At 70.0% G+C, this 54,390-nt stretch carries 57 protein-coding genes and 1 pseudogene; 37 read left to right on the top strand and 21 right to left on the bottom strand.

The features are described from left to right. The first annotated feature begins 276 nt into the window (after positions 1-276). The 15 genes from AC1DTW_RS24420 to AC1DTW_RS24350 all read left to right on the top strand — a co-directional run bounded on the left by AC1DTW_RS24420 (position 277) and on the right by AC1DTW_RS24350 (position 14,559). A complete protein-coding gene (locus tag AC1DTW_RS24420; protein WP_477983999.1) occupies positions 277-930 on the top strand; it encodes a TetR family transcriptional regulator in 654 nt (217 codons plus the stop codon). 95 nt (positions 931-1,025) lie between these two features. Beyond that, positions 1,026-2,867 (top strand): allophanate hydrolase, encoded by a 1,842-nt coding sequence (atzF, locus tag AC1DTW_RS24415; protein ID WP_477983998.1) that lies wholly within the window; start codon positions 1,026-1,028, stop codon positions 2,865-2,867. Positions 2,868-2,923: 56 nt separating this feature from the next. After that, positions 2,924-3,931, top strand: coding sequence for an ABC transporter substrate-binding protein (locus AC1DTW_RS24410; RefSeq protein WP_477983997.1), 1,008 nt, complete (start codon positions 2,924-2,926; stop codon positions 3,929-3,931). A 3-nt stretch (positions 3,932-3,934) separates the two neighbouring features. Next, positions 3,935-4,765, top strand: coding sequence for an ABC transporter permease (locus tag AC1DTW_RS24405; RefSeq protein ID WP_477983996.1), 831 nt, complete (start codon positions 3,935-3,937; stop codon positions 4,763-4,765). Between the two features lie 3 nt (positions 4,766-4,768). Next, positions 4,769-5,590 carry an ABC transporter ATP-binding protein gene (locus tag AC1DTW_RS24400; protein WP_477983995.1) on the top strand — a complete coding sequence of 274 codons (822 nt, stop codon included), beginning with the start codon at positions 4,769-4,771 and terminating at the stop codon, positions 5,588-5,590. A 26-nt stretch (positions 5,591-5,616) separates the two neighbouring features. Continuing rightward, positions 5,617-5,826, top strand: a complete 210-nt coding sequence (locus tag AC1DTW_RS24395; protein ID WP_477983994.1) for a DUF4089 domain-containing protein — start codon at positions 5,617-5,619, stop codon at positions 5,824-5,826. Next, positions 5,823-7,235: an AtzE family amidohydrolase gene (locus AC1DTW_RS24390; RefSeq protein WP_477983993.1), complete on the top strand. Its 1,413-nt coding sequence runs from the start codon at positions 5,823-5,825 to the stop codon at positions 7,233-7,235. Before AC1DTW_RS24395 ends, AC1DTW_RS24390 begins: the two co-directional genes overlap by 4 nt. Positions 7,236-7,270: 35 nt before the next feature. Continuing rightward, on the top strand, positions 7,271-7,618 hold the full coding sequence (hpxZ, locus tag AC1DTW_RS24385; RefSeq protein WP_477984001.1) for an oxalurate catabolism protein HpxZ: 348 nt from the start codon (positions 7,271-7,273) through the stop codon (positions 7,616-7,618). A gap of 8 nt (positions 7,619-7,626) precedes the next feature. Next, entirely contained in the window at positions 7,627-8,340 is a 714-nt protein-coding gene (locus tag AC1DTW_RS24380) for a GntR family transcriptional regulator (RefSeq protein ID WP_477983992.1), read from the top strand. 114 nt (positions 8,341-8,454) lie between these two features. After that, a complete protein-coding gene (locus tag AC1DTW_RS24375) occupies positions 8,455-9,576 on the top strand; it encodes a BMP family ABC transporter substrate-binding protein (protein ID WP_477983991.1) in 1,122 nt (373 codons plus the stop codon). Positions 9,577-9,578: 2 nt separating this feature from the next. Next, the gene (locus AC1DTW_RS24370) at positions 9,579-10,670 is read left to right on the top strand and encodes an ABC transporter permease (protein ID WP_477983990.1); all 1,092 of its coding nucleotides are present in this window, start codon (positions 9,579-9,581) and stop codon (positions 10,668-10,670) included. A gap of 7 nt (positions 10,671-10,677) precedes the next feature. Next, the gene (locus AC1DTW_RS24365; protein WP_477983989.1) at positions 10,678-11,595 is read left to right on the top strand and encodes an ABC transporter permease; all 918 of its coding nucleotides are present in this window, start codon (positions 10,678-10,680) and stop codon (positions 11,593-11,595) included. A gap of 5 nt (positions 11,596-11,600) precedes the next feature. Continuing rightward, positions 11,601-12,296, top strand: coding sequence for a biuret amidohydrolase (biuH, locus tag AC1DTW_RS24360; protein WP_477983988.1), 696 nt, complete (start codon positions 11,601-11,603; stop codon positions 12,294-12,296). Beyond that, positions 12,293-13,888, top strand: coding sequence for an ABC transporter ATP-binding protein (locus AC1DTW_RS24355; RefSeq protein WP_477983987.1), 1,596 nt, complete (start codon positions 12,293-12,295; stop codon positions 13,886-13,888). Before biuH ends, AC1DTW_RS24355 begins: the two co-directional genes overlap by 4 nt. Further along, the gene (locus AC1DTW_RS24350; RefSeq protein WP_477983986.1) at positions 13,885-14,559 is read left to right on the top strand and encodes a cysteine hydrolase family protein; all 675 of its coding nucleotides are present in this window, start codon (positions 13,885-13,887) and stop codon (positions 14,557-14,559) included. Before AC1DTW_RS24355 ends, AC1DTW_RS24350 begins: the two co-directional genes overlap by 4 nt. Here the strand turns inward: AC1DTW_RS24350 and AC1DTW_RS24345 are convergent. Both AC1DTW_RS24345 and AC1DTW_RS24340 read right to left on the bottom strand, forming a co-directional pair. Beyond that, positions 14,551-14,964 carry a nuclear transport factor 2 family protein gene (locus AC1DTW_RS24345; RefSeq protein WP_477983985.1) on the bottom strand — a complete coding sequence of 138 codons (414 nt, stop codon included), beginning with the start codon at positions 14,962-14,964 and terminating at the stop codon, positions 14,551-14,553. The genes AC1DTW_RS24350 and AC1DTW_RS24345 overlap by 9 nt on opposite strands. 23 nt (positions 14,965-14,987) lie before the next feature. After that, a complete protein-coding gene (locus tag AC1DTW_RS24340) occupies positions 14,988-15,389 on the bottom strand; it encodes a MerR family transcriptional regulator (RefSeq protein WP_477983984.1) in 402 nt (133 codons plus the stop codon). Between the two features lie 79 nt (positions 15,390-15,468). Here AC1DTW_RS24340 and AC1DTW_RS24335 point away from each other — a divergent pair, with 79 nt between their 5' ends. The 9 genes from AC1DTW_RS24335 to AC1DTW_RS24295 all read left to right on the top strand — a co-directional run bounded on the left by AC1DTW_RS24335 (position 15,469) and on the right by AC1DTW_RS24295 (position 22,248). Continuing rightward, complete coding sequence (locus tag AC1DTW_RS24335) at positions 15,469-16,374, top strand: LysR substrate-binding domain-containing protein (protein WP_477983983.1); 906 nt, start codon at positions 15,469-15,471, stop codon at positions 16,372-16,374. A gap of 204 nt (positions 16,375-16,578) precedes the next feature. Beyond that, entirely contained in the window at positions 16,579-16,815 is a 237-nt protein-coding gene (locus AC1DTW_RS24330; protein WP_477983982.1) for a hypothetical protein, read from the top strand. Positions 16,816-16,824: 9 nt separating this feature from the next. Continuing rightward, positions 16,825-17,355 (top strand): YybH family protein, encoded by a 531-nt coding sequence (locus tag AC1DTW_RS24325; RefSeq protein ID WP_477983981.1) that lies wholly within the window; start codon positions 16,825-16,827, stop codon positions 17,353-17,355. Between the two features lie 17 nt (positions 17,356-17,372). Then, the gene (locus AC1DTW_RS24320; RefSeq protein ID WP_477983980.1) at positions 17,373-17,957 is read left to right on the top strand and encodes a GNAT family N-acetyltransferase; all 585 of its coding nucleotides are present in this window, start codon (positions 17,373-17,375) and stop codon (positions 17,955-17,957) included. Positions 17,958-18,292: 335 nt separating this feature from the next. Next, positions 18,293-20,407, top strand: a complete 2,115-nt coding sequence (locus AC1DTW_RS24315) for a peptidylprolyl isomerase (protein ID WP_477983979.1) — start codon at positions 18,293-18,295, stop codon at positions 20,405-20,407. A 111-nt stretch (positions 20,408-20,518) separates the two neighbouring features. Then, entirely contained in the window at positions 20,519-20,824 is a 306-nt protein-coding gene (locus AC1DTW_RS24310; RefSeq protein ID WP_477983978.1) for a DUF1330 domain-containing protein, read from the top strand. 73 nt (positions 20,825-20,897) lie between these two features. Further along, positions 20,898-21,248, top strand: a complete 351-nt coding sequence (locus tag AC1DTW_RS24305; protein WP_477983977.1) for a GNAT family N-acetyltransferase — start codon at positions 20,898-20,900, stop codon at positions 21,246-21,248. A gap of 65 nt (positions 21,249-21,313) precedes the next feature. Then, positions 21,314-21,721 carry a hypothetical protein gene (locus AC1DTW_RS24300; RefSeq protein ID WP_477983976.1) on the top strand — a complete coding sequence of 136 codons (408 nt, stop codon included), beginning with the start codon at positions 21,314-21,316 and terminating at the stop codon, positions 21,719-21,721. Positions 21,722-21,729: 8 nt separating this feature from the next. Then, positions 21,730-22,248, top strand: coding sequence for a hypothetical protein (locus AC1DTW_RS24295; protein ID WP_477983975.1), 519 nt, complete (start codon positions 21,730-21,732; stop codon positions 22,246-22,248). Between the two features lie 20 nt (positions 22,249-22,268). Here the strand turns inward: AC1DTW_RS24295 and AC1DTW_RS24290 are convergent, their stop codons facing one another. Beyond that, a complete protein-coding gene (locus AC1DTW_RS24290) occupies positions 22,269-23,027 on the bottom strand; it encodes an HAD family hydrolase (RefSeq protein WP_477983974.1) in 759 nt (252 codons plus the stop codon). Between the two features lie 141 nt (positions 23,028-23,168). Between AC1DTW_RS24290 and AC1DTW_RS24285 the strand changes: the two genes are divergently transcribed. Next, the gene (locus tag AC1DTW_RS24285) at positions 23,169-23,624 is read left to right on the top strand and encodes an SRPBCC family protein (protein WP_477983973.1); all 456 of its coding nucleotides are present in this window, start codon (positions 23,169-23,171) and stop codon (positions 23,622-23,624) included. A gap of 52 nt (positions 23,625-23,676) precedes the next feature. Here the strand turns inward: AC1DTW_RS24285 and AC1DTW_RS24280 are convergent, their stop codons facing one another. Together AC1DTW_RS24280 and AC1DTW_RS24275 are read right to left on the bottom strand one after the other, a co-directional pair. Beyond that, positions 23,677-23,955, bottom strand: coding sequence for a hypothetical protein (locus tag AC1DTW_RS24280; RefSeq protein ID WP_477983972.1), 279 nt, complete (start codon positions 23,953-23,955; stop codon positions 23,677-23,679). A 145-nt stretch (positions 23,956-24,100) separates the two neighbouring features. Next, on the bottom strand, positions 24,101-24,640 hold the full coding sequence (locus tag AC1DTW_RS24275) for a septal ring lytic transglycosylase RlpA family protein (RefSeq protein WP_477983971.1): 540 nt from the start codon (positions 24,638-24,640) through the stop codon (positions 24,101-24,103). A 247-nt stretch (positions 24,641-24,887) separates the two neighbouring features. On the opposite strand from AC1DTW_RS24275, the gene AC1DTW_RS24270 reads away from it, so the two are divergent. The 4 genes from AC1DTW_RS24270 (at position 24,888) to AC1DTW_RS24255 (ending at position 29,885) form a co-directional block, all read left to right on the top strand. Then, positions 24,888-26,033, top strand: a complete 1,146-nt coding sequence (locus AC1DTW_RS24270; RefSeq protein WP_477983970.1) for an efflux RND transporter periplasmic adaptor subunit — start codon at positions 24,888-24,890, stop codon at positions 26,031-26,033. Beyond that, positions 26,030-26,746, top strand: coding sequence for an ABC transporter ATP-binding protein (locus AC1DTW_RS24265; RefSeq protein WP_477983969.1), 717 nt, complete (start codon positions 26,030-26,032; stop codon positions 26,744-26,746). The genes AC1DTW_RS24270 and AC1DTW_RS24265 overlap by 4 nt, the downstream gene beginning before the upstream one ends. Before the next feature lie 28 nt (positions 26,747-26,774). Continuing rightward, on the top strand, positions 26,775-27,941 hold the full coding sequence (locus tag AC1DTW_RS24260) for an ABC transporter permease (protein WP_477983968.1): 1,167 nt from the start codon (positions 26,775-26,777) through the stop codon (positions 27,939-27,941). Between the two features lie 627 nt (positions 27,942-28,568). Then, entirely contained in the window at positions 28,569-29,885 is a 1,317-nt protein-coding gene (locus tag AC1DTW_RS24255; RefSeq protein WP_477983967.1) for an ABC transporter permease, read from the top strand. 28 nt (positions 29,886-29,913) lie between these two features. On the opposite strand, the gene AC1DTW_RS24250 is transcribed toward AC1DTW_RS24255, so the two are convergent. From AC1DTW_RS24250 to AC1DTW_RS24225, 6 genes are all read right to left on the bottom strand, one after another. Continuing rightward, a complete protein-coding gene (locus AC1DTW_RS24250) occupies positions 29,914-30,183 on the bottom strand; it encodes a hypothetical protein (protein ID WP_477983966.1) in 270 nt (89 codons plus the stop codon). Positions 30,184-30,305: 122 nt separating this feature from the next. Then, entirely contained in the window at positions 30,306-31,112 is an 807-nt protein-coding gene (locus AC1DTW_RS24245; protein WP_477983965.1) for an HpcH/HpaI aldolase/citrate lyase family protein, read from the bottom strand. 7 nt (positions 31,113-31,119) lie between these two features. Beyond that, positions 31,120-32,499 (bottom strand): MmgE/PrpD family protein, encoded by a 1,380-nt coding sequence (locus AC1DTW_RS24240; protein WP_477983964.1) that lies wholly within the window; start codon positions 32,497-32,499, stop codon positions 31,120-31,122. Positions 32,500-32,512: 13 nt separating this feature from the next. Further along, positions 32,513-33,703, bottom strand: coding sequence for a CaiB/BaiF CoA transferase family protein (locus AC1DTW_RS24235; protein ID WP_477983963.1), 1,191 nt, complete (start codon positions 33,701-33,703; stop codon positions 32,513-32,515). Beyond that, positions 33,703-34,872, bottom strand: a complete 1,170-nt coding sequence (locus AC1DTW_RS24230; protein WP_477983962.1) for an acyl-CoA dehydrogenase family protein — start codon at positions 34,870-34,872, stop codon at positions 33,703-33,705. The genes AC1DTW_RS24235 and AC1DTW_RS24230 overlap by 1 nt, the downstream gene beginning before the upstream one ends. Positions 34,873-34,898: 26 nt before the next feature. Then, on the bottom strand, positions 34,899-35,768 hold the full coding sequence (locus AC1DTW_RS24225; RefSeq protein ID WP_477983961.1) for an HTD2 family dehydratase: 870 nt from the start codon (positions 35,766-35,768) through the stop codon (positions 34,899-34,901). 215 nt (positions 35,769-35,983) lie between these two features. Here AC1DTW_RS24225 and AC1DTW_RS24220 point away from each other — a divergent pair, with 215 nt between their 5' ends. Then, positions 35,984-36,997 carry a TRAP transporter substrate-binding protein gene (locus AC1DTW_RS24220; protein WP_477983960.1) on the top strand — a complete coding sequence of 338 codons (1,014 nt, stop codon included), beginning with the start codon at positions 35,984-35,986 and terminating at the stop codon, positions 36,995-36,997. Between the two features lie 18 nt (positions 36,998-37,015). Here AC1DTW_RS24220 and AC1DTW_RS24215 read toward each other — a convergent pair whose 3' ends face one another. From AC1DTW_RS24215 to AC1DTW_RS24205, 3 genes are read right to left on the bottom strand one after another with little or no spacing between them, the layout of a single operon-like run. Beyond that, positions 37,016-37,729, bottom strand: a complete 714-nt coding sequence (locus AC1DTW_RS24215) for a hypothetical protein (protein ID WP_477983959.1) — start codon at positions 37,727-37,729, stop codon at positions 37,016-37,018. Continuing rightward, complete coding sequence (locus AC1DTW_RS24210) at positions 37,726-38,691, bottom strand: MlaD family protein (RefSeq protein WP_477983958.1); 966 nt, start codon at positions 38,689-38,691, stop codon at positions 37,726-37,728. The genes AC1DTW_RS24215 and AC1DTW_RS24210 overlap by 4 nt, the downstream gene beginning before the upstream one ends. A gap of 8 nt (positions 38,692-38,699) precedes the next feature. Continuing rightward, entirely contained in the window at positions 38,700-39,536 is an 837-nt protein-coding gene (locus AC1DTW_RS24205; RefSeq protein WP_477983957.1) for an MlaE family ABC transporter permease, read from the bottom strand. Between the two features lie 83 nt (positions 39,537-39,619). On the opposite strand from AC1DTW_RS24205, the gene AC1DTW_RS24200 reads away from it, so the two are divergent. After that, positions 39,620-40,816: an amidohydrolase family protein gene (locus AC1DTW_RS24200; protein WP_477983956.1), complete on the top strand. Its 1,197-nt coding sequence runs from the start codon at positions 39,620-39,622 to the stop codon at positions 40,814-40,816. A 15-nt stretch (positions 40,817-40,831) separates the two neighbouring features. Here AC1DTW_RS24200 and AC1DTW_RS24195 read toward each other — a convergent pair whose 3' ends face one another. Continuing rightward, entirely contained in the window at positions 40,832-41,086 is a 255-nt protein-coding gene (locus AC1DTW_RS24195) for a hypothetical protein (RefSeq protein ID WP_477983955.1), read from the bottom strand. A 175-nt stretch (positions 41,087-41,261) separates the two neighbouring features. On the opposite strand from AC1DTW_RS24195, the gene AC1DTW_RS24190 reads away from it, so the two are divergent. Beyond that, positions 41,262-42,110 carry a PA4780 family RIO1-like protein kinase gene (locus AC1DTW_RS24190; protein ID WP_477983954.1) on the top strand — a complete coding sequence of 283 codons (849 nt, stop codon included), beginning with the start codon at positions 41,262-41,264 and terminating at the stop codon, positions 42,108-42,110. Positions 42,111-42,121: 11 nt separating this feature from the next. On the opposite strand, the gene AC1DTW_RS24185 is transcribed toward AC1DTW_RS24190, so the two are convergent. Continuing rightward, a complete protein-coding gene (locus tag AC1DTW_RS24185) occupies positions 42,122-42,607 on the bottom strand; it encodes a hypothetical protein (protein ID WP_477983953.1) in 486 nt (161 codons plus the stop codon). Positions 42,608-42,713: 106 nt separating this feature from the next. Here AC1DTW_RS24185 and AC1DTW_RS24180 point away from each other — a divergent pair, with 106 nt between their 5' ends. Beyond that, on the top strand, positions 42,714-45,716 hold the full coding sequence (locus AC1DTW_RS24180) for a response regulator (protein WP_477983952.1): 3,003 nt from the start codon (positions 42,714-42,716) through the stop codon (positions 45,714-45,716). 7 nt (positions 45,717-45,723) lie between these two features. Here AC1DTW_RS24180 and pncB read toward each other — a convergent pair whose 3' ends face one another. Next, positions 45,724-46,911 (bottom strand): nicotinate phosphoribosyltransferase, encoded by a 1,188-nt coding sequence (gene pncB / locus AC1DTW_RS24175; RefSeq protein ID WP_477983951.1) that lies wholly within the window; start codon positions 46,909-46,911, stop codon positions 45,724-45,726. 100 nt (positions 46,912-47,011) lie between these two features. Further along, entirely contained in the window at positions 47,012-48,256 is a 1,245-nt protein-coding gene (locus AC1DTW_RS24170; protein WP_477983950.1) for a cytochrome-c peroxidase, read from the bottom strand. 66 nt (positions 48,257-48,322) lie between these two features. On the opposite strand from AC1DTW_RS24170, the gene acpA reads away from it, so the two are divergent. Then, positions 48,323-50,365 carry an acid phosphatase gene (acpA, locus tag AC1DTW_RS24165; RefSeq protein WP_477983949.1) on the top strand — a complete coding sequence of 681 codons (2,043 nt, stop codon included), beginning with the start codon at positions 48,323-48,325 and terminating at the stop codon, positions 50,363-50,365. 14 nt (positions 50,366-50,379) lie between these two features. After that, positions 50,380-50,817 carry a LapA family protein gene (locus tag AC1DTW_RS24160; protein ID WP_477983948.1) on the top strand — a complete coding sequence of 146 codons (438 nt, stop codon included), beginning with the start codon at positions 50,380-50,382 and terminating at the stop codon, positions 50,815-50,817. A gap of 26 nt (positions 50,818-50,843) precedes the next feature. On the opposite strand, the gene pcaG is transcribed toward AC1DTW_RS24160, so the two are convergent. Genes pcaG through pcaQ form a run of 3 tightly spaced genes read right to left on the bottom strand, consistent with a single transcriptional unit; the run spans position 50,844 to position 53,329 of the window. After that, entirely contained in the window at positions 50,844-51,479 is a 636-nt protein-coding gene (gene pcaG, locus AC1DTW_RS24155) for a protocatechuate 3,4-dioxygenase subunit alpha (protein WP_477983947.1), read from the bottom strand. After that, positions 51,476-52,219 carry a protocatechuate 3,4-dioxygenase subunit beta gene (gene pcaH, locus AC1DTW_RS24150; protein WP_477984000.1) on the bottom strand — a complete coding sequence of 248 codons (744 nt, stop codon included), beginning with the start codon at positions 52,217-52,219 and terminating at the stop codon, positions 51,476-51,478. The genes pcaG and pcaH overlap by 4 nt, the downstream gene beginning before the upstream one ends. A gap of 42 nt (positions 52,220-52,261) precedes the next feature. Beyond that, positions 52,262-53,329, bottom strand: a complete 1,068-nt coding sequence (pcaQ, locus tag AC1DTW_RS24145) for a pca operon transcription factor PcaQ (RefSeq protein WP_477983946.1) — start codon at positions 53,327-53,329, stop codon at positions 52,262-52,264. A 133-nt stretch (positions 53,330-53,462) separates the two neighbouring features. Here pcaQ and AC1DTW_RS24140 point away from each other — a divergent pair, with 133 nt between their 5' ends. Continuing rightward, positions 53,463-53,936 carry an RcnB family protein gene (locus AC1DTW_RS24140; protein WP_477983945.1) on the top strand — a complete coding sequence of 158 codons (474 nt, stop codon included), beginning with the start codon at positions 53,463-53,465 and terminating at the stop codon, positions 53,934-53,936. Positions 53,937-54,036: 100 nt separating this feature from the next. After that, a pseudogene (locus AC1DTW_RS24135) lies at positions 54,037-54,390 on the top strand (septum site-determining protein MinC); the annotation flags it as partial.

Genomic DNA, 54,390 nt, shown 5'->3' with positions numbered 1-54,390 from the left:
GGTGCGGGGTGGCCGGCCGGTGGGCTGTGTGCGACGCCGAGAAGCGCAGGGCTCCTGGCCGCGCGCGCAGCGCGCTTCGTCAACTGACTCGTCGCGGCTGTCTGAGTGCAGTGAGCGCAGCGAACGGAGCGAGTTCGGCGACGGGCCAGGAGACCGAGCATCGCAGGGTACCCCTCGCGCAGCGAGGGGCGAGCAGTCTGCCCACCGGGCGGCCAGCCTGTGCCGGCGATCGCGCCGACTCTGGCAAGCGGAACAAGCATGCATGGAGCACCCAAGATGAGCGCCGTGCCCGCGGCGCGCAAGCCCGGCGTGCGGGCGCTGGCGGCGCAGGCGACGCGCGAGAGCATCCTGCGCGCGGCGACGAAGGTGTTCGCGAAGCACGGTTTCGCGGGCGGGCGCGTCGAGCAGATCTCGAAGGCCGCGAAGTCGTACGACCGGATGATCTACTACTACTTCGGCAGCAAGGAAGGCCTGTACATCGCGGTGCTCGAGGAGATGTACCGCCGCTTCAACGAGGCCGAGTCGAAGCTCGCGCTGGTCGGCGTGCCGCCGGTCGATGCGCTGAAGGCGGTGATCCGCTTCATGTGGCTGCACTACCAGAAGCACCCGGAGTTCATCACGCTGCTGAACACCGAGAACCTGCATCGCGGCCGCCACATCTCGAAGTCGCTGCGGGCGCGCGAGTATTCGTCGCCGGCGGTCAGCGTGCTCGGCGAAGTGCTGGCGCGCGGCGTGCAGCAGAAGCTGTTCCGCGCCGACGTGGCCGCGCGCGATGTCTACCTGATGATCGCGTCGATGGGCTACTTCTACCTGTCGAACCGCTTCACGCTGTCGGCCTTTCTCGGCGAGCAGCTCGAGACCGCCGACGCGCTGGCGCACTGGGAAACCTTCGTGATCGACGCCGTGCTGCGCACGGTGCAGCCCGCGTAGCCGTCGGCGCGAACCGGGCGGCGCACCGCGCTCGGCGCGGGCATGCTTCCTGCTGTGCACTTTTTGGTATACCGATGAGTGCACCATAACGTCGCATGGACCCGCTCCCGCTTCTCACCTTGTCCGACTGGCGCCGCGCTTATCGCGACGGCGCTTCGCCGCGGCACCTGCTCGAGGCGCTGCGCCGCCGGCTGCAGCGCGAAAGCCCGGCCGAGGCCTGGATCACGCAGGCGGGCGCGGCCGAGCTCGAGGCGAGCGTCGCGGCACTCGAGTTCCGCGCCGCGCGCCAGCCCGATCGTGCGACCGCGCTACGCGCGATGCCGCTCTTCGGCGTGCCGTTCGCGGTCAAGGACAACATCGACGTCGCCGGGCTGCCGACGACCGCCGCGTGCCCGGCCTACCTGCGCACCCCGCTTGCCCATGCGCATGCGGTCGGCAAGCTGATCGCCGCCGGCGCCGTCTGCATCGGCAAGACCAACCTCGACCAGTTCGCGACCGGCCTGGTCGGCGCGCGCTCGCCGTACGGGCGGCCGAGCAGCACCTTCGCGGCCGAGCGCATCAGCGGCGGCTCCAGCTCGGGCTCGGCGGTCGTCGTGTCGCGCGGCGACGTGCCGTTCGCGCTCGGCACCGACACGGCCGGTTCGGGCCGCGTGCCGGCCGGTTTCAACAACCTCGTCGGGCTCAAACCCACGCCCGGGCGCGTCAGCAGCAGCGGCGTCGTGCCGGCCTGCCGCAGCCTCGACTGCATCTCGGTCCTGGCGCTGACGGTGGCCGACGCCGCCGAGGTGCTCGCGCTGATCGAAGGGCCGGACCCGGCCGACGCCTACAGCGCGTTCCGCGTCGGCGCCGCGCTGCCGCCGGCGGCGCTGCGCATCGGTGTGCCGGCCGCACCGGTGTTCGGTGGCGACGCCGGCTACGCGCCCTGCTTCGAGCGCGCCGTCGCGCAGGCGCGCGCGCTCGGCCACACGGTGCTGCCGCTCGATTTCGCGCCGCTGCTCGCGGTCGCGAAGCTGCTCTACGGCGGCCCGTGGGTGGCCGAGCGGCACGCGGTCGTGCAGGCCCTGATGCAGCGCGATCCGGCCGCGATCGACGCGACGGTGCGCCGCGTCATCGAGGTCGCGAACCAGTTCAGCGCGACCGATGCGTTCCGCGCGCAGTACGCGTTGCGCGACGCGCTGCGCGACACCGCCCCGCTGTGGCAGCAGGTCGACCTGCTGATGGTGCCGACCGCGCCGGCGCACCCCAAGCACACCGACATCGACGCCGACCCGCTGGGCGCGAACGCGCTGCTCGGCACGTACACGAACTTCGTCAACCTGCTCGGCTGGTGCGCGCTCGCGCTGCCGGCCGGCTTCACCGAGATCGGCCTGCCATTCGGCGTGACCTTCATCGCCCCCGGCGCCGCCGATGCGGCGCTGGCGCGCTTCGGCCAGGGCTGGGAGGCGAGCGTGAAGCTGCCGCTCGGCGCGACCGCGCGGCCCTTCGAGGCCGCCTCGGCGCCCGACCCGCTCGCGGCCTGGCCGGCGAGCCGGCCGACGCTGCCGATCGCGGTCGTCGGCGCGCACCTGAGCGGCCTGCCGCTGAACGCGCAGCTGACCGAACGCGGCGCGACCCTGCGCGAGGCCACGCTGACCGCGCCGCAATACCGCCTGTTCGCGTTGCCGGGCACCGTGCCGCCGAAGCCCGGCTTGCAGCGCGTGGCCGCCGGCGGCGCGTCGATCGCGGTCGAGGTCTGGGACATGCCGCTCGACGCGGTCGGCTCGTTCCTCGCGCTGATCCCGGCGCCGCTCGGGCTGGGCAGCCTGGCGCTGGCCGATGGCCGCTCGGTGCACGGCTTCGTTTGCGAGGCGTCTGCGCTCGCCGGCGCGCGCGACATCACCGCGTTCGGCGGCTGGCGCGCGTTCCTGCAGGCCTCTCAGCCCGTCACGCCGGCCTGAGGGGCCGAGCCGGGTCGCCTTCCCTTTCCGTTCCCTCACCTTTTCGGGAGATTCGCATGAGCCGACCGCTGTTCGACCCCTCGGCGACACGCCGCCGCCTGCTGGGCGCCGCCGCGTCCGGCGTCGCGCTCGCGAGCCTGGGCGCGCCCGGTTTCGTGCGCGCCCAGGCGGCCCCGAAAATCCGCGTCGGCTACTGGCCGGTCGCGGCCGGGCTGCCGTTCTTCGCGGCGATCGAGAAGGGCTACTTCAAGGAGGCCGGGCTCGATGTCGAGCCGCTGAAGTTCGCCGGCGCGCAGCAGGTGATGGAGGCAATGCTGTCGGGCCGCTCCGACGGCAGCGCGAACGGCACCGGCTCGGCGAACCTCGCGATCGGCGAGATCGCGCAGCCGGGCCTGTTCAAGATCTTCGCGACGAACCCGAGCAACGCGAAGTACGTGCTCGAGGAGTTCCTCGTGCCGAAGGACAGCGCGATCAAGACGATGGCCGAACTGAAGGGCAAGCGCGTCGCGTCCGGCCCCGGCATCCAGAACGTCACGCTGGCGAAGACGATGCTCGAGAAGGCCGGCGCCGGCGCGATGAGCGTCACCGAGCTGCCGATCGGGCAGCACGTCGCGGCGCTCGCGGCCGGCCAGATCGACGCGGCCTACACGCTCGAGCCGACCGGCACGATCGGCCGCATGAACGGCACGACGCGCGTGCTCGAGGCCGGCGTCGTCGCGCACTACATCCTCGGCGACCCGATGGCGCCGTGGCACGGCGGTTCGGCGAGCCTGACGAGCGAGTTCATCAAGAAGAACCCGGCCGAGGCGAAAAAGTTCATCGCGGCCTATGCGCGCGGCATCGAGCTGGTGCGCAGCCATCCGGACGAAGCGCGCCAGTTCATGAAGGGCTACACCGCGATCGAAGGCGCGCTGACGAAGGAAGTGCCGCTCGCGTCGTACATGCTCTACAGCGAGTTCAAGACCAGCGACGTCGCGTACTTCCAGAAGTTCTACGACCTGTTCTCGGACAAGGGCATCTTCGAGAAGAAGGTCGTGGTCGAGCCGCTGCTCTACCGGGCCTGAGCGATGAGCGAAACCTCCACCGCCGTCGCCGCCCCAAAGCCCTGGAGCGGCTCAACCGACGCCGCGGCCGCGCCGGCGAAGTTCAGCTGGGGCAAGCTGCTGCCCTTCGTCGGCCCGGTCGCGCTCTTCATCGTCTGGGACCTGGTCGTGCGCGCCGGGCTGATCAAGGCGATCCTGCTGCCCACGCCGTGGGACACGCTGCAGGCGCTCGTCACCGGCCTGGCCGGCGGGCCGCTGCTGACCGACTTCGGCGTCACGGTGCTGCGCACGCTCGAGGCGTTCGTGATCGCCGCGCTGGTCGGCGTGCCGCTGGGCGTGCTGCTCGGCAGCAACGAGCGCGCGTACCGCAGCGTCGAGTTCCTGATCGACTTCTTCCGCTCGACGCCGAGTTCGGCGCTGATCCCGCTGTTCCTGCTTATCTTCGGCGTCTCGGACGTCAACAAGGTCGCGATCGCCGCATTCGGCGCGCTGCTGATCGTGCTGTTCAACAGCGCGTACGGCGTCATCAACGCGCGCAAGCAGCGCGTGATGGCGGCCAAGGTGATGGGCGCGACGCGCTGGCAGATCTTCAAGGACGTGCTGATCTGGGAGAGCCTGCAGCCGACTTTCGTCGGCCTGCGCTCGGCGGTCTCGATGGCGCTGGTGATCGTGATCGTCGCCGAGATGTTCATCGGCTCCGACACCGGCCTGGGGCACCGCATCATCGACGCGCAACAGGTGCTGAACGTGAAGAGCATGTACGCGGCGATCCTCGCGGCCGGCGCGCTCGGCTACGCGCTGAACGTGCTGTTCCTGGTGCTGGAACGCAAGATCGTCCACTGGAGCGGGAGGTAGCGCATGACCGAAGTACTGAACGCGGCGGTGATCGCCGATGTCCCCGAGCGCCCGTTCGCGCCCGGGCCGGCCGGCACGCACATCACGATCCGCGGGCTGACGAAGTATTTCGCCGGCTGGCCGCTGTACGAAAACTTCGACCTCGACATCCCGAAGCACAAGATCGTCTCGGTGTTCGGCCCGAACGGCTGCGGCAAGTCGACGCTGATCAACATGATCGCCGGGCTGATCCCGATCGACTCCGGGCAGATCCTGTTCGACGGCAAGACCCTGCGCGACACGAAGATCGGCTACGTGTTCCAGAACTACCGCGAGGCGATGTTCCCGTGGATGCGCACGATCGACAACATCGCCTACCCGCTGGTGCTCGAGGGGCGCTCGAAGGCCGAGGTCGACCGGCGCATGGCCGAACTGGTCGCGAGTTTCGATGTCAAGTTCGACCTGAAGCGCTACCCGTACGAGCTCTCGGGCGGCCAGCAGCAGACCGCGTCGATCATGCGCGCGCTGGCGCCGGGCCCGGAGGTGCTGTTCCTCGACGAGCCGTTTTCGGCGCTCGATTTCGAGATGACGCTGTTCATCCGCGAGAAGCTGCAGGAGGTGTTCATGCAGACTGGCACCACAATGCTGCTCGTCTCGCACGACCTCGAAGAAGCGGTCTACCTGGCCGACCAGGTGCTGCTGCTGACGAAGCGCCCGACCAGGGTGGCCGAAATCTTGCAGTACGGCGATGCGCGACCGCGCACCGTTGCGACCTTGTCCGAGCCCGGCTTCATCGCGGCGAAGAAGCTCAGCCTGGAGATTTTCCAACGCGAGGTGCGGCGCTGACGACGAAATGAAAGGCGCCTCTCTCGATGACCCCTGCGCAGATCGAAGCCTATGTAGACGCAGCCGCCGCCGCATTGCAGCTGCCCCTGAGTCCCGACCACCGCCCGGGCGTGCTGGGCTACTTCGCGCTGGCGGCCGGCATGGCCGAGCTCGTCGGCGCGCACCCGCTCGCGATCACCGACGATGCGGCCGAGGCCTTCGTGCCGATCGCGCCGGCTTCGGGCACGCGCGGATGAACGTCGACGAGCTGCTGAAGGGCGGCGCGGCCGAGATGGCCGCCGCGGTGCGCGGCGGCGCGGTCAGCGCGACCGCGCTGGTGCAGGCGAGCCTGCTGCGCATCGCCGAGACCGAGCCGCGCATCAACGCGTTCACCGACGTCACCGCGCAGCGCGCGCTGCAGGCCGCGGCCGCCCTCGATGCGCGCCTGGCGGTCGGCGACACGACCGCGCACGCGCTGCCGCTGCCCGGCGTGCCGTTCGCGGTGAAGAACCTGTTCGATGTCGCCGGCCTGACGACGCTGGCCGGCTCGAAGATCGAACGCGGCCGGCCCGCGGCCACGCACGACGGCCCGCTGGTCGCGCGGCTGCAGGCGGCCGGCGCGATCCTCGTCGGCGCGCTGAACATGGACGAGTACGCCTACGGCTTCACGACCGAGAACAGCCACGAAGGGCCGACCCGCAACCCGCACGACCCGACGCGCATCGCCGGCGGTTCGTCGGGCGGCTCCGCCGCGGCGGTCGCGGCCGGGCAGGTGCCGATCACGCTCGGCTCCGACACCAATGGCTCGATCCGCGTGCCGTCGTCGCTGTGCGGCACCTTCGGGCTGAAGCCGACCTTCGGCCGGCTGCCGCGCACCGGCAGCTACCCGTTCGTCGCGAGCCTCGACCACCTCGGCGCGTTCGCGCGCAGCGCACGCGACCTGGCGCTGAGCTACGACGCGATGCAGGGCTTCGACGCGCGCGACCCGGGCTGCGTCGCGCGCCCGATCGAGACGACCGCCGACACGCTCGGCCTCGGCGTCCGCGGCCTGCGCATCGCGACGCTCGGCGGCTACTTCCACGCCAACGCCAACGCAGAAGCGCGCGCGGCCGTCGCCCGCGTCGCGCAGGCGCTCGATGCGGCGCGCACGGTCGAGCTGCCCGAGGTCGCGCGGGCGCGCGCCGCGGCCTTCATCATCAGCAACGCCGAGGGCGCGGCGCTGCACCTGCCCGACCTGCGCACGCGCGCGGCCGATTTCGAGCCGCTGTCGCGCGACCGCTTCCTCGCCGGCGCGCTGCTGCCGGCCGCCTGGGTGCAGCAGGCGCAGCGCGTGCGGCGCTGGTTCGCACTGCGCGCGGCCGAGCTGTTCGAGGAGGTCGACATCCTGCTCGCGCCGGCCACCCCCTGCGCCGCAATGCCGATCGGCACCGAGTGGATCGAGGTCGGCGGCCGGCGCGTGCCGGCACGGCCGAGCCTGGGCCTGCTGACGCAGCCGATCTCGTGCATCGGGCTGCCGGTCGTCGCGGTGCCGGTCTGGGGCGCGCATGCATCGCTGCCGATCGGCGTGCAGGTCATCGCGGCGCCGTGGCGCGAAGACCTGGCGCTGCGCGTCGCGCACCAGCTGCAGACGCTGGGCGTCGCCAGTTCGCCGGTCGCCGCGCCGTGATCGCCGAGATCAACCTGCCCGAGGTGCTGGTCGAGATGACGGCGGTGTTCGCGCGCTATGAAGACGCGCTCGTCAACAACCGGATCGACGTGCTCGACGCGCTGTTCTGGGATTCGCCGCAGACCGTGCGCTATGGCGCCGGCGAGAACCTGGTCGGCATCGAGGCGATCCGCGCGTTCCGCGCCGCGCGGCCGGCTGTCGGGCTCGCGCGGCGCCTGTCGAACACCGTGATCACGACCTACGGCCGCGACGCCGCGACGACGATGACCGAGTTCCATCGCGACGCCAGCACGCTCATTGGGCGCCAGAGCCAGACCTGGATTCGCACCACTGGGGGGTGGCGCGTGGTCGCCGCGCATGTCAGCCTGATCCAGCCTCGTTAAGATCGGGCATGAGCGCCGCACTTCCCGCCTCGGTGACACCGCATCCCGCCGCACGCACCAACCTGGCCGAACAGGTCTACGCGACGCTGAAGTCGGAGATCAACGACTTCCAGCTCGTCGCCGGCGACCGCTTCTCGGAGGCCGAGCTCGGCAGCCGCCTCGGCGTCAGCCGCACGCCGGTGCGCGAGGCGCTGTTCCGGCTGCGCAACGAGGGCTTTCTCGATGTCGAGCCGAAGCTCGGCTGGTTCGTCAAGCCGATCGACTTCGAGAAGCTCGAGCAGCTCTACGACCTGCGCATCGTGCTCGAAATGGCGAGCGTGCAACGGCTTTGCAGCCGCAGCGCCGAGCCGCCGGAGCTCGAGGCGCTGAAGGACATCTGGCTCGTGCCGATCGCCGAGCGCCTGACCGACGCGCGACAGGTCGGTGCGAACGACGAGCAGTTCCACGCCACACTGGTGCGCGCCGCCGGCAACGCCGAGATGGCGCGCGTGCACTGGGACGTGACCGAGCGCATCCGCATCATCCGGCACCTCGATTTCACGCGGCTCGACCGCATCGAGGCGACCTACGCCGAGCACGCGAAGATCCTGCGTGCGGTGATCCAGCGCAAGGCCGATCAGGCGCAGCTGCTGCTGAAGGCGCACATCGACCAGAGCAAGGCCGAGGTGCGCAAGATCACGCTGCACACGCTGCATGAGGCGCGCACGCGCTTGGCGCGTTGACGTGACGCGCCGACCCGGCCGCACCCATCGGGCACGGGTTTTGCTGAATCCCGCTTGGTATACCAGCGCGTGCACCAAAGTGCGACGCGGCCTCATCCAAACGCGGAGAACCTCATGACGAACCCGATCGATGCCTCACGCCGCCGCACCCTGGCGCAGCTTTCCGCCGTCTCGCTCGCGACCTTGTCGCCGTTCGCGTTGCGCAACGCGCTTGCCCAGAAGCCGCTGACGGTCGGCGTGATCTATGTCGGCCCGCGCGACGACTTCGGCTACAACCAGTCGCAGGCCGCGGCCGCCGCCGAGATGAAGAAGCTGCCGGGCGTCAAGGTCGTCGAGGAAGAGAACGTGCCCGAGACCGCGTCCGTCACGAAGACGATGACCGGCATGATCAAGCAGGACGGCGCCGCGCTGCTGTTCCCGACCTCGTTCGGCTACTTCGACCCCTACCTGCTCGCGCTCGCCGCGAAGGAGCCCGACGTGCGCTTCTCGCACTGCGGCGGCATGTGGACCGAAGGCAAGCACCCGAAGACGACCGGCAGCTACTTCGGCTACATCGACGAGTGCCAGTACCTGAACGGCGTGATCGCCGGCCACATGACGAAGAGCAAGAAGCTCGGCTTCGTCGCGGCCAAGCCGATCCCGCAGGTGCTGCGCAACATCAACGCGTTCACGATGGGCGCGCGCTCGGTCAACCCGGCGATCACGACGACGGTGATCTTCACCGGCGAATGGTCGATGCCGGTGAAGGAAGCCGAGGCGACGAACAGCCTCGCCGACCAGGGCGTCGACGTGTTCACGATGCACGTCGACAGCCCGAAGGTGATCGTCGAGACCGCCGCGAAGCGCGGCAAGATGGTCTGCGGCTACCACGTCAGCCAGGCCAAGCTCGCGCCGGCCGCCTACCTGACCGGCGCCGAATGGAACTGGACCACCGCGTACAAGACCGTGGTCGATGCGGCGCAGGCCGGCAAGCCGCACCCGAACTTCCTGCGCGGCGGGCTGAAAGAGGGCTACGTGAAGATGTCGCCGTACGGCACGATGGTGCCGGAGCCGGCGAAGAAGATGGCCGACGACATCAAGGCGAAGATGATCGCGGGCAACTTCGACATCTTCGCCGGCGGGCTGAAGAGCAACAAGGGCGCGGTCGTGATCCCCGGCGCGAAGGCGCTGAAGCAGACCGACCCCGAGCTCGAGAAGATGAACTACCTCGTCGAAGGCGTGATCGGCTCCGTCTGACCATGCGCAGCAACGCCGTCGATGCGCTGCTGCCGATCGGCGCGCTGATCGGCGCGTTGCTGCTGTTCGGCCTGTTCGTCTGGCTCGGCGGCGTGAGCCCGGTCGAGACCTGGGTGCTGCTGTTCAAGGGCGCGTTCGGCGACTGGTTCTCGTGGCAGAACACGCTGACGCGCGCCGCGCCGCTGATGCTGACCGCGCTGTGCGTCGCGCTGCCGGCGCGCGCCGGGCTGATCATCATCGGCGGCGAAGGCGCGCTGGTGCTCGGCGGCCTGGCCGCCGCCGCGGTGCCGTACCTGATGCCGCTGCCCGCGAACGCGATCGGCAGCGTCATCGTCTGCGCCGCCGGCTTCGCGCTCGGCGCCGCATGGATCGCGCTGGCCGGCGCGCTGCGCCAGTACCGCGGCGTCAACGAGACGATCTCGAGCCTGCTGCTCGCGTACACCGCGATCGCGATCTTCAAGCAGCTGGTCGAAGGGCCGATGCGCGACCCCGCGACGCTGAACAAGCCGTCGACGCGCACGCTCGATGAGGCCATCCGCATCGGCGGCATCTTCGGCTCCGAGGTGCACTGGGGCTTCGTGCTCGGCGTGATCGCCTGCGTCGCGCTCGGCCTGTGGCTCGCGTTCACCGCGCGCGGCTTCTCGGTCCGCGTGGTCGGCGGCAACCCGCGCACCGCGCAGCTCGTCGGGCTGCCGGCGAGCGCGCTGATCCTGCTTGCGTGCGCACTCGGCGGCGGCTGCGCGGGCCTGGCGGGTGCGATCGAGGTCGCGGCCGTGCACACGAACGCGAACGCGTCGCTGATCGCCGGCTACGGCTACGCCGGGATCCTGGTGTCGTTCATCGCGCGCCACAACCCGCTCGCGGTGATCCCGGTCGCGATCCTGTTCGGCGGCTTCGGCGCCGCGGGCAGCCTGCTGCAGCGCCGGTTGGGATTGCCCGACGCTTCGGTCCAGGTGCTGCAAGGCATCGCGTTCGTGCTGATCCTCGGCTGCGAGGCGCTGCGCGGCGTCGACTGGCAGGCTGCGGGCGAACGCTTCCGGCGCTCGGCGCTGCCGCGCGAGGTGCCGCTGAGCAGCACCGTGAAGCCCACCTGAGCGCGACATGAACGACGTCCTGCTGCCTTTCCTCGCCGCGATCCTCGGCGGTGCGTTGCGCGTCGGCGTGCCGTTCCTGTTCGTCAGCCTCGGCGAATGCCTGACCGAGAAGTCGGGCCGCATCAACCTCGGTCTCGAAGGCGTGCTGGTGCTGTCGGCGATGGCCGCGTTCGGCGGCGCCTACCTGAGCGGCTCGGCGTGGATCGGCGTGCTCGTCGCCGCGGTGACCGGCGCGCTGCTGGCGCTGCTGCATGGCCTGCTGTGCTCGCTGCCGCGCGTCAACGATGTCGCGACCGGCATCGCGCTGATGCTGCTCGGCACCGGGCTGGCGTTCTACCTCGGCAAGCCGCTGATCCAGCCGCAGGCCGCGCAGCTGCCGCCGCTCGCGCTCGGCGCGTGGAGCGATTCGCCGCTGGTCCAGTCGGCCCTGCAGGTCAACCCGCTGCTGCCGCTGGGCGGGCTGCTCGCGCTCGCGATGTACTGGGCCTTCGCGCGCACGCGCTGGGGCCTGCTGGTGCGGCTCGCCGGCGACTCGGCGAGCGCGACGAAGGCGCTCGGCTACTCGGTCAACGGCATCCGCGTCGCTGCGACCACCGCCGGCGGCGCGATCGCCGGGCTCGGCGGCGCGTCGCTGACCTTGTTCTACCCGGGCAGCTGGAACGAGGGCATCTCCAGCGGCCAGGGCCTGATCGCCGTCGCGCTGGTGATCTTCGCGCGCTGGAGCCCGCTGCGCTGCGTCGGCGCCGCGGCGCTGTTCGGCGGCGCCGGGGCGATCGGCCCGGCGCTGCAATCGATCGGCATCAGCGCCGGCTACAACCTGTTCAGCGCGGTGCCCTACGTGCTGACGCTCGTGATCCTGGTGATCAGCTGCCGGCCCGGTAAGGTCGCGCAGGGCAGCCCGGGCGAACTGTCTTCGGCCAGGTGATCGCGATGCCAACCTTCATCGACGCCAATCCCTATCCGTGGCCGTACGACGGCGATCTGCGCCCCACGAACACGGCACTGATCGTGATCGACATGCAGATCGACTTCTGCGGTGTCGGCGGCTACGTCGACAAGATGGGCTACGACCTCGCGCTGACGCGCGCGCCGATCGCGCCGATCAAGACATTGATGGCGCGGATGCGCGCGCTCGGCTGTCACGTGATCCACACCCGCGAGGGCCATCGGCCCGATCTGTCCGACCTGCCGGCCAACAAGCGCTGGCGCTCGCGCCGCATCGGCACCGCGGGCCGCGGCATCGGCGACGAAGGCCCGTGCGGGCGCATCCTGGTGCGCGGCGAGCCCGGCTGGAACATCATCGACGAGCTCGCGCCGGAGCCGGGCGAGGTCGTCATCGACAAGCCCGGCAAAGGCTCGTTCTGCGCCACCGACCTCGAGCTGATCCTGCACACGCGCGGCATCACGAACCTGCTGCTCGCCGGCATCACGACCGACGTGTGCGTGCACACGACGATGCGCGAAGCGAACGACCGCGGCTTCGAGTGCCTGCTGCTCTCGGACTGCACCGCCGCGACCGACCCCGGCAACCACCTCGCGGCGCTGAAGATGGTGACGATGCAGGGCGGCGTGTTCGGCGCGGTCGCATCGTCGGCGGCGGTCCTCGAAGGATTGAGCAACCCATGACCGCGCCACTCGACCCGAAGCCGCACGCCACCGGTGCGCTGACCCTCGAAACGCTCGAGCTGACGAAGCGCTTCGGCAGCTTCACCGCGATGGACGCGGTCAGCATGACGGTGGCCGCCGGCTCGGTGCACGCGCTGCTCGGCGAGAACGGCGCCGGCAAGAGCACGCTGGTGAAGTGCGTCGCCGGCTCGCAGCGGCCGGAGGGCGGATCGATCCTGATCGACGGCCGCGAGCACGACATCGCGACGCCGGTCGTCGCGCGCGCGCTCGGCATCGGCATGGTCTACCAGCACTTCACGCTCGCGCCCGGCATGAACGTGGCCGAGAACCTGCTGCTCGCCGGCGGCCGCACGCCGGCGCTGATCGACTGGAAGAAGGAGCGCGCCGCGCTGCAGGCCTTTCTCGAGACCACGCCGTTCAAGCTCGACCTCGACGCGACACCCGCCGGCCTTGCCGCCGGCGAGAAGCAGAAGCTCGAACTGCTGAAGCAGCTCTACCTGAAGCCGCGCCTGCTGATCCTCGACGAGCCGACCTCGGTGCTGACGCCGCAGGAGGCCGACGAGGTGCTCGCCTACGTGCGCGCGGTCGCGAAGCGCGGCGAGTGCACGGTGCTGATGATCACGCACAAGTTCCGCGAGGTGATGGCCTACGCCGACGAGGTCACCGTGCTGCGCCGCGGCCGGCGCGTGCACGGCGCGCCGGTCGCCGGCACGACGCCCGAGCAACTCGCGCAGGCGATGATCGGCGACTCGGCCGCGAGCGCGTCGGCGATCGTCGCCGAAGGCAGCGCGGCACCGCGCGCCGCGACGCCGCCCGATGCGGCGATGGCGCTGCAGGTCGACGGCCTCTCGGCGATGGGCGACCGCGGCACGCTGGCGGTGCAGGGCTTGAGCCTGCAGGTCAGGCGCGGCGAGATCCTCGGCATCGCCGGCGTCTCGGGCAACGGGCAGCGCGAGCTGGTCGAATCGCTGGTCGGGCAGCGGCCGCGCACCGCCGGCAGCGTGCAGGTCGTCGGTGAGCCGTACCTCGCGCGGCGCGCCGAGAACCGCGTGCTGCAGCTGCGCGCGCTGCCCGAGGAGCCGCTGCGCAACGCCTGCGTCGGCGAGCTCAGCGTCGCGCAGAACATGGCGCTGCGCGACTTCGACGAAGCGCCGCTGCAGCGCGGCGGCTGGCTGCGCTTCGATGCGTGGCGCGAGCGCGCGCGTGCCTGGATCGCCGAGTACGGCGTCAAGACGCGCGGCGAGAACGCGCCGATCGCGAGCCTCTCCGGCGGCAACGTGCAGCGCGCGGTGCTGGCGCGCGAGCTCGCCGGCAAGATCAACGTGCTGATCGCCGCCAACCCGGTGTTCGGCCTCGATTTCGCGGCCGTCGCCGAGATCCACGCGCGCATCCTGCAGGTGCGCGCGAACGGCGGCGCGGTACTGCTGATCAGCGAAGACCTCGACGAGCTGCTCGAGCTCAGCGACCGCATCGCGGTGATGAGCGAAGGCCGCATCGTGTTCGAGACGCCCGCCGCCGGCGCCGACCGGCGCGTGATCGGCGCGCACATGGGCGGCGGCGATCACGGGCACGCGTTGCCGGAGGCTGCATGAGCATGATCGAGATTGGCGCCACGCCGTTCGCGTACCCGTTCGCGCCCGGCCACGCCGCGCTCGTCGTGATCGACATGCAGCGCGACTTCGTCGAGCCCGGCGGCTTCGGCGCCTCGCTCGGCAACGACGTGAGCCTGCTGCACACCGCGATCGCGCCGATCGCCAGCCTGCTCGCCGCATGGCGCGCGCGCAACTGGACCATCGTGCACACGCGCGAATCGCACCAGCCCGACCTGTCGGACTGCCCGCCCGCGAAACGGCTGCGCGGTTCGCCCAGCCTGCGCATCGGCGAACCCGGCCCGATGGGCCGCCTGTTGATCCGCGGCGAGCCCGGCACCTCGATCATCCCGGCGCTCGCGCCACAACCCGGCGAACTCGTGATCGACAAGCCCGGCAAGGGCATGTTCTGGTCCACCGGCCTGCACGAGACGCTGCAGGCCCTCGGCGTGACGCACCTCGTGTTCACCGGCGTCACGACCGAGGTCTGCGTGCAGACCTCGATGCGCGAGGCGAACGACCGCGGCTACGACTGCCTGCTCGTCGAGGACGCGACCGAGAGCTACTTTCCCGCGTTCAAGGCCGCCGCGCTCGCGATGATCGCGGCGCAGGGCGCGATCGTCGGCTGGCACACGCCGAGCGCGACCTTGCTCGAGGCGATCCACTCAATCTGAGGTCGGCGGCGGCGCCAGCACCGCCTCGGCGAGCGCCGTGTCCATGTACTCGGTGAGTTCGCGCAGGCGCCCGTTCTCGAAGCGGCAGACATAGCAGTAGGTGTTGTCGTAGGCCTCGCCGCGCACGGTCTGCACCTGGCCGCGGCACTCGACGACGACGATGTCGTCTTCCGCGATGAAGCGCAGCGCGCGGTTCGTGTACGTGGTGGCGAACTGCGCGAACAGCGGCTTGAACAGCTCGTCGCGCACCGTCTGCTTGCCCTCGAAGCGCCGCGACCACGCGCCGCGGCCGGGGATCTCCCAGCAGAAATCGTCGGCCATCGCGGCGACGAAGGGCTTGCCGTTGCCGTGCGCGAGCTCGGCGAAGATGGCCTGCATCGTTCGCTTGTTCTGTGCTGGGTTCATCGTGTGCTGCCTCCGCTTCGGGTTCAAAGGGTTGGATCGTTCTTCGGCCGATGGCCGCTCGCGATCCACGCGTCGTAGAAGCCGACCTTGCCGTCGATCAGCTTGAGCGCGGCGCGGTGTTCGGCGATCGCCTGCACGACGCGCGCGCGGTGCGCGGCGAGCATCTCGCGCCGCTGCGCGAGCGTCGACCGGCCCTGCTTGACGAGCGCGGTGTAGCGGCGCATCTCGGCGATCGACATGCCGCTGCGCCGCAGCCGCTCCATCAGTTCGAGCCAGCCGACATGCTGCTCGCTGTAGGTGCGCCGCCCGCCGGCGTCGCGCGCGACGCCCGGGATCAGCCCCTGCGCCTCGTACCAGCGGATCGTGTGGACGCTGCGCCCGGTGCGCGCCGAGAGCGCGCCGATGAGCAAGGTTTCGGTCGTCATGGCGCCATTGGACAAGCTAGAGTGCACTCGATGTCAAGCCCCCCGTCTGGTCGTCTCGGGCGCGTGCTACAAACCGCGCATGGCGAGCCTGCACTTCGATCTGACCGACCTGCGGCTGCTCGTCAAGGTGGCCGAGGCGAACAGCGTCACCGGCGGCGCCGACGCGATGCACCTGTCGGTGCCGGCGGCGAGCACGCGCATCAAGAACCTCGAAGAGAACATCGGCGCGAAGCTGCTGTTCCGCACGCCGCAGGGCGTGACGCTGACGCCGCCGGGCCAGACCTTCGTGCAGCATGCGCGGCTCGTGCTCGGCCAGCTCGAACGGCTGCGCGGCGACCTGCAGGAGTACGCGAAGGGCATCAAGGGCCACCTGCGCGTGTGGGCCAGCGCGACCGCGATGGGCGAGTTCCTGCCGCCGGTGCTGCAGACCTATCTGCGCCGGCACCCCGATGTCAACATCGACCTGCGCGAGCGCCTGAGCCACGACATCGTGCGCTCGGTCGGCGAGGGCAAGATCGATGTCGGCATCGTCAGCGGCTACGAGCGCACCGAGGCGTTGCAGGTGATCCCGTACCGGCGCGACCGGCTCGTGCTCGTGGTGCCGCGCGGCCATGCGCTCGCGGGCGCCGCGTCGATCGCATTCGCCGACACGCTCGCGCTCGACCAGATCGGCCTGCACGAAGGCAGCGCGCTGCGCGCGTTCCTGCAGCGCATCTGCGACGACCTGCACGGCAGCCTGAAGCTGCGCATCGAAGTCAGCAATTTCGAAGCCGCCTGCCGCATGGTCGAAGCCGCGGTCGGCGTCGGCGTGATGCCCGAGTCCGCCGCGCGACGGCACGCGCAGGCGATGCAGATCGAGATCGTGCCGCTGGCGGATGCGTGGGCGCTGCGGCAGATGCATGTCTGCGTGCGCAGCCTGGAGACGCTGCCGGGGTTCGCGAGGGATCTGGTGGAGTTGTTGGTGGAGGATGCGAAGGGTGGGTAGGGCGACGGAGTTCGTCTCTGTGGCAACAAGGAACCCGCTGAACTCGCCACCTCGTGGCAATGGGGTCGCGGCTGATGGCAAGGTGGCATCATGTCCAAATCACGTCACAAGCACGATCCTCAGCCCGCGCTCCTCTGCGAAGTCCAGTGTCGCTCCCAGTCATGTTCGAACCGAAACTCGCTGTTCACTCTGAAAGGAAGAACGATGATCTCTGGCCGCTCGTTCGCCGGCGCGGTTGCGTTCGCCGCCGCGATTTCAAGTCTTCCTGCTCAGGCCACTGAGCAGGTGATCGTCCTCGTGAAGGTCTTTTCGAGCGCAGGCCGAGAGGATGAGCTACAGGCGCGGTACTTGAAGCAAGTTGAGTACCTTCGCAAGGGTCTGAGGATCCCGCGAAGCAATCGCGCCGACCCCAGGCTTTTTGTGCATCCTCGTCAGGGCTAAAGATTTGCAATGCAGCGCCGTCGCCATCGCGACGTACGCTACCTTTTGCTGCAGACTGTCTACCACTTGGGGAGCATCCAAATGCTTGGCCGCACCGCTTTGACGTTGAGCTCTCTCCTGATTTGCGCTCCTGTCGTCGCCGAGCCGAAAGAAGACGCCCTCGCGGCCTATCAGAAGTTCTTTGAAGCATTTACCACAGACAACCACGAGCAAATGGTTCGCTTGTTCGCACCGGACGCCTTGTTCTACGGAACCCGCTCCACCGAACTGGTAACGACGCCGGAAGGGATACGCCAATACTTCGTAGCAGCCCTGACCGGAACGAGGGGTTCGGTCAAGGCAACCCCGTTTGAGCAAACAGCGCTAGTTCTGTCTGATAGCGTCGTTGCGATATCCGGCAAGTGGCAATCGGAACGAACATCTGATGGGAAGATGGTTACGGCTGGCCCGTCGCGGAACACTGTCGTCATGCAGAGGCGCGGTGACCGTTGGTTGATCGTGCAGTTCCACAACTCGCCGACCCCGAAGCCGGCGCCATAGACCGTGAGCCCCAAGAGATGACGGACCCCCTTCTTCTCGACCTCGCGACTTCGATTGAAACCAAGCGGCTTCTCGTTCGAGTCCCGCAAGCCGGCGATGGACTGGCGCTGCACGCCGCGGTCGTCGAGTCTCTCCCCGAGTTGCGGCAGTTCTTGGGTTTCTTGCCGTGGGTCGCAAGCGAGCCGAATCCGGAATCCTCTGAAGCTCGCTGTCGCAAGGGTGCGGCGAACTTCCTTTCGCGCACCGATCTGCCGTTTCTTGCGTTTGAGAAGTCATCGGGCCAACTGTTGGGCGGCGTGGGACTCCATCGAACGGTGTGGTCGACGCCAAAGACCGAAGTCGGCTACTGGGTCCGAACATCTCGCGCAGGAAGTGGGTACGTCACAGAAGCCGTCTCGGCTCTGGTCGAGTACGCCTTCGATCAGATGCGCGCAGCCAGGGTGGAACTCATCACCGATGAAGCCAACACGCCGTCGCGCCAGGTCGCCGAGCGTTGTCGGTTCGGCCTCGAAGGAGTTCTTCGCAACGAACGTCGGGCGCCCGACGGCTCGTTGCGCAACACATGCGTCTATGCAATCGTGCAACGAGCGCCCAACGCCTGAGAGGGGCTGCTCAAGTAGTCGACCCGTTTGCGATGCCGGATTGCAGTCGGCTGTGAAGCGCGACGTTGAGTTCGGATAGAGGCGGGCCATGATGTCAGCGCCGCAAGCCCGAGCGCCACACGCTTGCTCCACAGCAGCGGAGCGGCGCCCTGCACCGTGTGCGCAGCACACCTTCTCCCTGAACTCGTGAAGGGCCTCACACCCGCGAGGACGGGGCGGTTGCTAACCTCCACGACCCAGCGACGGCCGCGAGAGGGCCCGGCCGCCCGCCAGCCTTGAGAACGATCTCCCAAGGCACTTCGCCTCCCCAAAAACCAACAGAACACAAAAACACAATGAAGCAGAAGGTCCTATCGCGCGTGCTCGCGCTCCTCTTGGCCACGGTGGGGCCTTGTCTCTCCGGCGCATCGATGGCTGCCGAGCCGACGGAAAGCCAGCTCCGCGCCGATTACGACCGTTGGGCCGTCAACCAGGGCAGCCAGGAGTACCGGACCCGCCACATCCTCGTGCGCACGAGCGAGGAAGCATCCGCGGCATTGGAGGAGATCAAGAACGGTGCTCCGTTCGCCGACGTGGCGTCGCGCATCTCCGGCGACCCGGGCTCCAAGGCCAAGGGAGGTGACCTCGGCTGGCTTCGCCCGGCAGACACGGTCCCCGAATTCGCCACGGCCATGCGCAACGCGGGGATCGGGCTGAATCCCGTTCCCGTGCGCACGGCCTTCGGCTGGCATCTGATCCGGGTCGATGAAATGCGGCCACTGCGTGTTCTTCCATTCGAAGAGTGGCGTGCCCGCACCGCGGCGAACAGCGCGGCGGTCGCCGCCCAGACTGCCGCCGCGACTGCGGCGGCGGCCTGGTCCCAAGCGCAATGGGAAGCGCTCTTCGCGACGGCTGAGCACACGGCTGGCGGTTCCAGCTACGTCTATCGCGAGGCGACGACCGCCGACCCCGAGATGGCCCAGCGCTGGAGCAGGTTCGGCATGATCACCGTGCGCGGCCTGCGGGACATCCGGGCCCGCCATCTCATCGACGTGCCGCCGGCGTTGCGCTTTGCGCTGCTGCGCCTGTACCAGCCCGACGACGTCAGCCCGCCGGTGCTGCGAACCCTGGCCGATGGACGCAAGGAATGGTCGGTGCTGAAGCTCGTGCGCCGCGGCGAGGCGAGCAGGCTGAAGTTCGATCCGCAGTTTCGTGCCGATGCCGCCACCTGGGTGGCGAGCGGAAAGCTTCCGACGCCTGAGCAACTGAACGACCCCGTGGCACAGGCGCGCCTTGCCTATTGGCGCGCATTCAATGCAGAGCAGATCGCTCGCGTCCCGGCCCCGTTGTCTCCAGACCTCGAGTACGGCGACCACGGCACGCCGCTGTTGACCGCCCTGCTTCGCAAGAACCTGGAGGCCGCCGAGGCGCTGGTGCGACGCGGGGCAGATCTGAATCGCTGTGGCGCCTGGGGCTGCCCGATCGCGTTCGCGGCACGCATGCCCGATGCCGCGGAGAGCCTCACCTGGGTCAGCTGGATGCTGAAGAACGGTGCCAAGCCGGACGCCACCGATCCGCGTGGCCCGGAGCTTCTTTCCACCGCGCTGACGACCGCCGTGTGGCATGACCATCGGGAGGTGGCGCTGCGCCTGCTGGACGCTGGCGCTTCGGCCGACGGCGTACGAGATGCCATCACCACGCCGATCGAGGCGGCCGCGATGAAGGGCAACCAGCCGATGGCGGAATGGCTCCTCTCCCGCGGCGCCTCCGTGATGCCCCGCCCGGCGGTGACGGGCTTCGGCGTCAGCAGCATCTACACGGCAGCACAGGGCGCCAACAACGCCGCGCTTTCCGCCTGGGCTGAGAAGACGATGCTGCAGGCGGCGATGGCCCGGCCCGAGTTCCGGTTCGAGATGTACTTCGAGCAAACCGGCCGGCGCATCGACCCGGACCGCGATGGCCGGGTGCAACTCAAGGCAGCACCCTTCAAGATGGTGTTTCGCTTGCCGGATGGCACCGATGAGGTTCAGATCGGCAGTTCCCTGCACGCTTCCTGGCTCGACGAGATCCGGGCCAGCGACCTTCGCAATGCCATGTACCGCCCCTTGGCCAGTGTCGCTTTGAGCGATGCAACCAAGCCCGGATCGGACTACCTGGTGCTGTCGCCCCCTTGCCCGAGCGCAGCGCCGGCCGATCCTGGTTGTGACGGCGCACCGATGTTTCTTTCCGTCGATCCCGGCGCGCGCGATGACTTTCACGAGCGCCGCACGAAGGGCGGCAAGGCCTATGTGCGAGCGGTCTCTCATGTCGTCGACACCGCGGCAGGGGACGGCCCTGCCACCGAGATCCCGCTGGGTCGCCTCGACGGGAAGACCCTCTACATCGCCACGGCAGTCCCGCTGTCAATCGGTGGGGCGACGGGCATTCGCTTGATCCGACCGCAGTTGCTGTCGGTGAAGTTCGCCCGCTGATCGTCGGTACGCCTTGGAGATCCGCCGCGATCTCCAAGGCATCGGGGTCGACCCGACAAGACGCGTTGAGGGTATCTTTCCGTTCCTGTGTTCCATCCACCGGAGAGTTCAATGACCAAGGGCTACTGGATCGCGCGGGTCGATGTCGCCGACGCGGAGAAGTACAAGGCCTACATCGCCGCCAACGCGGAACCGTTCCGCAATTTCGGGGCGCGTTTTCTGGTGCGCGGCGGGCGGTTCGAGAATCCGGAAGGAGCGAGCCGCACTCGCAACATCGTGATCGAGTTTCCTTCCTACCAGGCCGCGCTCGACTGCTGGAAGTCTCCGGAGTACCAGGACGCGATCAAGCTTCGGGTGCCGGTGTCGACCATCGACCTCGTCATCATCGAAGGCTACGACGGCGCGCAGCCGTCCTGAGCCGTCGCCTGTTCTCGGGCACGACAAGATGCAAGTCCGCGCCATCCGCCCCGCCGAAGTCGAAGCGGCCCGCTTGCTGCTGCAGGCGAGCAACTGGGGCAAGCGCGTCGCCGATCCGCAGACCTTCGCGGAGCTGGTCAGCCGATCGCAGATGGCCTTGGTCGCCGTCGAAGGGCAGGAGGTCGTCGGCTTCCTGCGGGCGCTGACGGATGGCATCTTCAACGGCTACATCTCCATGGTCGTGGTCGACGAAAGGCACCGAGGCCAAGGCATCGGGACCGCGCTGGTCAAGGCCGCGATGGGTCAGAACGCAGAGATGACCTGGGTGCTTCGGGCCGGACGCGAAGGTGTCTCGGCCTTCTACGAGAAGCTGGGTTTCAGCGCATCCGAAGTCGCGATGGAACGGCCGGGGCAGCGCGAATGACACCCGGCGCCAACCCTTCGGAGTTTGCCCCTTGTGCAGGCGACGGGTAGAGGAGAAGCAGCGAGATGTTCGCGATCAAGGCCGAGGTCGGCGACCCGAACGCGCGTGCGTTCGCATTCAGCGAGCAGAAGACGATGTACGGCGGCAAGCGCATCGCCGAGGGCGACACGATCTTCGTCTTCGCGAGCGAGAACGAGGGGGGTGCAGGTCTCGTCGCCGCCGGCATCGTCACCTCGGCCGAAGCGACGCCGAAGAAGCCCGGGCTCGCCCGGCAGACGCCGCGCGTCAGCATCGCCATCCGGCGCACCGCGCTCGCAAGGCGCCGCCTGGGTCGAAGCGAGCTGAAGCTTTTCTCCGACTGGAATGACGGCCGCCCCGAGACCGAGCTCAACTTCAAGTTCTACCGCCAGGCAACGAACAAGATCGTGGGGATCTCGGCTGAAGCGGCCGCGCTCCTCCGCGGGTTCTTCTAGGGCCGCCGATGCGTCCGCTCTTCTCTCTGCTTGCGCTGACCTCGATGCTCGCCGCGTGCGGTGGTGCCAACGCGTTCGAGCTGAAGGCGACGAGCCCTGAATTCACCGTCACCGTCCCTCGGCTGCCGTCGATGCGCCTCGATGCGCAGAAGACCTCGGATCCCCAGATTGCGAGCTCGATGGCGGGAGGCGACGAAACCTACAAGGTCACGCTGCTCGTCACGAAGGCCGAGGCGCAGACCAGCACCCGCGCATGCGCCGGCGCGTTCCTGCGGGCGCTGGTCGCGAGGCCGGGCATGCCGGACCGGGACAACATCTACCGGACCGCGCTGGACGAGAACACGTTCCTGGTGCTGTACCTCCTGGGCGGGCCGGGCAGTCAGCAGCTGCATGCCCACCTGCTGTCTTCGGCGAACGCGACGCATTGCATCGAGGCGCACTTCTCCAGAGCGCGCCGCGACGGCGAGGACGAAGACGATTGGCGCGGGAGTTTCGGCGGGGCGCACGTTCAAGACCTGCACCGTTGACACCCCGCGCGTCCGACCGATCAGCGCTCGCGCGCGCGCCGGTCCCGCGGCCGGGGCAGTTCGGGCAGCACCGTCTGCGGCACTACCCGCGGCGCGACCGGCGGCGGCGCGCTCGGCGGCCGGTTCAGCCGCAGTACCGTCCAGCCCTTGCGCAGTGCGGTCGATTCGAGGCGCGGGTCGGGGTCGACGACGATCGGGCGCTTCACCGCGCTGAGCAGCGCGAGGTCGTTGATCGAGTCGGTGTAGAAGCTCGCCTCCTGGACGAGGTGGTCGGGGTGGCCGGCGTCGCGCAACCAGCAGCGCAGCCGGTCGATCTTGCCGGAGCGCATGTTCAGCGCGCCCGCGGTGCGCCCGGTGTAGTGGCCGTCGGCGAGTTCGAGTTCGGTGCAGAGGTAGTGATCGACGGCCAGGTCGGCGGCCGTCAGTTCGCTGACGACGCGGTTCGTCGCGGTGGTCAGCACGATCGTCTCGCCGAGCTCACGGCGGCGCTGCAGCAGCTCGCGGGAATCGTCGGGAATGCGCGGGCGAATCCACTCGCGAAAGAAGCGCTCGCGCAGCGGCAGCAGCTCGGCCGGCGTGCGGTCGGTCAGCGTGCGCGCGTGGAAATCGCAGTAGTCGACCGGCGTCACGGTGCCGGCGTCGTAGCGCTGCGCCATGTCGAGATAGTGCTCGGCGAACAGCGCGTCGAGGCACCCTTCGCCGATCAGGAACTCGCACCACAGCACGTCGCTGTCGGCGCTGAGCAGCGTGTGGTCGAGGTCGAACAGGGCAAGCCGCATCGTCACGGCCGGAGTATCCGACCAATCGCACCGACGCGGCAGACGCACGTGCTGCAGAAAGCATGCGCGCGTGTCGATCGCGAGCCTCGTCTATCGTCGTGTGTTCAGAGGGCCGTCCTCTGCTTCCGGGATCGAACCGACATGACCACCCCCGCCACCTCCACCGTCCGGCTTCACCGCGTGTTCGTTGCCCCGCCGGAGCGCATCTACCGCGCCTTTCTCGATGCCGACGCGATGGCCAAGTGGCTGCCGCCGCACGGCTTCACCGGCAAGGTCCATCAGATGGACGCCGAGGTCGGCGGCGCCTACAGGATGTCGTTCACGAACTTCAGCAGCGGCCACAGCCACGCGTTCGGCGGCAAGTACCTCGAACTCGTGCCGCACGAACGCATCCGCTACACGGCCGTCTTCGACGACCCGAATCTGCCGGGCGAGATGCAGACGACGGTCACGCTGACGAAGGTGTCCGTCGGGACCGAACTGAACGTCGTGCAGGAAGGCATCCCTGCGATGATCCCGGCCGAGGCCTGCTACCTGGGCTGGCAGGAGTCGCTGACGCTGCTGAAGCAACTCGTCGAAGCCGAGATTCCGGGGTGATGCCGGAGGGGCGGAGCGCGCCGGGCGCGCTCCGCACGAACGAGGCGGGCGCTCAGCGCTCGTCTTCGTCCTCATCCTCGTCGAGGCGCTCGCGGTCGCTCTGCGAGCCGCTCTTGTGCGCGTCGTCGCGCGGCTGGTGCCCGCTTTGCTGGCCCGGCCCGGACGAAGCGCTGCCGCCCTGCTGCGACGACGGCTGCGCCGCACTGCCGCTCTGGCGCTGCATGTCGTCCTGCTGCCCCTGCTGCTGCGGGCTGCGCTTGCGGTCCTTCTGGCCCTGCGGGTTGCTGCTGCGCGACCCCGGGTTCTGCTCGCTTGGCTTCTGGTCTGCCACGTTGCTTCTCCTGCTGATGCACCGGCAACGGCGCCGGCATCCGAGCCGGCAATCGCCATACCCGTCGGCGCGGCGCACGCCGCCGCGCTCGGCGCCGGCACAGGCTGCCGGCGCCGGAAGAAACTTCTGGCAGGAAGTGCCGGTTCTAGCCGCGGTCGCCGCGCCTGCCTGTCTTCGCGTCGGGTGTCGCGGCGCCGAGCCGCAGGCGGCCCTCGGCCAGCGGCAGCGCGATCGGATCGACCTCGACCTCGGCGACGCCGATCGTGCGCGTGATGCCGATCTTCTGCGCGGTCGACGGCGAGAGGTCGACGATGCGGCCCTTCACGTACGGGCCGCGATCCTGGATCGTCACGAACGCGCTCTGGCCGGTCTTCAGGTTCGTCACCTTCGCGATCGTGCCAAGCGGCAGGGTGCGGCTCGCGGCGTTGTCGTCGTGCGGGTTCATCGGGTTGCCGTCGGCCATCTTGCGGCCGGCGAAGCGCTGCGCATAGAACGACGCCTTGCCGACGCGCTTGCGGCCCGACAGATCGAGCTTCGGCGGCACCGGGGCTGCGGCGCTCGGCGCCGGCGCTGCATCCTGCGCCGTCGCGAGCTCGGCGTGCGCTGGTGGCACGAACCCGGCGAACCCGACGACCGACGCCGCCAGAACGGCGCAGAGGCCATGAATTGAAAATGTGTCACGCATGTCCGATCAGTTTGCCGGCCCGCGAGCGGCGCCCTCGGTCGGCCGGGTTCGCGCCGGCGTGTAGGACAACGGTCCGACCGTCGCGGCCTCGGTGGTGCGCTAGCATGCGACCCGGCGCGCCGCGGGCCGCGAGAAGGAAAGCGAAATCGACGCGAACCTGCTGAACCAACTGCGCATCGACGGCCAGCACCGTGACCCCGAGGGCGGCGGGCCGCCGCGCTGGGTGTGGCCGGCGTTGGGCGTCATCGTGGTCCTGCTGCTCGCCGCAGGCGCCGCGTGGTGGTTCTTCTTCGCCGCGCGCCCGATCGCGGTGCGCACCGCGACGGTCGTCGCCTCTGGCCCCGGCGGCGCGAGCGCCGGCGCGGTGCTGCAGGCCACCGGCTACGTCACCGCGCGCCGGCAGGCCACCGTCTCGACGCAGATCACCGGCACGCTGACGCAGGTGCTGATCGAAGAGGGCGACCGGGTTCAGAAGGGCCAGGTCATCGCGCGCCTCGAAGACAGTTCGCTGCGTGCGAGTCTGAACGTCGCGCAGGCCAACATCTCGTCGGCGCAGGCCCAGGTCGCGCAGGCCCAGGCGCAGCTCGCACAGGCCACGGCCGATTCGCGCCGGCAGGACGAGCTCGCCGCGAGCGGCATGCTGTCGAAGCAGGCCGCGGAGCAGGCGCGCACCGCGGTCGCGACGGTGACCGCGCAGCTCGAGGCGCGGCGCCGCGAGGTCGATGCGGCGCGCGCGCAGCTCGCGCAGGCGCAGGTGAACTTCGACTACACGATCGTGCGTGCGCCGTTCGCCGGTGTCGTCACCGTGAAGGCGGCGCAGGTCGGCGAGATCGTCTCGCCGCTGTCGGCCGGCGGTGGCTTCACGCGCACCGGCGTCGGCACGATCGTCGACATGGATTCGCTCGAGGTCGATGTCGACGTGAGCGAGGCCTACATCGGCCAGGTCAAGCCCGGGATGCCCTGCGAAGCGGTGCTCGACGCCTATCCCGACTGGAAGGCGCCCGCGCACGTGATCGCGATCGTGCCGTCCGCCGACCGCGGCAAGGCGACCGTGAAGGTGCGTGTCGCGTTCGAGCAGAAGGATGCGCGGCTCGTGCCCGACATGGGCGTGCGCGTCTCGTTCTTCGGCACGCGGCCCGCGGCCGCGCCGGCCCAGGCGCCGAAGGGCCTGCTCGTGCCGGCACCGGCCGTGGTCCAGCGCGACGGCGCCAGCGTTGTCTTCGTGGTGGCCGACGGCAAGGTCCAGCAGCGCGCGGTGAAGCCGGCGCCGCAGGACGTCGGCGCGATGAAGCTGCTGCCGAACGATGCGGGCGGCGTGAAGCTCGGCGAACGCGTCGTGCTGGCGCCACCGGCCTCGCTGCAGGACGGCGCCGCGGTGCGCATCGAAGAATGACCCAACGGACGAAGGAACAAGGCATGGGCAAGCTGATCGAGATCCGCGACCTCGCGAAGGTCTACGCGCGCGGCAAGCAGAAGGTCGAGGTGCTGCACCACATCGACCTCGATGTCGACGAAGGCGATTTCATCGCGCTGATGGGTCCGTCGGGCTCCGGCAAGACGACGCTGCTGAACCTGATCGGCGGGCTCGACCTGCCGTCCGGCGGCAGCATCAGCGTCGGCGGCCAGCGCATCGACCAGCTCGGTGCGGGCGCGCTCGCGAAGTGGCGCGCCGCGAAGGTCGGCTTCGTGTTCCAGTTCTACAACCTGATGCCGATGCTCTCGGCGCAGCGCAACGTCGAGCTGCCGCTGCTGCTGACCAAGCTCTCGGCCGGCGAGCGCAAGAAGCGCGCGACGATCGCGCTGCAGCTCGTCGGGCTGGGCGACCGCGCGGCGCACAAGCCGGGCGAGCTCTCCGGCGGCCAGCAGCAGCGCGTGTCGATCGCGCGCGCGATCGTCTCCGACCCGGCGCTGCTGGTCTGCGACGAACCCACCGGCGACCTGGATCGCCAGTCGGCCGAAGACGTGCTGGGCCTGCTGCGCGCGCTGAACCGCGATCACGGCAAGACGATCGTGATGGTCACGCACGACCCGAAGGCGGCCGAGTACGCGAACCACACGCTGCACCTCGACAAGGGCAGCCTGGTCGAACAGGCGATGACGGCCTGACGCTCGATTCGGATTCAAGGAGGCGGCGATGAAATACCTGCACCTGGTCTGGGCCTCGCTGTTCAGGCGCAAGACGCGCACCGTGCTGACGCTGGTCTCGATCATCGCGGCCTTCCTACTGTTCGGCCTGCTGGACGCGGTGCGCACCTCGTTCGCCCAGGCCGGGCAGAGCGCGAACGGCGCGGCGCGGCTGCAGACCGGCTCGAAACTGTCGTTCATCCAGCTGCTGCCGCAGTCGCTGCAGGCGCAGATCGGGCGCGTCGACGGCGTCAAGAGCGTGACCTACGCGAACTGGTTCGGCGGCGCCTACCAGGACCCGCACAACCAGGTGTTCAGCTTCGCGGTGCCGCCGAACTACCTCGACCTGTACCCCGAGGTCGCGGTGACCGAGGCCGAGCGCAAGGCCTTCAACGAGACCCGCACCGGTGCGCTGGTCGGCGAGCGGCTGGCGCAGCGCTTCCACTGGAAGGTCGGCGATCGTGTGCCGCTGCAGTCGACGATCTTCCCGGACCGCCAGGGCAGCAAGAACTGGCAGTTCGACATCGTCGGCATCCTGCACGCGACCGACAAGAAGTCCGGCGGTTTCTTCGACCAGATGTTCCTGCTGAACTGGAAGTATTTCGACGACACCACGCCGTACAACCAGGGCCAGGTCGGCTGGTACGTCACGCGCGTGGCCGACGTGAACCAGGCCGATCGCATCGCGAAGGGCATCGACGCCTTGTCCGCGAACTCCGACCACGAGACGCGCACGCAGACCGAGCAGGCCGCGACCGCCTCGTGGATGAAGCAGCTGGCCGACATCGGCCTGATCGTCAGCTCGATCATGGGCGCCGTGTTCTTCACGCTGCTGCTGCTCTCGGGCAACACGATGATGCAGGCCGTGCGCGAACGCACCAGCGAGATCGCGGTGCTGAAGACGATCGGCTTCTCGAGCCGCAGCGTGCTGGCGATGGTGCTGGCCGAATCGGTGCTGCTGCTGGTGCTCGGCGGCATCGTCGGGCTGGCGCTCGCGACCGTCGTCATTCCTGCCGTCAGCGCCGGCAGCGGCGGCATGCTGAACCTGCCGTCGGTCGGCGCGAGCAGCTGGGTGCTGGGCCTCGCGCTGATGGCGCTGATCGGCGTGCTCGTCGGCGCGCTGCCGGCGTGGAACGCGATGCGGCTGAACATCGTCGATGCGTTGGCGCGGCGTTGAGATGAGCCTTTCGCGCGTCGGAGCGGCAAAGGCGAGAGCGGCCAGGCCGTCGAGGGCTGAAGCCGCGCCCCCGACTGCGTCGGGGGTACCCTGCGCTGCTCGCTACGCAGGGCAAGTCCGCAAACTCGGCCCTGAGTACAGGACCTCAAACACGCGGACTTGGGCCGCAAGCGGCCCGACCCTGCTGCGCTGCGCTGCTCGGCGCTGGCTTCTTGATGCCCTCGCCGGCCTGCCCGCTCTCGCCTTTGCACCACCGTTGAGGACTGCGGCGCCGAAGCGCTCGACGGTGCCCGAGCCGGTGCGGGGTGGCCGGCCGGTGGGCTGTGTGCGACGCCGAGAAGCGCAGGGCTCCTGGCCGCGCGCGCAGCGCGCTTCGTCAACTGACTCGTCGCGGCTGTCTGAGTGCAGTGAGCGCAGCGAACGGAGCGAGTTCGGCGACGGGCCAGGAGACCGAGCATCGCAGGGTACCCCTCGCGCAGCGAGGGGCGAGCAGTCTGCCCACCGGGCGGCCATCCCGTGCCGGCGATCGCGGCGACGGCCGCAAGCAGACCTCCAGCGCGCACAGCGAAGTGCTCAGGAGGCGTTGTCGACAAACAGCCCGGGCCCCGATGCTCGAAGGAGAACCGAATGGCCTGGTTGAGGAATGTGCTGCTGTTCGTGTTTCTGCTCGTCGTGATAGCGGCGTGGGTCGTGCTGCCGTGGCCGGGGGCCGTCGCGCTGGCGGTGCTGCTCGCCGCGTGGCTGCTGTTCACGCGGCGCGGGCGCCAGGCGCTGTCGGTCGCGAACGTCGGCATCAGCACGCTGGGGCAGCGGCTCGGGTCGACGGCGGTCATCGTGGTCGGCATCGCCGGGGTCGTCGGCGTGCTCGTCGCGCTGCTGTCGATGGCCGAGGGCTACAGCGAGACGCTGCGCAAGACCGGCAGCGCCGACACCGCGGTCGTGATGCGCGGCGCGTCGGCGTCGGAGGTGACCTCGGTGCTCGCGCGTGACAGCGTCGTGCTGATCGCGCAGGCGCCCGGCATCGCGCGCAACGCGAAGGGCGAACCGATCGCGACGGACGAACTGGTCGTGGCCGCGAACCTGCCGGTGCGGGGCGGCGGGCCCAACGAAGAAGGCAGCGTGCAGCTGCGCGGCGTCGGCGAGCAGGCCTGGGGCGTGCGACCGCAGGTCAAGATCACCGCCGGCAAGCGCTTCACGCCGGGCCTGCGCGAGCTGATCGTCGGCCGCGGTGCGGCGCGGCAGTTCGTCGGGCTGGAGCCGGGCAACGCGGTTCGGCTGGGCACGCAGCAATGGACCGTGGCCGGCGTGTTCGCCTCGGGCGATGCGATGGAATCCGAGATCTGGGCCGACGCGAGCGTGGTCGCCGACACCTACCGCCGCGGCAGCAGCCGCGCCTCGGTGACGGTGCGCCTGACCGACGCGCAGGCCTTCGATGCCTTCAAGACCGCGCTCGAATCGAACCCGCAACTCAAGGTCGACGCAAGCACCACGCTGGCCTACTTCAGCAAGCAGTCCGAGAAGGTGACGCAGGTGCTGCGCGTCATCGGCATCACGGTCGGCGCGATCATGGCGGTCGGCGCGATGTTCGGCGCGCTGAACACGATGTTCGCCGCGGTCGCGGCGCGCGCGAGAGAGATCGCGACACTGCGCGCGATCGGCTTCCCGGGCCTGCCGGTGGTGGTCGCGGTGATGCTCGAGACGATGCTGCTGGCGCTGATCGGCGGCGTCATCGGCGGGCTGCTGGCCTACCTCATCTTCAACGGCTACGGCGCCTCGACGATGGCCGCCGGCTCGGTGGGCAAGCTCAGTTTCGAGCTGAGCGTGTCGCCCGAGCTGCTCTGGACGGGCCTGAAGTGGGCCCTGGCGATCGGCTTCATCGGCGGCCTGTTTCCGGCCGTGCGCGCCGCGCGGCTGCCGGTGAGCACGGCGCTGCGCGAGCTTTGAGAACGGCGGCGGGTTGCGCCGCCTGCCTTCAGGCGTGGCCGGCGCTGGCCCGGTTCGACGTGCCGAGCAACAGTTCCTGAATCCACAGCGACGAGCTGCCGGTCGGCCCGAAGCTGTGCTCCGGCTGGTGCAGCAGGCCAATCGCGACACGCCCGGTCCACCAGACGCGGCGGCCGGTGCCGGGGATCACGAATTCGCCGACGTGGCCGACGGGGATCGTGACCGGGGGTGCCGACGAACTGTGATCGATGCCGTGGGGGTGGCTGGTGGGCGTGGCTTGATGCTGTGCGCTGGACATGCTCGACTCCTTGAAGTTGAAGTGGCATCTCGATGATTGGCGCGCCGGCGCGTTCTGGCACCCACCTTGGTGAGGGGGCGAGCAACACTCGGCATCCCCTCATCCGAGGGGTTCGGTGAGGTTCAGCGCACTTCTCGCAGGATCGCCTGTGCGCGCAGGATCACCGGCTTGTCGATCATCTTGCCGTCGAGCGCCGCCGCGGCGCCGCCGCTCGCTTCGGCCACCTCGAGCACGCGCTTCGCCCAGGCCACATCGGCCTCGCTCGGGCCGAAGCTGCGGTTCACGACCTCGAGCTGCGTCGGGTGGATGCACAGCTTCGCGCCGAAACCTAGGCGCCGCGCGCGCTGCGCCTCCGACTCGACCTCTTGGGACACGTCGATCGCGGTGCTCGGGCTGTCGATCGGCGCGGCCAGGTTCGCCAGACGCGAGACGAGCACGAGCCGCGAGCGGAAGCACAGCAGCTCGTCGAAGCTCGCGCGCATGTCCAGGTCGAGCTGGAAATCGATCGCGCCGAACGCGAGGCGCTGCAGGTTCGGCGCCGCGGCGATCTCGCGCAGATTCTCGAAGCCAGCGGCCGATTCGATCAGCGCGATGACCGGCGTCGCGGCGCCAACCCTGGCGAGGTCTTCGGCGCGCTCGGCCTTCGCGAGCATCACCGCGGCCACGCCGGGCCGGCCGCACAGCGCCAGGTCGTCGCGGAACCACGGCGTCCCGGCGGCGTTGACGCGCAGCACGACCGGCCGGTCGGCCGACAGCCAGCCCGCGACGGTCGCCCGCGCCGCATCCTTCTGCGCCGGTGGCACAGCATCTTCGAGGTCGACGATCACGCGGTCGGCAGCGCTCGCGAGCGCCTTCTCGAAGCGCTCGGGCCGGTTGCCGGGGACGAACAGGTAGGAACGAGGCGGCGCGCGCTCGACGGTGCGGCTCATCGCGTCGTCAGCCGAGGAAGTTCGTGACGACGGCCGCGTCGGCGAGCGACCAGACGCGCTCGATCACGCGCCGCATCTCGTCGCGCGTCGCGCCATCGCGGTAGGCCGCGAGCTGCAGCGCCTTGGCCTCGATCTCGGCGCGGCTCAGCGTGTTGCCGGGGTCGCCCTTCGGCTCGAGCACCCGGCCCTCGAAGCGCCGGCCATCGCGTGTCTCGACGACGACCTTGCCGATCCAGCGCGCCGGGTATGCGGCGTCGACCTCGGCATCGAGACACATCGTGACCTTGTCGTGGACCGCGCGCACCGCGGCGTCGCGGTAGCTGGCGTCGAACTCGTTCAGCCCGGCGCGGCCGAAGACCGCGATCAGGCCGAGCACCGTGCCCATCGAGAACTTCGCCTGGTGCACGGTCTGCGGGTCGGTGACCGGGCCGAGCACATCGATCGCGGCCTGGTGCACGCGCGCGGTGATCGCACGGATCTCGTCGGCTTCGACACGCTCGTTCGCCAGCACCTGCAGCAGCGCATCGGCGGCCGGGTGCGTGTGGCGGCAGGCGGCGTGGAACTTGAACGAGGTCTCGACGACGGTCCAGCGCGTGCCGAGCCCGTCGGCGAGGCGGCGTGCGTCGGCGTCGTCACCGGCCAGGCCGGCCGCGAGACCCTGCGGCCCATCGAAGATGCGCCGGGCGCCGGTGAAGTCGTCCCGCGCGAGGTACGCCGCGGTCAACCCGGCGCCGACCGCATGCGCGGTGTGCAGCGGCTTCGAATCGGCGGCGTCGCGCAGGAACTCCCAGAGCCCGGCCGATTGCGTGCCGGCCGAGCCGAACGCGTGGCGCATCTGCGTGACGTCGAGCCCGAGCAATCGGCCGACCGCCGCGGCCGCCGCGAACGTGCCGGCGGTGCCGGTCGTGTGGAAGATCCGGTAGTGCGAGCGGCCGAGGAACTCGCCGACGCGGATGCCGACCTCGTAGCCGGCGACGCACGCGGTCAGCAGCTCGCGGCCCGAGCTGCCGAGCGCCTGCGCGACCGCGAGCGCGGCCGGGAACACGATCGTGCCGGGGTGGAACACCGAGCCGTTGTGCACGTCGTCCTGCTCGGCGAAGTGCGAGGCCGCGGCGTTCGCGACCGCGGCGACCAGCGGGCTGCTGCCGCGCCGATGGATCAGGATCTCGCTCGGGCGGCGCTCCGATTCGCCCGGGCCCATCGCCTCGATGAAGCGCGCGATCGATTCGACCGGGCGCGCTCCCTTGCCGGCGAGCGCCGAGGCGAACCAATCGAGGAACAGGTCTTCGGCGCGGCGGATCACGCTGCGCGGGATCGCGTCGAAGCGCAGGCCGGCGGTGAACTCGGCGAGCGCCTGGGTCGGGTCGGCGTGGTGTCGGTCGTCCATCGAAGTCTCCGGTTCAGATGGCCGCCTCGGCGCGCAGGCGCGCGATCGCGTCGTCCGCATAGCCGAGCTCGGCGAGGATGGATTCGGCGTGCTCGCCGAGCGCCGGCACCGCGTCCATGCGCGGCTCGAAGCTCGCCGGCATGCCAGGCGGCAACGTCGCGGGGATCGCGCCGGACGGCGTATCGACCTCGACCCAACGCCCGCGCGCCCGCAGCTGCGGGTGGGCCCAGACGTCGGCCATCGTGCTCAGGTTCGCGTTCGCGATCTGCGCGTCTTCGAGGCGCGCGACGACCTGCTCGGCGCTCAGGCCGGCGAACACCGCGCCGACGATCGCATGCAGTGCCGGCTGGTTCGCGACGCGCTTGGCGTTCGCGTTGAAGCGCTCGTCGGCCGCGAGCTCGGGGCGGCGGATCACCTTGGCGCAGAAGACCTGCCATTCGCGCTCGTTCTGCAGCCCGAGCATCACGGTGCGGCCGTCGCCGGCGCTGAACGGGCCGTACGGGCAGATTGTCGCGTGCGAGGCGCCGGCGCGCGGCGGCGGCGCGGCCCCATCGAACGCGTAGTACAGCGGGTAGCTCATCCACTCGACCATGCTCTCGAGCATCGAGACATCGATGCGACAGCCTCGACCCGTCTTGCCGCGCTGGATCAGCGCCGCGAGGATGTTCGAGTACGCGTACATGCCGGCCGCGATGTCGGCGATCGAGCAGCCGGCCTTCGCCGGCGCATCGGCCGAACCGGTAATCGACAGGAAGCCGGCCTCGCTCTGGATCAGCAGGTCGTAGGCCTTCTTGTCGCGATACGGGCCGGGGTTCGCGGGGTCGTCGCCGTAGCCGGAGATGTCGCAGACGATCAGCGCCGGGTGCCGCTCGTGCAGCGCCTCGAACGACAGGCCGAGCCGCGCCGCCGCACCCGGCGCGAGGTTCTGCACCAGCACGTCGGCGCGCTGCAGCAGCCCGCCGAGCACCTCGGGCGCCGCGGCATGTTTCAGGTCGAGTGTCAGGCTCTCCTTCGAGCGATTCGTCCAGACGAAGTGCGAGGACTGGCCATGCACGCGCGTGTCGTAGGCGCGCGCGAAATCGCCGACGCCGGGGCGCTCGATCTTGATGACGCGCGCGCCGAGGTCGGCAAGCTGACGCGTGCAGAACGGCGCAGCGATCGCATGCTCGAGCGTGACGACGGTGATGCCTTCGAGGGGCCTCATCAGAAGCTCCTCGGCAACCCGAGTACATGCTCCGCCACATACGACAGGATCAGGTTCGTCGAGATCGGCGCGACCTGGTACAGCCGGGTCTCGCGGAACTTGCGCTCGACGTCGTATTCATGCGCGAAGCCGAAGCCGCCGTGGAACTGGATGCAGGCGTTCGCGGCCTCCCAGCTCGCCTTCGCCGCGAGGTACTTCGCCATGTTGGCCTGCGCGCCGCAGGGCTGATTCGCGTCGAACAGATCGCAGGCCTGCCAGCGCATCAGGTTCGCCGCCTCGACCTCGATGTGGCTCTCGGCGATCGGGAACTGCACGCCCTGGTTCTGGCCGATCGGCCGGCCGAACACGACGCGTTCGCTGGCGTACTTCGTCACCCGGTCGATGAACCAGCGGCCGTCGCCGATGCACTCGGCCGCGATCAGCGTGCGCTCGGCGTTCAGGCCGTCGAGGATGTACCTGAAGCCCTGGCCCTCCACGCCGATCAGGTTCTCGGCCGGGATCTCGAGGTTCTCGAAGAACAGCTCGTTGGTCTCGTGGTTGACCATGTTCGCGATCGGCCGCACCGTCATGCCGCGCTTCGCGGCCTCGCGCAGGTCGACCATGAAGATCGACATGCCCTCGGACTTCTTCTTCACGTCCGCGAGCGGCGTCGTGCGCGCGAGCAGGATCATCCAGTCGGAGTGCTGCACGCGCGAGATCCAGACCTTCTGGCCGTTGACCACGTAGCGGTCGCCGCTCCGGCTCTTCACCGCGGTCGTCCTGATCTTCGTCGTGTCGGTGCCGGTGCTGGGCTCGGTGACGCCCATCGATTGCAGCCGCCATTCGCCGCTCGCGATCTTCGGCAGGTAATGCTGCTTCTGCGTCTGGCTGCCGTGGCGCAGCAGCGTGCCCATGTTGTACATCTGGCCGTGGCAGGCGCCGGAGTTGCCGCCCGAGCGGTTGATCTCCTCCATCACGACGCTCGCCTCGGCGAGGCCCAGGCCCGAGCCGCCGTACTCGGTCGGGATCATCGCGGCGAGCCAGCCGGCCCGGGTCAGCGCCTCGACGAAGGCCTCGGGGTAGCCGCGTTGCGCGTCGATCTCGCGGTGGTAGGCGTCGGGAAACGCGGCGCAGAGCTGGCGCATCGCGTCGCGGATGTCCTGGTATCGCTCGGAGGTGGTCGCGGGCATGTTCGTCGTCTCTCGGTGGGGCGGGGTCAGGCCAGTTCGGCGCGCGCCTGCATCGCGAGCTGGCCGGCCGGGTTGCGTGCCCACAGGTCGACTTCGCGCTCGCCCGCGCGCTTGCCGCAGACGCTGAACGGGTGGATGTCGAACAGCGGGCTCGCGGCCTTGAACGCGAAGCTGCGGAGCTGCGTGCCGGGCAGCTCGCGCCGCACCAGGTCGACGAGCAGCGTCGCGATCAGCGGGCCGTGCACGATCAGGCCCGGATAGTGTTCGACCTCGGTCGCGTAGCTTCGGTCGTAGTGGATGCGGTGACCGTTGAAGGTCAGCGCCGAGTAGCGGAACAGCAGCACCGGATCGGGCACGATGGTTCGGCCGAAGTCTTCGTCGCGGCGGGCCTGAGCCGGTGGCGGCGCGCTCGCGGCCCGGGCCGGATCGGGCAGGTCGCGGTAGACGATGTCGTGCTCCTCGCTGAGCGCGAGTCCACGCGCATCGCTGATCTCGTGGCGCACCGTGACGAACACCAGCGCGCCGCTGCGGCCGCTCTTCGCGTCGACCTTCGTGATCGTCGAGCGACGCTCGACCTCGTCGCCGACGCGCAGCGCGCGCTCGAACTGCAGCCGCCCGCCCGCCCACATGCGGCGCGGCAGCGGCACCGGCGGCAAGAAGCCGCCGCGCTTCGGGTGGCCGTCGGCGTCGAGCTCGCGTTGCGGTGCCTGCGGCAGGAAGTAGAGCCAGTGCGCCAGCGGCGGCAGCGCCGAGCCGGCCAGCGGCTCGGGGTCGTCGACGCGGTCGAGCGTGGCCGCGAGGCCGGCGAGCGGCGCGGCGGTGATCGTGTCGCCGCGGCGCTCGCTGCGGCCGATCCAGTCGCCGAGGCGATCCAGAGCGGGTGCGGTGCTGTTCATGGTGTCGGGCTCGCGCGAAGCTGAGGAAGGCAGGCCGTGAGCTTGCGCCGCCGCCGCGAATGCCGCAATTCGCGATTCGCAAACCCGCCCTTCGATGCGCGTTAACCCCGGTCGCGGGTGCGCTTGAACGAGGTACCGGAAAGGCCCGATTGTCGAAGCGCGCTCGGGCGTGCACAGTCGCGCTCGCCCGAGCATTCAAATCCGGAGACTCGACGATGCCCCGCCCCACCCCTCGTCGCGCGCTGATCGCCGCGGCCACGCTGCTCGCCGTGGCGCCGTGCGCGAACGCCCAGTCGACCATCGTCATCAAGTTCAGCCACGTCGTCTCGCCCGACACGCCGAAGGGCAAGGGCGCCGAGCGCTTCAAGCAGCTCGCCGAGGAGCGCACCCGGGGCCGCGTGAAGGTCGAGATCTACCCGAACAGCCAGCTCTACAAGGACAAGGAAGAGCTCGAGGCGCTGCAGCTCGGCTCGGTGCAGATGCTCGCGCCCTCGCTCGCGAAGTTCGGCCCGATGGGCGTGAAGGAATTCGAGGTCTTCGACCTGCCGTTCATCTTCAAGGACACGCCGTCGTTCCGCGCGGTCGCCGAAGGCCCGGTCGGCAAGACGCTGTTCGGCAAGCTCGAGCCCAAGGGCATCCTCGGCCTGGCCTACTGGGACAACGGCTTCGACATCATGACGGCCAACAAGCCGCTGCACAGCGTGGCCGATTTCAAGGGCCTGAAGATGCGCATCCAGAGCTCGAAGGTGCTCGAGGCCAACATGCGCTCGCTCGGCGCGATCCCGCAGGTGATGGCGTTCAGCGAGCTGTACCAGGGTCTGCAGTCGGGTGTCGTCGACGGCACCGAGAACACGCCGTCGAACATCTACACGCAGAAGGTCCACGAGGTGCAGAAGGACGCGACGATCTCGAACCACGGCCACATCGCGTATGCGGTGATCGTCAACAAGAAGTTCTGGGGCGGCCTGCCCGCCGACATCCGCCCGATCCTCGACGCTGCGATGAAGGACGCGACGACCTACGCGAACGCGATCGCCGAGACCGACAACGCGCAGGCGCTCGAGAAGATCAAGGCCAGCGGCAGGACCCGGGTCTACACGCTGACGCCGGCCGAAACGAACGAATGGAAGAAGGCGATGTACAAGGTCCACCAGCAGATGGAAGGCCGCGTCGGCAAGGAGACGATCCAGGCGGTCTACAAGGCCGCGGGCTACGTGGTGCCGAAGTAGGCACCTTCCTGCGGGCGCTCAGGGACTCGGCCCCTGCACCAGCGCGATGCGGCGGCGCAGCCGCTGCGCCTCGTCGGCCACGCCGGCCTGCTCGGCGAGCTTGAGCTGCACGCCGAGCCACGCCAGCAGCGGGCGGCGCCAGCCTTGTTCCGATGCGGTCTCGACCGCGAGCGCGATCAGCGGCGGATCGGCGCGCCCGGCTTCGAACTGCACGCCGGCGGCGATCAGGCGCGCGAGCGGGTCGGCGATCGCGCCCGGCACCGCGCCGCGATGCGCCTCGGGCAGCAGTGCGGCGTCGGCCGGCGTCGCCTGCGCGAGCAGGTACCCGGCGTACGCGCGCTCGGGCGCGGCGGCATCGGCACGCAAGGCCTCGAACCCGGCGCAGGGCCCGAACACGAGGCTCGCGACCTGCGCCGCGCATTGCGCCAGCTCGACGCGCGCGAGCAGGTCGGCGCGGCCGGTGCGACCGACCTCGGCGCGTGCGCGTGCGAGCTCGACCGCCTCGACACGCGCATTGCCGACGAGGTGGGCGGCGACCGCGCGTTCGCTCGCCGCCTTCGCATTGCCTTGCCAGTCGGGCGCGGGCGGGTGGCTGGTGCACCCGGCCAACAGTGCGACGGCCAGCGCGCCGGCCTGGCGGCGCAGCGCAGGCCAGCGCCGGGCCGCTCCCAAGCGGCCTGCGCACCCCCCCGGGGGGTGACTGCGGTACGCCGCGGTCGGGGGCGCCATCATGGCAATTTCAGCTCGGTGTCGCGTGCGAACGGCCATTTGCGATTCACCTCGCCGATCAGCTGGTCGATGTTGCGCAGGCTGGTCTCGACCTCGGCCCGCAGCACGCCGAGGTCGGTCGTCGCGACGCGCGCGTTCGCGCCGACCGCCTTCGCCTCCTCGAGCACCGCGTCGACCTTGCCCAGGCTCGTCCGTGCCTCGCCGAGCACGCCGTTCAGCTGCTGGACCGTCGCGCGGGCGTCGCGCATCACGCCGTCGCTGCCGAACACCTGGGTGTCGGCCTTCGCGGCGAGGCCATCGAGCCGCGCCAGCAGCGTGTTCGTGCGGTCCAGCGTGGCGAGCACCTTCGCGGCCTGCGCATCGCCGCCGAGCAACGCGCCCATCGCGCCGCCGGGCGCGTTGAGCTTGCCCGAGAAGGTGTTCAGGTTCGCCAGGCTCTGGTTGATCGCCGAGCCCTCGGCGCTGATCGCGTTCAGGTTCGACAGCAGCTGGCGCGCCTCGGCCATCAGGCGCGGGATCTCGGCCGCGGCATCGCCGCGCAGCACGGTTCGCACCGCGCCGTCGGGCAGCAGCGGGTCGGTCAGCACGCCGCTGTAGGCGCGGATGTTGGTGGTGCCGACGACGCCGCGCTGGATCGCGAACACGCTCGATTCGCGCAGCCAGTGCGCGTCCTTGACCGGCACGTCGACGAGGATGCGCGCGTTGCCGTCGGGCGCGAGCTCGATGCGGCGCACGCGGCCGATCGCGAAACCGGCGAAGGTCATGTCCATGCCGACGCCGACGCCTTCGGAATCCTCGGCGATCAGCACCAGGCGCTGCGTGGCCTCGAACGCGCCGCGCGCGTAGCTCAGGTACAGCCCCGCGCCGGCCACCAGCAGCAGCAGCACGAGCAGCAGCAGCGAGGCCTTGGTCTCGAGGTGGGCCGGCGTCGGCAGGGCGGGCGGGGGTGCTTCGTCAGGGTCCATCGTCGGGGTCAATAGTAGTTGCCCACCAGCGAGACGACCTCGATCACCAGGATCGCCGCGAACAGCCGCACCAGGCTGTCGAGCTCGGGGTTCTGGCCGATCTCGCGGACCCCGCGAAGGAACGCGGCGACCGGGATCAGCGCGACCGCGAGGCTGAAGAACAAGGTCTTCAGCGCGAGGATCATCGTGACGCCGGGGTCGAAGATCTGCCCCATCGAGCGCGTGAAACCCTCGAAGCCACCGAACGTGAAACCGTAGACCGCCGCGTAGGTCAGCAGCGTCGCGATCAGGCAGCTGACGGCCGCGAGCATCAGCACCGCGAACATCCCGGCGACGACACGCGGCATCAGCTCGTGGCGCAGCGGGTCGCCGCCGGCGCGCGCCGACGCGGCCAGCGCGCCGCTCAGGTGCAGGCGCACCAGCTCCGCGCCGCTCGGCAACGTGACCCGCACCGCGACGAACAGCGCCGCGGTCAGCGGGATCAGTTCGAGCACGAGCACGCGGATCACCATCTCGAGCGCGTACTGCGACAGGCCGTAGCTGACCGCGGTGACGACGACGATGCGGATCAGCACGACGCTGACGAGCGCCGCGAGCAGCGCGAACCACGGCAGGATCGGCGCGGTGCCGAGGTAGAGCTGGCGCGCCAGCGCGGCACGGTTGCTGCGCTCGTAGCTCGACGGCGACAGCGCCAGCACGAAGATCAACGCGCCGACCTTCACGACATGCCACCAGCTCACCGACCAGCCCAGCGACGCGTCGAGCAACGAGCGCGCGGCGCCGCTGCGGCCGAACGCGCCGAGGCTCTCTTGCAGCGAGCGCAGCGTGGAACTCTGCTTTGGCATGCGCGGATGATAGGCGCGGCAGGCCGCGCTCCGGCCGCGCGGCGAGCGGCGTTAGGATTCGCGCAACCCTTCACGGAGCGCCCATGGCAGACCCCACAACGAACGGCAAATCAGGCAAGGTCGTGATCCGCAACATCGGGCTGCTGTTGTCGGGCGACCTCGACAAGCCGATCCTCGAGGCCGACACGATCGTCGTGCGCGACGGCATCATCGTCGCGGTCGGCAAGGAGGCGGACGTCGACACCGACGAGGCCGATCTGGTCGTCGACGCGCGCCGGACCTGTGTCGCGCCCGGCCTGATCGACAGCCATGTGCACCCGGTGTTCGGCGACTGGACGCCGCGCCAGGGCCAGCTCGGCTGGATCGACTCGACGATGCACGGCGGCGTCACGACGATGGTCTCGGCCGGCGAGGTGCATCTGCCCGGCCGCCCGAAGGACATCGTCGGGCTGAAGGCACTGGCGATCACCGCGCAGCGCGCGTTCGACAACTTCCGCCCCGGCGGCGTGAAGGTGCTGGCCGGCGCGCCGGTGATCGAGAAGGGCATGGTCGAGAGCGACTTCAAGGAGCTCGCCGAGGCCGGCGTCGGGCTGCTCGGCGAGATCGGGCTCGGTTCGGTGAAGGGCGGCACCGAGGCGGCGACGATGGTCAAGTGGGCCCGCGCCCACGGCATCCAGAGCACGATCCACACCGGCGGGCCGTCGATCCCGGGCTCGGGCCTGATCGACAAGGATGTCGTGCTCGAAGCCGACGCCGACATCATCGGCCACATCAACGGCGGCCACACCGCGCTGCCCGAGGCGCACGTGTGCGAGCTGTGCGAGAAGAGCAGCCGCGCGATCGAGATCGTGCACAACGGCAACGAGCGCGTCGCGATCGCCGCGGCAAAGATGGCGCTGCAGCTGAAGTGCCCGCATCGCGTGATCCTCGGCACCGACGGCCCGGCCGGCTCGGGCGTGCAGCCGCTGGGCATCCTGCGCATGGTCGCGATGCTGTCGAGCCTGGCGAACATCCCGGCCGAGCTGGTGTTCTGTTTCGCGACCGGCAACACCGCGCGCCTGCGCAACCTGAACTGCGGGCTGATCGAAGCCGGCCGCGCCGCCGACTTCGTCTTCATGGACCGTGCCCAGCACAGCGCCGGCCGCACGCTGCTCGAGAGCGTTCAGCTCGGCGACCTTCCCGGTGTCGGCATGGTGATGATCGACGGCATCGTGCGCTGCGGGCGCAGCCGCAACACGCCGCCGGCGACCGAGATTCCGGTCGCCATCGGCGCGCGCTGAACGCCCGCTACGAGCTCACTGTTTGGGCGGTTCCGACGCCGCCGGCGCGGGGGCCGGCACGACCAGCACGCCCGTCTTGCCGGGTTCGCCCTGCGTGCCCTGTGCCCCCTGCGAGCCCGTCGCGCCCGTCGGGCCGGGCGGGCCGGGAACCGGTGTGGGCACGGCCACCGCCGGGCCCGGTGGCGGGTTGTTGACGACCGCCGGGCGGTCGCAGGCCGCGAGGCCCACCGTGGCCATCAAGGCAGCGAGAAGCTTCGGGGTTGAGTTCATTTCGGCGCTCCTTGTTCATCGGAGCTTGCAGCGTAGGCGGGAACGACGCGGGCCTCGGGTCGGCCGCTGACCTGCCGCGCTGTCGGCGATCGGCGCGTGGTGTCGTGGTTGTCGTCCGACAGGCCGCCGCGGCGCCGCGCGGCGCTCCCCGGCCGCGACGGCGGAGAATGCGCCGATGAAAGCACCCACAAGACTCCAGTCGCTGATCGCCGAAGGCCTGATCGACGCGGTCGTGCGCCAGCTGATGAGCGGCAAGGAGGCGATGGTCTTCGTCGTGCGTTGCGGCGACGAGACGCGCTGCGCGAAGGTCTACAAGGAGGCGACGCAGCGCAGCTTTCGGCAGGCGGTCGACTACACCGAGAACCGCAAGGTCAAGAACACGCGCCAGGCGCGCGCGATGGCCAAGGGCACGCGCTTCGGCCGGCAGGCGCAGGAGACGGCCTGGCAGAGCGCCGAGGTCGACGCGCTGTACCGCCTCGCGGCGGCCGGCGTGCGCGTGCCGCGGCCGCTGAACTTTCACGACGGCGTGCTGCTGATGGAGCTCGTGACCGATGCCGACGGCGCCGCAGCGCCGCGCCTCAACGACGTGGCGTTCACGCCCGGCGAGGCGCGCACGCACCACGCGACGCTGCTGCGCGAGGTCGTGCGCATGCTGTGCGCCGGCGTCGTGCACGGCGACCTGTCGGAGTTCAACATCCTGCTCGCGGCCGATGGCCCGGTCATCATCGACCTGCCGCAGGCGATCGATGCGGCCGGCAACAACCACGCGCAGCGCATGCTGCTGCGCGATGTCGAGAACCTGCGCGACTTCTTCGGCCGCGCTGCGCCCGAGCTGCTCGCGAGCGACTACGGCGCCGAGATCTGGGCGCTGTACGAGCGCGGCGTGCTGCAGCCGGATTCGCCGTTGACCGGCCACCACGCGCGCCCGACCGGCACGATCGACCTCGGCGGCGTGCTGCGCGAGATCGACGATGCGCGCGCCGAGGAGGCCGCGCGCCGGCTGCGGATGCTCGCGGCCGGCTGAGGGGATCGGGATCAGGCGGGTTTGCCGAACCCGCCTTCGATCCACGCGGTCGCGCTGGCGCTGGTCAGCCGGAAATTCGGCGCGACGCGCAGCCTCGCGAGCGACTCGCCGAACGCATCCTGCGCGGCGAGCAGCGCATGCGGGTCATCCTCGTCGGGCACGATGTCGAGCGTGACGAGGATGCGTTGCCCGCCGACCGTGACACTGACATTGCGATGATGCTGCGCATGCAGCTGCTGCTCGTGCCGGCGCAGCACCTCGGCGGCGGTCTTGACCAGCGTGTTGAAGGCGGCGGTGTCGAGCGGCTTCGGGTTCTTCTTGTCGCGGCCCATCGTCCACGGGCCGACGAGGGCCGGCTCGGGCTCGCCGTCCTTGATCATCGCGACGGCCCAGCCTTCGTCGTCCTCGTTCTTGATCACGCGGGCGGTCCAGCCGTTGTCGCGCCACAAGCCGGGTTCGTGGATCGGGTCGGGGGTGTCGGTGTCGTTCGGGGCCATAGCCTGCCGATTCTGCCCCGGGGACCGCCGCGCATCGCGCTGAACGCGTGCCAGTGGGTTTTCCACATGTCCCGATCTCGACGACAGGCATCCAATCGACAAAACAATGACATCCGCTTCGGAGCTCCTGCAGCGTGCGCTGGAACAGCCCTGGTTCTGGGCCGCCTCGGGCGTCAGCGCTGCGCTGTTCGTCGGCGGCGCCTGGTTGCTGCTGCGCTTGCGCCGCTCGAACCGCATGCGCGCGACCGTCATCCGCGAATTGCGGCAATCCCAGAACGAGCTGCAAAACCAGACCCGCATCCTGCAGTCGATCCTGGACAGCATGGGCGACGGCGTCACGGTCGCCGACGAACAGGGCCGCGTGCTGCTCGTCAATCCCGCCGCCGAACGCCTCGTCGGCTGCAGCGTCATCGACGGCGACTACCGCGCATGGGCGCGGCAATACCGCCTGTACCTGCCGGACCGGGTCACGCCTTGCCCGGGGCCGGAGCTGCCGCTGGCTCGGGCGATCCGCGGCGAGTCCTGCGACGATGTCGAGCTGTACCTCGCCGGACCGAAGGTGCCCGAGGGCCGCTGGATGCGCGTCACGGCACGCCCGTTGACCGACCGGGCCGGCGTGTCGCGCGGCGGCGTCGCGGTGTTCTCGGACGTCACCGCCCGCCACCGCGCCGATGAAGAGATCCGCACGCTCAACGTCAGCCTCGAACAGCGCGTGCAGACCCGCACGGCCGAAGTCGAGCGCAGCCGCAATGCCTTGCAGGCGATCATCGAGAACGTGCCCGCCGCGGTGTTCGTGAAAGACCTCGAGGGCGTCTACCTGCGCCACAACGCCCGGCTCGCCGAGGTCTTCGGGCGGGCCGGGGAGTCGGTCGTCGGACTGCGCGACGACGCATTGATCGACCCCGTCAACGCCGCCCGCGTGACCCTGCAGGACCGCCAGGTCGCCGTCGAGGGCAAGGTCGTGCGCTCGGAGCACGACATGCGCGGGCCGGATGGCGACAAGCGCACCTTCCAGACCCATGTGTTCCCGCTGCTGGACGCGCACGCCAAGGCCTATGCGGTTGGCGGCATCTCGCTCGACATCACCGACCTGAAGCGCGCCCAGCACGCCGCCGAGGCCGCCACCCGTGCGAAGAGCGAGTTCCTGGCCAACATGAGCCACGAGATCCGCACGCCGATGAACGCCATTCTCGGCATGTCCCACCTGGCCCTGCAAAGCCGCCTCAACCCACAGCAGCGCAACTACATCCAGAAGGTTCACGCCTCGGCCGAATCGCTGCTGGGCGTCATCAACGACATCCTCGACTTCTCGAAGATCGAAGCCGGCAGGCTGGACATCGAGACCATCCCGTTCAGCCTCACCGACGTGATGGACAACCTGGGCAGCCTGGTCGGCATGCAGGCCGAGGAGAAGGGGCTCGAGCTGCTGTTCGTCGAACCGCCGGAGTTGCCCACGGCGTTGCTCGGCGATCCGTCCCGCCTGGGCCAGGTGTTGATCAATCTCGGCAACAACGCGGTCAAGTTCACCGACGCCGGTGAAGTGATCGTGACGGTCGAGGTGGTCGAGCGCGACGCCGAGTCGGTCCGGCTGCGCTTCGAGGTGCGCGACACCGGCGTCGGCATGGACCGCGCGCAGCAACAGCGACTGTTCCTGCCCTTCTCGCAGGCGGACGCGTCGACGAGCCGGCGCTACGGCGGCACCGGCCTGGGCCTGGCGATCAGCCGGCAACTGGTGCGGCTGATGGGCGGTGAACTCGAGGTCGACAGCGCACCGGAGCAGGGCAGCCGCTTCCGCTTCAGCGTGCGCTTCGGCCTGCAGCCCGCCGGTAGCGCGCAGCCTGCGCCATTGCCGCGCGACGGCTTGCGTGGCTCGCGGGCGCTGATCGTCGACGACAACGCCTGTGCCCGCGACGTGCTCGCCGCGATGACCAGCGCCCTCGGGCTGAGCGCGGATACCGCCGTCGACGGCCCGGACGCGCTGCGCCGGGTGGCCCTCGCCGACGCCCGCGACGAACCCTACGACCTGATATTGCTCGACTGGAAGATGCCCGGCATGGACGGCATCGAGTGCGCGCAGGCGCTGTCGCAGCAGCAACCTCGGCGCCACCCGGTGCCGCCGGTGCTGATGGTGACCTCCCTCAGCCGCGGCGAGCTGTTGCAGCGCCTCGCCGGCCAACGCGTGAGCGTCGGCGCGCTGCTCGCGAAGCCGGTCACGCCCTCGGCGCTGTTCGATGCGTGTGCCGAGGCGCTCGGCCTGGCGCGGCCCCACGCCACCCGAACCGCGCGGCGCGAAGAGGCTTCCCTCGGCCATCGGGCCAGCCTCGCCGGGGCGCGCGTGCTGCTGGTCGAAGACAACGCGATCAACCGCGAACTCGCGCTGGACGTGCTGAGCCGCGCGGGCATCGTCGTCAGCGTCGCCGGCAACGGCCAGGAAGCACTGGACCTGCTGGCCCGCCAGCCGTTCGACGGCGTGCTGATGGACTGCCAGATGCCGGTCATGGACGGCTACGCCGCGACGCGGGCGTTGCGCCTTCAACCGCAGTTCAAGGACCTGCCGATCATCGCGATGACGGCCAACGCGATGGTCGGAGACCGCGACAAGGTGCTCGCCGTGGGCATGAACGACCACATCGCCAAGCCCATCCGCTTCAACGAGCTCTTCGCCACGCTGGCGCGCTGGATCCGGCCCACCGGCGCGGCCACGCCGCCCGAGTCGCCCGACGCCGCGAAAGGCCCGGCACGCACCGATCCGCTGGCCGACCTGCCTGGTGTGGACACGCGCGCCGGGCTCGGCAACGTCGCCGGCGACGCGACGCTGTACCGCAAGCTGCTGTGCATGTTCCGCGACCGCGAAACCGATTTCATCGCCCGCTTCGCCGCGGCGCGAACGGCCGGCGATGCCAAGGCAGCCGCGCGCACCGTGCACGACCTCAAGAGCGCGGCCGCGGTGGTCGGCGCGCGCGGCGTGCGCCAGGCGACCCTCGCGCTCGAGCAGGCGTGCCGCCAGGGCGCCGCAGACGACGCCATCGACGCGCTGGCCGACGCGGTGACGCAGCGACTCGATCCCGTCATCGCCGGCCTGCAGGCGCTGGACGCCGCGCCGACCTGACGCCGCTTCAGCTGTCGACCTTGAACACCTGGCGCAGGTAGGCGAGAAAGGTCTCGTCGTCGCACAGCAGCTTGCCCGGCGAATCCGACAGCTTCGCGACCGGCTGGCGGTTCGCGTGGGTCAGCTTCATCACGATGTGCAGGGTCTTCAGCCCCATGTCGTTGGTCAGGTTCGTGCCGATGCCGAAGCCGCACTGCGTGCGATCCGAGAAGTGGTTGTGCAGCGCGATTGCGCGGTCGAAGTCGAGCCCGTCGGAGAACACGAGCCGCTTGGTGTGCGGGTCGATGCGCAGCTTCTCGTAGTGCGCGAGCGCCTTCTCGCCCCAGACGACCGGGTCGCCCGAGTCGTGGCGCAGGCCGTCGAAGAGCTTCGCGAAGTACAGGTCGAAGTCGCCGAGGAAGGCGTCCATGCCGACGACGTCGGTCAGCGCGACGCCGAGGTCGCCGCGGTACTCCTGCACCCAGTCCTCGAGCGCGGCGCGCTGGAAGTCACGCAGCCGCACGCCGAGCGTCTGGTAGGTCTGCAGGTACTCGTGCGCCATCGTGCCGATCGGCACCAGGCCGAGGTCGCGCGCGTACAGCACGTTCGAGCAGCCCTTGAAGTATTGCGGCACCTCGCGCTTGAAGGTCGCGACGACCTCGCGCTGCCAGTCGGCCGAGAAGCGCCGGCGCACGCCGAAATCGAAGAACTCGAACGGGTGGCGGCGCTTCGGCTCGTCGTCGAACGCGCGCAGCCGATCGATCTTCGCGCGCAGCCGCTTGCGCCCTTCGGCGAACGCCGGCGTCTGGTCGAAGCGGCGGAAGTACAGCTCGTTGACGATCGCGAGCACATAGATCTCGAACGCCATCACGTGCACCTGCGGGCCGTTCGCGACGATCTCGAGCTTGCCGTCGATCACCGACGCGCTGATGAACTCGCGCTGGAAATGGAAGATGCGCAGGAAGTCGACGAAGTCCGAGCGCATGAAGCGCAGCGAGCCGAGGTAGGCGAGGTCGTCGACGCTGAATTTCAGGCGGCACAGGTGGTCGAGCTGCGCGTTGACGTCGTCGAGCAGCTCGGCGAGCGCAAACGCCGGCTCGTTGCGGCACACGAAGGTGTACTCGGCCTGCGTCGCAGGGTGGCGATGCAGCATCGTCTGCCACATCGTGAACTTGTAGAGGTCGGTGTCGAGCAGGCTGGTGATGACGGGTTGCATCGCTCAAGGGGTCTCGGTTGGGTCGGATGCGCGCATCGTCGTCGCCGCACGCGTGCCCGCATTCTCGCGCGGGCGGCGCCGGCCGGGGTTCGGCGCGGTTTCAGGGCGCGGGGCCGGCGCGCGGGTCGGCGCGTTGATCGGCATCCGTCAGCGTCTTCAGGAACGCGACGATGTCGGCGATCTCGGCCCCGCTGAGCGCCGGCACGCCGCCCGGCGCCGCGCCGAACGGCGGGTCGGTGTTGACGTTCGCGTGGTAGCGCGCCGGCAGGTCGTCGAAACGCCGCGGCCGGCCCCGTGCGTCGCGGCCGTACCAGCGCGCCGGGTCGGTGTCGCGCTGCGCGTAGAAGCGCACTGCATCCTCGAGCGAGCCGATCGCGCCGTTGTGGAAGAAGCGGCGTTTGACCGCGACGTTGCGCAGGCTCGGGGTCCGGAATCGGCCGCAATAGTCGGCGCGGTCCGCCAGATCGCTGCGCAGCGGCCCGCACAGGCCGAGGTCGAAGAAGCGCGGGTCGGCGTTCGCCGGCAGCGTGCGGTTGCGCGGCACGCCGATCGCGATGTGGCCGAAGTCGGTGAACAGCGGGAACGCGCCATCGGACGTCGGCTCGCTGGTGTGGCACGACGCGCAGTTGCCCTTCGCGGCATCGTTGAACAGCGCCAGGCCGCGCGCCTGTTGCGCGTCCAGCGTCGCCTGCCCGCGCAGCACGGCATCAAAGCGGCTGCTGTACGGATAGAACTCGCGCGGCGACTGCTGGAAGACCTCGAGCACCATCAGCGCGGCGTCGAAGGCCGCGTCGCCGCGTTCGAACAGATCGGCGCCGAAGGCCGCGCGCAGCTGCGCCGCGTACGGCGCGCGCTTCAGTTTCGCGACGACCGCGGCGGCGTCGGCGTTGCCCATCTCGGCCGCCGACAGCAAGGGCAGCCGCGCCTGCTCGTGGGCAGAAGCGGCGCGACCGTCCCAGGTGTGGCCGCCGGTCGGCCCCTTGTCGACGCTGTCGTCGCCGTCGTTGTCGAAGAAGTGCTCGCTGAACGCCGGCACGCTGTGCAGGTAGCGCAGCGACGGCGCGGCGCGCAGGCCGCCGGGCGGCACGGCCTGCGCGTTCGGCGCGCCATACGCATGCGCTGGATCGTGGCAGCTCGCGCAGGCAACCCGGCCCGATGCCGACAGGCCGGCGTCGAAGAACAGCGCGCGGCCGAGCGCGGTGAGCGCGGCGGTATCGACGCGCCGCGCGTACGGCGCGGCGGCCGGCGCGCCCGGCGCCGGCTTCTGCGCCCGCAGCGAGCCGCCCGGCAAACCACCGAGCAGCGCGGCGGCGATCAACAGCGGCAGGGATCGGAGGCAGCGCATGTCACGGGTTCGTCAGCGTCGGCCTGCACGATACTTGAACCCCCACTCGTTTCGCACCATCCTCCGATGAAGCCAACCGCCCTGACCGCCAGTCTGCTCGCCACCCTCGCCGCCGCGGCCTGCGCGGTCAACCCGACCGGCACGCGCGGCCAGGTCATCGGGATGCCGGGTGCGACCGTCTGCGTCGACCGCAATGCCAACGCGCGCTGCGATGCCGACGAACCGCGCAGCCGCGCCGATGCGGCCGGCGCGTTCGATGTGCCGGGCGACGGCGTGCTCGTCGCCGAAGCGAACGGCGGCGTGTTGCGGGCGCCGCCCGGCGTCGCGCTGAGCCCGCTCAGCACCGAGCTGGTCGCGTTGATGGAGGCCGACGCGAGCTCGCTCGCCGCGGCGCAGCGCAAGCTCGCGCGACGCGTCGGCGTGACCGAGGCGCAGCTGCTGACGCCGCCCGAGCGCGTTGCCGACGCCACCGCGCGCAGCGCGCTGCAGACCGAGAACGCGCAACTGGCGCCGCGCATCGCCGCGGCGCTCGCCGAGGCCGGTGCCGGCGGCGACCGCGCGCGCGCGCTGCGCAACCGGCTCGCGCTCGACGCGATCGAAACGCTCGTCGTGATCTACGCCGAGAACCGCGCATTCGACACGATGTACGGCCTGTTCCCCGGCGCCAACGGCATCCCCGGCAAGAATCCGAGTTCGACCGGCGGCTACTTTCCGCAGCGCGACTTCGACGGCTCGGTGCTGCCGGTGCTCCCGCCCGCCTGGGGCGGCCTGACGGCCGGCGGCCAGCCGGTGACGCTGACGCAGGCGCAGTCGACCGGGATGCCGAACGCGCCGTTCCAGATCGATGCTGCGGCCGGCCTGAACGGCAGCGGCGTCGTCGTCGGCCAGAACATCATCACGCGCGACCTGGTGCACCGCTTCTACAACAACCAGCTGCAGATCAACGGCGGGCGCAACGACCTGTTCGCGGCCTACTCCGATGCCGGCGGCCTGGCGATGGGCTATTACGACGGCAGTGCGATGAAGCTGTGGAAGCTCGCGCAGCAATACACGCTGGCCGACAACTTCTTCATGGGCACGTTCGGTGGTTCGTTCCTGAACCACCAGTACCTGATCTGCGGCTGCGCGCCGACCTACCCGAACGCCGATGCGCCCGACTCGCCGGCGAAGGACTCGATCTCGCTGATCGTCACCGACGCGCAGGGGCGCTTCAAGGGCTTCGTGCCGGCCGACAACATGCCCAAGACCGTGCTCGCCGGCGCGCCGCGCCACAAGCGCGACAGCACGTTGACGCCGAAGGACGCCGACGGCAATTTCTACGCGATCAACACGATGCAGCCCGCCTACCAGCCGAGCTTCAATGCGCCGGCCGCGAACGGCGACGCACGCTTGGCCGACACGAGCAAGCCGACGACCTTGCCGCCGCAGCCGCAGCCGACGATCGGCGACCGGCTCGATGCGAAGGGCGTCGCCTGGGCCTGGTATGCCGGCGGCTGGAACACCGTCGAAAGCGGCTCGCCGGAGGCGCGCAAGCAGATGTACAGCGGCCAGATCAACTTCCAGCCGCACCATCAGCCGTTCAACTACTACGCCGCGTTCGACCCGGCCACGCATGCCGCGGCACGCAGCGCGCACCTGAAGGACTTCGACACGAGCTTCCTCGCCGATGCGGCCGCCGGCAAGCTACCGCCGGTCGCGTTCTACAAGCCGCAGGGCGGGCTGAACCAGCATCCCGGCTATGCGAACGTCAGCGACGGCGATGCGCACATCGCCGAGGTGATCGCCAAGCTGCAGCAGAGCCCGCAGTGGAAGCGCATGCTGATCGTCGTGACCTACGACGAGAACGGCGGCTTCTACGACCACGCCGCGGTGCCGGCCGGCGACCGCTTCGGTCCGGGCACGCGCGTGCCGGCGATCATCGTCTCGCCGTTCGCGAAGCAGGGCTTCGTCGACAAGACGCCGTACGACACCGGCTCGATCCTGCGCTTCATCACGCACCGCTGGTCGCTCGCGGCGCTGCCCGGCATCGCGCTGCGCGATGCCGGTCTCGCGCGCAACGGCAGCGCGCCGATGGGCGACCTGAGCGCCGCGCTCGATTTCGGCCGCTGAGCCCAGGGACCGCCATGCTGCGCGCGATCGCGTTGTTCGTCCTGCTGGTGCTCGTCGGCCTGTTCGCGCTGGGCAACTGGAGCGCGTTCACCGCGCCGACGAGCCTGAGCCTGGGCGTCACGACGGTGCAGGCACCGCTCGGGCTGATCATGCTCGGGCTGCTCGGTTTTCTCTGCGTGCTGTTCACGGTCTGGGTGATCTCGCTGCAGGCGAGTTCGCTCGCGGCCGCGCGCCGCCAGACCCGCGAACTGCAGGCGCAGCGCGACCTCGCCGACAAGGCCGAGGCCTCGCGCTTCACCGAGCTGCGCGGCGAACTGCTGGCGCGGCTGGACCGGCTGCAGAACGAGTCGCGCGTCGCGATCGAGCAGAACAGCAACGCGGTCGCCGCGCAGATCGGCGAGCTCGAGGATCGGCTCGAACGCGACCACCTGGCGCCGCCGACCGGGCCCTGACGAAGCCCGCGCGCCGGCCGCGCGGATCAGATGTCGAAGAACACCGTCTCGGCTTCGCCCTGCAGGTGGATGTCGAAGCGGTAGACGACCTGGGCGCCGCGCATCTCGCGCGGCGCGATCAGCGTCGCGCGGCGCGCCTCCCACTCGATCAGGTTCAGCACCGCGTCCTTCGCGTTGGCCTCGGCCTCGTCGCCGAAGTACAGCCGCGTGCTCAGCCCGAGGTTGATGCCGCGCGCGACGATCCACAGGTTGATGTGCGGCGCCATGAAGCGGCCGTTGCGGCCGGCCACCGGGCCGGGCTTGATCGTGTCGAAGGTGTAGAGGCCGGTGTCGAAGTCGGTGCAGCTGCGGCCCCAGCCGCGGAACGATGGATCGAGCGACTTGCCGGCCTGGTGATCGGCCGGGTGCGCGTAGCGGCCCGCGGCGTTCGCCTGCCAGCTCTCGATCAGCACGTCTTTCAGCACGGTGCCGATGCCGTCGAACACCCGGCCCTCGATGCGGATGCGCTCGCCCTGCGTCTGCGCGTTCGTCAGCACGCTGCCGAAGTTGTTCTCGAAGATCTCGAAGCCGGCCTGCCGCGGCGCCAGGCCGATGTGCACGTACGGCCCGGCGGTCTGCGATGCGGTCTCGCGCAGCAGCGGCGGCATACGTTGCTGCGTCATGACGTCACCCCCTGCACCGCGTTCTCGAACAGCGTCGCGCGCTGGCCGCGCAGCACGATGTCGAAGCGGTAGGCGCGGCTGTCGAGCGGCACGAAGGCGCTGCGATCCTGCAGCGCGATCAGGCCGCGGACCTGTTCTTCGCTCGGCACGGTCGCCAGGATCGGGCAGCTCGCGATCAGCGGGTCGCCCTCGAAGTACATCTGCGTGATCAGGCGCTGGACCCAGCCGCTGCCGCTGATCGCGTAGTGGATGTGCGCGGGGCGCCAGTCGTTGATGCGGTTGCGCCAGGGGTAGGGGCCGGGGCGGATCGTGCGGTAGGCGTAGTAGCCGTTCGCGTCGGTCAGCATGCGGCCGCAGCCGCCGAAGTTGGGGTCGAGCGCGCCGATGTACTGGTCCTTCTTGTGGCGGTAGCGGCCGCTCGCGTTGCATTGCCAGACCTCGACCAGCGCGTTCGGGACCGGCCGGCCGAGCTGGTCGTGCACGTAGCCGTGCACGACGATGCGCTCGCCGATCGGCAACCCGCCTTTCGCGGCGTTCATGATCAGGTCGTGATCGAGCGGGCCGAACTCGTCGGCACGAAACACCGGCGCGGTCACCTCGGACAGCGAGTTCTGCAGCGAGATCGGCGCCAGCCGCGGGCTGCGCAGCACGCTGGTCTTGTAGCCCGGCGCGAGCGCGGGCGGATGCGACGTGGTGTCGCGCATCAGGTATTCGGCATCGGCGGCCGGGGCTCTGCCCATCATGCGTGTCTCCGTGGCAGTGGTGAGTTCGGGAGTGCGACTTTAGGAGCGGGCGGGCGCGCGGGCAATTGATTTGTTGGCACGCTTTCGATTCCCGGAGGTTATCGAACCGGCGGGCGCCGACTGGCGCCGCTGCGCGGCCTGCGCGCGCAGCGCGGTCAGAAAGGCGCGCAACATTGCGCTCGTCGCCGGCTCGGTGCGCAGCATCAGGCCGACGGCTTCTTCCGGCTTCAGGTCGATATTCAGCCGGGCCAGCGTGCCGGCCTGCAGGTCGTGCTGCACCGCGCCCAACGGGGTGAACCAGAGGTTATCGCCTTGCAGCACCAGCTGGCGCGCCAGCGAGGTGTCGAGCGTCTCGACCAGCCCGGCTTGCGCGCCGACGCCGTGACGCGACAGAAAGCCATCGGCGACCTGCCGGATCAGCGTGCCGGCAAGCGGCAGCACGAGCGGGTAGGCGCCGATCGCGGTCAACCCCGCAGCCGCTTTCGCGCCGCGCGCGCGCGCATTCAGCGCATGCCCGGGCCGCAGCACGATGACCAGCGGTTCGGCGTACAGGTGCTCGAAGCTCAGTCCGGCCATCAGCGCCGGATCGGACAGGCGGCCGATCACCGCGTCGAGCTCGCGCGCACGCAGCTGCTCGATCAGCTGCGCGTTGCGCCCGGTCGCGATGCGCACGCTGCAGCGCGGCCAGCGTGCCGCGAAGGCCAGCAGCACGCCGGGCAGGAACGACGCCGCCACCGTGGGCAGCACGCCGATGCGCAGCGGCGCGGCGTCGGGCGCGCGCAGCACGCTGTCGACCGCGAGACCGAGCGCGTTGACGCTGTCGTTGGCGTGGCGCATGAAGGCCTCGCCCTCGGGCGTCAGCGTGGCGCCGAGGCGGCCGCGCACGAACAGCGGCCGGTCGAGCAGGCTCTCGAGCTGGCTCAGCGTCTTCGTCACCGCCGGCTGCGTGATCGCCAGCGCCTGCGCGGCGCGCCGCAGCGTGCCGAACTGCGCGACCGCGAGAAAGCACTGCAGGTGGCGCAGGCGGATGCGGCCGAGCGCGCCGGCGCGCAGCAGGCGGTCGTCGCGCGATTCGGCGGGGAGCGGCGGCGTGGCGCGGCGTGGCATGGGCCATCTTAGCGAGCGAGCGCACGTGGGCTCGCACGTGGGCCGCCGCCGATCGGCAAAGCCGATGTTCGCCTACACAGAGCGGGCCGCGCGCCGGATCAAATAAAGCTCCCGAGACTCATTGGAGACCCCCATGAGACGCCAGTCCGCCATCTGCACGATCGCAGCGCTTTCCATGAGCTTCAGCGGCCTCGCCGCGGCGCAGCAGGACAAGGACATCCGCTCCGAGCGCGCCGAGCAGGAGCGCAATGACGCGAGGCAAGCGCGCGAGCGCGGCTGGGACCGGGATCATCGCGACTACCGCGAGTACCGCGACTATCGCGACCGTCGGGACTACCGCGACTACCGCGAGCGCCACGACTACCGCGGTCCGCCGCCGGGCTATGGCTACGACCATCGTGGCCGAGGCGCCGGGCCGTACCACAGCTTCTACCGGGGCTCACGGCTGCCGCCCGAATGGCGCAGCCGCAGCTACGTCGTCGACGACTGGCGCGCCCACCACCTGCGCCGGCCGCCGCAGGGCTACTACTGGGTCCAGACCGGCACCGACTACGTGCTGGTCGCGATCGCGACCGGGATCATCGCGTCGATCATCCTGAATCAGTAGAGCGATGGCGAGGGCCCTTGACGGGCCCTAGCACACACTTGCAAACCGCGATGCGACGGGCGGGCCGGTAAACTCGCGGCCTTTGCCGCTGTCTGCGCCCATGGCCGTCGCTTCTTCCACGCCTGCTGCCTTCGAACTGAAAAGCGCCGCGCTCACGCTCGTCGCGGTGGTGCTCAAGACGACCGACCTCGCGCGGCTCTCGCAGGCACTCGACGAGCGCTTCGGCGATGCGCCCGAGCTCTTCAACCAGGACCCGGTCGCGATCGATCTCTCGTTCGTGCGCGACGCCGTCGAGCCGATCGACTTCGTCGTGCTGATCCACCTGCTGCGCGGCCACAAGATGCTGCCGGTTGCGGTGAAGGCGGGCAGCCTGCAGCAGATGGAGGATGCACTCGCCGCCGGCCTGGCCGAGGCGCACGGCAGCGCCGCCGCCGCGGCGCCGCCCGCACCGCGC

This window comes from Rhizobacter sp. P5_A1, from assembly GCF_056400745.1.
Note: the sequence above shows the minus strand (reverse complement) of the source record. Positions and strands in the feature narration are given on the sequence as shown.

Bases quoted from the DNA above. Each gene is read 5' to 3' on its own strand.
- AC1DTW_RS24315 (WP_477983979.1), top strand. From the start codon at position 18,293: ATGAAGCAGAAGGTCCTATCGCGCGTGCTCGCGCTCCTCTTGGCCACG.
- AC1DTW_RS24370 (WP_477983990.1), top strand. From the start codon at position 9,579: ATGCGCAGCAACGCCGTCGATGCGCTGCTGCCGATCGGCGCGCTGATC.
- AC1DTW_RS24395 (WP_477983994.1), top strand. From the start codon at position 5,617: ATGACCCCTGCGCAGATCGAAGCCTATGTAGACGCAGCCGCCGCCGCA.
- AC1DTW_RS24310 (WP_477983978.1), top strand. From the start codon at position 20,519: ATGACCAAGGGCTACTGGATCGCGCGGGTCGATGTCGCCGACGCGGAG.
- AC1DTW_RS24170 (WP_477983950.1), bottom strand. From the start codon at position 48,256: ATGCGCTGCCTCCGATCCCTGCCGCTGTTGATCGCCGCCGCGCTGCTC.
- AC1DTW_RS24390 (WP_477983993.1), top strand. From the start codon at position 5,823: ATGAACGTCGACGAGCTGCTGAAGGGCGGCGCGGCCGAGATGGCCGCC.
- atzF (WP_477983998.1), top strand. From the start codon at position 1,026: ATGGACCCGCTCCCGCTTCTCACCTTGTCCGACTGGCGCCGCGCTTAT.
- AC1DTW_RS24330 (WP_477983982.1), top strand. From the start codon at position 16,579: ATGATCTCTGGCCGCTCGTTCGCCGGCGCGGTTGCGTTCGCCGCCGCG.
- AC1DTW_RS24350 (WP_477983986.1), top strand. From the start codon at position 13,885: ATGAGCATGATCGAGATTGGCGCCACGCCGTTCGCGTACCCGTTCGCG.
- AC1DTW_RS24185 (WP_477983953.1), bottom strand. From the start codon at position 42,607: ATGGCCCCGAACGACACCGACACCCCCGACCCGATCCACGAACCCGGC.
- AC1DTW_RS24200 (WP_477983956.1), top strand. From the start codon at position 39,620: ATGGCAGACCCCACAACGAACGGCAAATCAGGCAAGGTCGTGATCCGC.
- AC1DTW_RS24335 (WP_477983983.1), top strand. From the start codon at position 15,469: ATGGCGAGCCTGCACTTCGATCTGACCGACCTGCGGCTGCTCGTCAAG.
- AC1DTW_RS24215 (WP_477983959.1), bottom strand. From the start codon at position 37,729: ATGATGGCGCCCCCGACCGCGGCGTACCGCAGTCACCCCCCGGGGGGG.
- AC1DTW_RS24250 (WP_477983966.1), bottom strand. From the start codon at position 30,183: ATGTCCAGCGCACAGCATCAAGCCACGCCCACCAGCCACCCCCACGGC.
- AC1DTW_RS24320 (WP_477983980.1), top strand. From the start codon at position 17,373: ATGACGGACCCCCTTCTTCTCGACCTCGCGACTTCGATTGAAACCAAG.
- AC1DTW_RS24210 (WP_477983958.1), bottom strand. From the start codon at position 38,691: ATGGACCCTGACGAAGCACCCCCGCCCGCCCTGCCGACGCCGGCCCAC.
- AC1DTW_RS24245 (WP_477983965.1), bottom strand. From the start codon at position 31,112: ATGAGCCGCACCGTCGAGCGCGCGCCGCCTCGTTCCTACCTGTTCGTC.
- AC1DTW_RS24240 (WP_477983964.1), bottom strand. From the start codon at position 32,499: ATGGACGACCGACACCACGCCGACCCGACCCAGGCGCTCGCCGAGTTC.
- AC1DTW_RS24420 (WP_477983999.1), top strand. From the start codon at position 277: ATGAGCGCCGTGCCCGCGGCGCGCAAGCCCGGCGTGCGGGCGCTGGCG.
- AC1DTW_RS24160 (WP_477983948.1), top strand. From the start codon at position 50,380: ATGCTGCGCGCGATCGCGTTGTTCGTCCTGCTGGTGCTCGTCGGCCTG.
- AC1DTW_RS24345 (WP_477983985.1), bottom strand. From the start codon at position 14,964: ATGAACCCAGCACAGAACAAGCGAACGATGCAGGCCATCTTCGCCGAG.
- AC1DTW_RS24405 (WP_477983996.1), top strand. From the start codon at position 3,935: ATGAGCGAAACCTCCACCGCCGTCGCCGCCCCAAAGCCCTGGAGCGGC.
- AC1DTW_RS24340 (WP_477983984.1), bottom strand. From the start codon at position 15,389: ATGACGACCGAAACCTTGCTCATCGGCGCGCTCTCGGCGCGCACCGGG.
- AC1DTW_RS24300 (WP_477983976.1), top strand. From the start codon at position 21,314: ATGTTCGCGATCAAGGCCGAGGTCGGCGACCCGAACGCGCGTGCGTTC.
- pcaH (WP_477984000.1), bottom strand. From the start codon at position 52,219: ATGGGCAGAGCCCCGGCCGCCGATGCCGAATACCTGATGCGCGACACC.
- AC1DTW_RS24265 (WP_477983969.1), top strand. From the start codon at position 26,030: ATGACCCAACGGACGAAGGAACAAGGCATGGGCAAGCTGATCGAGATC.
- pcaG (WP_477983947.1), bottom strand. From the start codon at position 51,479: ATGACGCAGCAACGTATGCCGCCGCTGCTGCGCGAGACCGCATCGCAG.
- AC1DTW_RS24180 (WP_477983952.1), top strand. From the start codon at position 42,714: ATGACATCCGCTTCGGAGCTCCTGCAGCGTGCGCTGGAACAGCCCTGG.
- AC1DTW_RS24205 (WP_477983957.1), bottom strand. From the start codon at position 39,536: ATGCCAAAGCAGAGTTCCACGCTGCGCTCGCTGCAAGAGAGCCTCGGC.
- AC1DTW_RS24275 (WP_477983971.1), bottom strand. From the start codon at position 24,640: ATGCGTGACACATTTTCAATTCATGGCCTCTGCGCCGTTCTGGCGGCG.
- AC1DTW_RS24255 (WP_477983967.1), top strand. From the start codon at position 28,569: ATGGCCTGGTTGAGGAATGTGCTGCTGTTCGTGTTTCTGCTCGTCGTG.
- AC1DTW_RS24410 (WP_477983997.1), top strand. From the start codon at position 2,924: ATGAGCCGACCGCTGTTCGACCCCTCGGCGACACGCCGCCGCCTGCTG.
- AC1DTW_RS24325 (WP_477983981.1), top strand. From the start codon at position 16,825: ATGCAGCGCCGTCGCCATCGCGACGTACGCTACCTTTTGCTGCAGACT.
- pcaQ (WP_477983946.1), bottom strand. From the start codon at position 53,329: ATGCCACGCCGCGCCACGCCGCCGCTCCCCGCCGAATCGCGCGACGAC.
- AC1DTW_RS24190 (WP_477983954.1), top strand. From the start codon at position 41,262: ATGAAAGCACCCACAAGACTCCAGTCGCTGATCGCCGAAGGCCTGATC.
- AC1DTW_RS24260 (WP_477983968.1), top strand. From the start codon at position 26,775: ATGAAATACCTGCACCTGGTCTGGGCCTCGCTGTTCAGGCGCAAGACG.
- AC1DTW_RS24355 (WP_477983987.1), top strand. From the start codon at position 12,293: ATGACCGCGCCACTCGACCCGAAGCCGCACGCCACCGGTGCGCTGACC.
- AC1DTW_RS24400 (WP_477983995.1), top strand. From the start codon at position 4,769: ATGACCGAAGTACTGAACGCGGCGGTGATCGCCGATGTCCCCGAGCGC.
- AC1DTW_RS24140 (WP_477983945.1), top strand. From the start codon at position 53,463: ATGAGACGCCAGTCCGCCATCTGCACGATCGCAGCGCTTTCCATGAGC.
- AC1DTW_RS24220 (WP_477983960.1), top strand. From the start codon at position 35,984: ATGCCCCGCCCCACCCCTCGTCGCGCGCTGATCGCCGCGGCCACGCTG.
- AC1DTW_RS24225 (WP_477983961.1), bottom strand. From the start codon at position 35,768: ATGAACAGCACCGCACCCGCTCTGGATCGCCTCGGCGACTGGATCGGC.
- AC1DTW_RS24285 (WP_477983973.1), top strand. From the start codon at position 23,169: ATGACCACCCCCGCCACCTCCACCGTCCGGCTTCACCGCGTGTTCGTT.
- AC1DTW_RS24235 (WP_477983963.1), bottom strand. From the start codon at position 33,703: ATGAGGCCCCTCGAAGGCATCACCGTCGTCACGCTCGAGCATGCGATC.
- AC1DTW_RS24195 (WP_477983955.1), bottom strand. From the start codon at position 41,086: ATGAACTCAACCCCGAAGCTTCTCGCTGCCTTGATGGCCACGGTGGGC.
- AC1DTW_RS24290 (WP_477983974.1), bottom strand. From the start codon at position 23,027: ATGCGGCTTGCCCTGTTCGACCTCGACCACACGCTGCTCAGCGCCGAC.
- hpxZ (WP_477984001.1), top strand. From the start codon at position 7,271: ATGACGGCGGTGTTCGCGCGCTATGAAGACGCGCTCGTCAACAACCGG.
- AC1DTW_RS24365 (WP_477983989.1), top strand. From the start codon at position 10,678: ATGAACGACGTCCTGCTGCCTTTCCTCGCCGCGATCCTCGGCGGTGCG.
- acpA (WP_477983949.1), top strand. From the start codon at position 48,323: ATGAAGCCAACCGCCCTGACCGCCAGTCTGCTCGCCACCCTCGCCGCC.
- pncB (WP_477983951.1), bottom strand. From the start codon at position 46,911: ATGCAACCCGTCATCACCAGCCTGCTCGACACCGACCTCTACAAGTTC.
- AC1DTW_RS24295 (WP_477983975.1), top strand. From the start codon at position 21,730: ATGCGTCCGCTCTTCTCTCTGCTTGCGCTGACCTCGATGCTCGCCGCG.
- AC1DTW_RS24230 (WP_477983962.1), bottom strand. From the start codon at position 34,872: ATGCCCGCGACCACCTCCGAGCGATACCAGGACATCCGCGACGCGATG.
- AC1DTW_RS24380 (WP_477983992.1), top strand. From the start codon at position 7,627: ATGAGCGCCGCACTTCCCGCCTCGGTGACACCGCATCCCGCCGCACGC.
- AC1DTW_RS24375 (WP_477983991.1), top strand. From the start codon at position 8,455: ATGACGAACCCGATCGATGCCTCACGCCGCCGCACCCTGGCGCAGCTT.
- biuH (WP_477983988.1), top strand. From the start codon at position 11,601: ATGCCAACCTTCATCGACGCCAATCCCTATCCGTGGCCGTACGACGGC.